The 57,671-nt window shown below is 44.2% G+C and carries 44 protein-coding genes and 2 tRNA genes; 31 read left to right on the top strand and 15 right to left on the bottom strand.

The genetic code is table 11. From position 1 onward, the window contains the following. Positions 1 to 16: 16 nt before the first annotated feature. From ACO1R6_RS17905 to ACO1R6_RS17855, 11 genes are all read left to right on the top strand, one after another. Positions 17 to 718: a DUF3823 domain-containing protein gene (locus ACO1R6_RS17905; RefSeq protein WP_486266401.1), complete on the top strand. Its 702-nt coding sequence runs from the start codon at positions 17 to 19 to the stop codon at positions 716 to 718. 139 nt (positions 719 to 857) lie between these two features. After that, positions 858 to 4,478 (top strand): PVC-type heme-binding CxxCH protein, encoded by a 3,621-nt coding sequence (locus ACO1R6_RS17900; protein ID WP_486266400.1) that lies wholly within the window; start codon positions 858 to 860, stop codon positions 4,476 to 4,478. A 138-nt stretch (positions 4,479 to 4,616) separates the two neighbouring features. Then, positions 4,617 to 5,387 (top strand): ThuA domain-containing protein, encoded by a 771-nt coding sequence (locus ACO1R6_RS17895; RefSeq protein ID WP_486266399.1) that lies wholly within the window; start codon positions 4,617 to 4,619, stop codon positions 5,385 to 5,387. Between the two features lie 104 nt (positions 5,388 to 5,491). Beyond that, on the top strand, positions 5,492 to 6,652 hold the full coding sequence (locus ACO1R6_RS17890; RefSeq protein WP_486266398.1) for a Gfo/Idh/MocA family protein: 1,161 nt from the start codon (positions 5,492 to 5,494) through the stop codon (positions 6,650 to 6,652). Positions 6,653 to 6,811: 159 nt separating this feature from the next. Beyond that, complete coding sequence (locus tag ACO1R6_RS17885) at positions 6,812 to 7,711, top strand: sugar phosphate isomerase/epimerase family protein (protein WP_486266397.1); 900 nt, start codon at positions 6,812 to 6,814, stop codon at positions 7,709 to 7,711. 62 nt (positions 7,712 to 7,773) lie between these two features. After that, positions 7,774 to 9,852, top strand: coding sequence for a CehA/McbA family metallohydrolase domain-containing protein (locus tag ACO1R6_RS17880; RefSeq protein ID WP_486266396.1), 2,079 nt, complete (start codon positions 7,774 to 7,776; stop codon positions 9,850 to 9,852). A 253-nt stretch (positions 9,853 to 10,105) separates the two neighbouring features. Beyond that, complete coding sequence (locus ACO1R6_RS17875; RefSeq protein ID WP_486266395.1) at positions 10,106 to 11,128, top strand: glycoside hydrolase family 43 protein; 1,023 nt, start codon at positions 10,106 to 10,108, stop codon at positions 11,126 to 11,128. A 15-nt stretch (positions 11,129 to 11,143) separates the two neighbouring features. After that, complete coding sequence (locus ACO1R6_RS17870; RefSeq protein WP_486266394.1) at positions 11,144 to 12,844, top strand: arylsulfatase; 1,701 nt, start codon at positions 11,144 to 11,146, stop codon at positions 12,842 to 12,844. Positions 12,845 to 12,867: 23 nt separating this feature from the next. Next, entirely contained in the window at positions 12,868 to 15,336 is a 2,469-nt protein-coding gene (locus tag ACO1R6_RS17865; protein WP_486266393.1) for a glutaminase family protein, read from the top strand. 225 nt (positions 15,337 to 15,561) lie between these two features. Next, on the top strand, positions 15,562 to 16,746 hold the full coding sequence (locus tag ACO1R6_RS17860) for a cellulase family glycosylhydrolase (protein WP_486266392.1): 1,185 nt from the start codon (positions 15,562 to 15,564) through the stop codon (positions 16,744 to 16,746). A 177-nt stretch (positions 16,747 to 16,923) separates the two neighbouring features. After that, the gene (locus ACO1R6_RS17855) at positions 16,924 to 17,631 is read left to right on the top strand and encodes a hypothetical protein (RefSeq protein WP_486266391.1); all 708 of its coding nucleotides are present in this window, start codon (positions 16,924 to 16,926) and stop codon (positions 17,629 to 17,631) included. Between the two features lie 117 nt (positions 17,632 to 17,748). On the opposite strand, the gene ACO1R6_RS17850 is transcribed toward ACO1R6_RS17855, so the two are convergent. Continuing rightward, entirely contained in the window at positions 17,749 to 18,105 is a 357-nt protein-coding gene (locus tag ACO1R6_RS17850; protein WP_486266390.1) for a winged helix-turn-helix transcriptional regulator, read from the bottom strand. Between the two features lie 101 nt (positions 18,106 to 18,206). On the opposite strand from ACO1R6_RS17850, the gene ACO1R6_RS17845 reads away from it, so the two are divergent. The 6 genes from ACO1R6_RS17845 (at position 18,207) to ACO1R6_RS17820 (ending at position 23,751) form a co-directional block, all read left to right on the top strand. Then, positions 18,207 to 18,962 (top strand): SDR family NAD(P)-dependent oxidoreductase, encoded by a 756-nt coding sequence (locus ACO1R6_RS17845; RefSeq protein WP_486266389.1) that lies wholly within the window; start codon positions 18,207 to 18,209, stop codon positions 18,960 to 18,962. A gap of 39 nt (positions 18,963 to 19,001) precedes the next feature. Continuing rightward, positions 19,002 to 19,772 (top strand): SDR family oxidoreductase, encoded by a 771-nt coding sequence (locus ACO1R6_RS17840; protein ID WP_486266388.1) that lies wholly within the window; start codon positions 19,002 to 19,004, stop codon positions 19,770 to 19,772. A gap of 99 nt (positions 19,773 to 19,871) precedes the next feature. Beyond that, positions 19,872 to 20,318: an SDR family NAD(P)-dependent oxidoreductase gene (locus ACO1R6_RS17835; RefSeq protein ID WP_486266387.1), complete on the top strand. Its 447-nt coding sequence runs from the start codon at positions 19,872 to 19,874 to the stop codon at positions 20,316 to 20,318. Positions 20,319 to 20,477: 159 nt separating this feature from the next. Next, the gene (locus ACO1R6_RS17830; protein ID WP_486266386.1) at positions 20,478 to 20,867 is read left to right on the top strand and encodes an SDR family NAD(P)-dependent oxidoreductase; all 390 of its coding nucleotides are present in this window, start codon (positions 20,478 to 20,480) and stop codon (positions 20,865 to 20,867) included. Between the two features lie 432 nt (positions 20,868 to 21,299). Further along, positions 21,300 to 23,036, top strand: a complete 1,737-nt coding sequence (locus ACO1R6_RS17825) for a S41 family peptidase (RefSeq protein WP_486266385.1) — start codon at positions 21,300 to 21,302, stop codon at positions 23,034 to 23,036. A 157-nt stretch (positions 23,037 to 23,193) separates the two neighbouring features. Further along, positions 23,194 to 23,751: a DUF1697 domain-containing protein gene (locus ACO1R6_RS17820; RefSeq protein ID WP_486266384.1), complete on the top strand. Its 558-nt coding sequence runs from the start codon at positions 23,194 to 23,196 to the stop codon at positions 23,749 to 23,751. Positions 23,752 to 24,038: 287 nt separating this feature from the next. Here ACO1R6_RS17820 and ACO1R6_RS17815 read toward each other — a convergent pair whose 3' ends face one another. From ACO1R6_RS17815 to ACO1R6_RS17805, 3 genes are all read right to left on the bottom strand, one after another. Continuing rightward, complete coding sequence (locus ACO1R6_RS17815) at positions 24,039 to 25,127, bottom strand: family 43 glycosylhydrolase (RefSeq protein ID WP_486266383.1); 1,089 nt, start codon at positions 25,125 to 25,127, stop codon at positions 24,039 to 24,041. 135 nt (positions 25,128 to 25,262) lie between these two features. Then, the gene (locus ACO1R6_RS17810) at positions 25,263 to 27,248 is read right to left on the bottom strand and encodes an alpha-L-arabinofuranosidase C-terminal domain-containing protein (RefSeq protein WP_486266381.1); all 1,986 of its coding nucleotides are present in this window, start codon (positions 27,246 to 27,248) and stop codon (positions 25,263 to 25,265) included. Positions 27,249 to 27,333: 85 nt separating this feature from the next. Beyond that, positions 27,334 to 27,903 (bottom strand): hypothetical protein, encoded by a 570-nt coding sequence (locus ACO1R6_RS17805; protein WP_486266380.1) that lies wholly within the window; start codon positions 27,901 to 27,903, stop codon positions 27,334 to 27,336. A gap of 598 nt (positions 27,904 to 28,501) precedes the next feature. Here ACO1R6_RS17805 and ACO1R6_RS17800 point away from each other — a divergent pair. From ACO1R6_RS17800 to ACO1R6_RS17765, 8 genes are all read left to right on the top strand, one after another. Then, positions 28,502 to 29,203, top strand: coding sequence for an NUDIX hydrolase (locus ACO1R6_RS17800; RefSeq protein ID WP_486266379.1), 702 nt, complete (start codon positions 28,502 to 28,504; stop codon positions 29,201 to 29,203). Between the two features lie 82 nt (positions 29,204 to 29,285). Beyond that, entirely contained in the window at positions 29,286 to 29,510 is a 225-nt protein-coding gene (locus tag ACO1R6_RS17795; protein WP_486266377.1) for a hypothetical protein, read from the top strand. 150 nt (positions 29,511 to 29,660) lie between these two features. Further along, positions 29,661 to 31,454, top strand: a complete 1,794-nt coding sequence (locus ACO1R6_RS17790; RefSeq protein WP_486266376.1) for a ribulokinase — start codon at positions 29,661 to 29,663, stop codon at positions 31,452 to 31,454. A 5-nt stretch (positions 31,455 to 31,459) separates the two neighbouring features. Beyond that, positions 31,460 to 32,158 (top strand): L-ribulose-5-phosphate 4-epimerase, encoded by a 699-nt coding sequence (locus ACO1R6_RS17785; protein ID WP_486266374.1) that lies wholly within the window; start codon positions 31,460 to 31,462, stop codon positions 32,156 to 32,158. A gap of 113 nt (positions 32,159 to 32,271) precedes the next feature. Then, on the top strand, positions 32,272 to 33,777 hold the full coding sequence (araA, locus tag ACO1R6_RS17780; RefSeq protein WP_486266372.1) for an L-arabinose isomerase: 1,506 nt from the start codon (positions 32,272 to 32,274) through the stop codon (positions 33,775 to 33,777). A 121-nt stretch (positions 33,778 to 33,898) separates the two neighbouring features. Next, positions 33,899 to 35,596: a sodium:solute symporter family transporter gene (locus ACO1R6_RS17775; RefSeq protein WP_486266371.1), complete on the top strand. Its 1,698-nt coding sequence runs from the start codon at positions 33,899 to 33,901 to the stop codon at positions 35,594 to 35,596. Positions 35,597 to 35,801: 205 nt separating this feature from the next. After that, positions 35,802 to 36,503 carry a 3'-5' exonuclease gene (locus ACO1R6_RS17770; protein ID WP_486266370.1) on the top strand — a complete coding sequence of 234 codons (702 nt, stop codon included), beginning with the start codon at positions 35,802 to 35,804 and terminating at the stop codon, positions 36,501 to 36,503. Next, positions 36,500 to 38,404 carry a DUF294 nucleotidyltransferase-like domain-containing protein gene (locus tag ACO1R6_RS17765; protein ID WP_486266369.1) on the top strand — a complete coding sequence of 635 codons (1,905 nt, stop codon included), beginning with the start codon at positions 36,500 to 36,502 and terminating at the stop codon, positions 38,402 to 38,404. The genes ACO1R6_RS17770 and ACO1R6_RS17765 overlap by 4 nt, the downstream gene beginning before the upstream one ends. 248 nt (positions 38,405 to 38,652) lie before the next feature. On the opposite strand, the gene ACO1R6_RS17760 is transcribed toward ACO1R6_RS17765, so the two are convergent. From ACO1R6_RS17760 to ACO1R6_RS17745, 4 genes are all read right to left on the bottom strand, one after another. Next, positions 38,653 to 39,327 (bottom strand): HAD family hydrolase, encoded by a 675-nt coding sequence (locus tag ACO1R6_RS17760; RefSeq protein WP_486266367.1) that lies wholly within the window; start codon positions 39,325 to 39,327, stop codon positions 38,653 to 38,655. Between the two features lie 314 nt (positions 39,328 to 39,641). Continuing rightward, positions 39,642 to 40,601, bottom strand: coding sequence for a transketolase family protein (locus tag ACO1R6_RS17755; RefSeq protein ID WP_486266366.1), 960 nt, complete (start codon positions 40,599 to 40,601; stop codon positions 39,642 to 39,644). A 157-nt stretch (positions 40,602 to 40,758) separates the two neighbouring features. Further along, a complete protein-coding gene (locus tag ACO1R6_RS17750; RefSeq protein WP_486266365.1) occupies positions 40,759 to 41,601 on the bottom strand; it encodes a transketolase in 843 nt (280 codons plus the stop codon). 543 nt (positions 41,602 to 42,144) lie between these two features. Beyond that, complete coding sequence (locus ACO1R6_RS17745; protein WP_486266364.1) at positions 42,145 to 43,848, bottom strand: sensor histidine kinase; 1,704 nt, start codon at positions 43,846 to 43,848, stop codon at positions 42,145 to 42,147. Positions 43,849 to 44,280: 432 nt separating this feature from the next. On the opposite strand from ACO1R6_RS17745, the gene ACO1R6_RS17740 reads away from it, so the two are divergent. Both ACO1R6_RS17740 and ACO1R6_RS17735 read left to right on the top strand, forming a co-directional pair. Next, positions 44,281 to 45,147 carry an alpha/beta hydrolase gene (locus ACO1R6_RS17740; RefSeq protein WP_486266363.1) on the top strand — a complete coding sequence of 289 codons (867 nt, stop codon included), beginning with the start codon at positions 44,281 to 44,283 and terminating at the stop codon, positions 45,145 to 45,147. 41 nt (positions 45,148 to 45,188) lie between these two features. Next, positions 45,189 to 45,572, top strand: a complete 384-nt coding sequence (locus tag ACO1R6_RS17735) for a VOC family protein (RefSeq protein ID WP_486266362.1) — start codon at positions 45,189 to 45,191, stop codon at positions 45,570 to 45,572. A gap of 110 nt (positions 45,573 to 45,682) precedes the next feature. Here ACO1R6_RS17735 and ACO1R6_RS17730 read toward each other — a convergent pair whose 3' ends face one another. Further along, positions 45,683 to 46,216 carry an RNA methyltransferase gene (locus ACO1R6_RS17730; protein WP_486266361.1) on the bottom strand — a complete coding sequence of 178 codons (534 nt, stop codon included), beginning with the start codon at positions 46,214 to 46,216 and terminating at the stop codon, positions 45,683 to 45,685. 251 nt (positions 46,217 to 46,467) lie between these two features. Between ACO1R6_RS17730 and mutS the strand changes: the two genes are divergently transcribed. From mutS to ACO1R6_RS17715, 3 genes are all read left to right on the top strand, one after another. Then, positions 46,468 to 49,056: a DNA mismatch repair protein MutS gene (mutS, locus tag ACO1R6_RS17725; protein WP_486266435.1), complete on the top strand. Its 2,589-nt coding sequence runs from the start codon at positions 46,468 to 46,470 to the stop codon at positions 49,054 to 49,056. Positions 49,057 to 49,389: 333 nt separating this feature from the next. Further along, positions 49,390 to 49,465 (top strand) — tRNA-Gly (locus ACO1R6_RS17720). A gap of 70 nt (positions 49,466 to 49,535) precedes the next feature. Next, positions 49,536 to 49,619: transfer RNA gene (locus tag ACO1R6_RS17715), tRNA-Leu, on the top strand. 133 nt (positions 49,620 to 49,752) lie between these two features. On the opposite strand, the gene ACO1R6_RS17710 is transcribed toward ACO1R6_RS17715, so the two are convergent. Together ACO1R6_RS17710 and ACO1R6_RS17705 are read right to left on the bottom strand one after the other, a co-directional pair. After that, entirely contained in the window at positions 49,753 to 50,856 is a 1,104-nt protein-coding gene (locus ACO1R6_RS17710; protein WP_486266360.1) for a hypothetical protein, read from the bottom strand. Between the two features lie 120 nt (positions 50,857 to 50,976). Further along, positions 50,977 to 51,324 carry a hypothetical protein gene (locus ACO1R6_RS17705; RefSeq protein ID WP_486266359.1) on the bottom strand — a complete coding sequence of 116 codons (348 nt, stop codon included), beginning with the start codon at positions 51,322 to 51,324 and terminating at the stop codon, positions 50,977 to 50,979. Between the two features lie 155 nt (positions 51,325 to 51,479). Between ACO1R6_RS17705 and ACO1R6_RS17700 the strand changes: the two genes are divergently transcribed. Next, a complete protein-coding gene (locus ACO1R6_RS17700; protein ID WP_486266358.1) occupies positions 51,480 to 52,028 on the top strand; it encodes an REP-associated tyrosine transposase in 549 nt (182 codons plus the stop codon). A 220-nt stretch (positions 52,029 to 52,248) separates the two neighbouring features. Here ACO1R6_RS17700 and ACO1R6_RS17695 read toward each other — a convergent pair whose 3' ends face one another. The 4 genes from ACO1R6_RS17695 to ACO1R6_RS17680 form a co-directional block, all read right to left on the bottom strand. Then, complete coding sequence (locus ACO1R6_RS17695) at positions 52,249 to 53,352, bottom strand: phosphoglyceromutase (RefSeq protein ID WP_486266357.1); 1,104 nt, start codon at positions 53,350 to 53,352, stop codon at positions 52,249 to 52,251. A 447-nt stretch (positions 53,353 to 53,799) separates the two neighbouring features. After that, complete coding sequence (locus ACO1R6_RS17690) at positions 53,800 to 55,449, bottom strand: alkaline phosphatase D family protein (RefSeq protein ID WP_486266356.1); 1,650 nt, start codon at positions 55,447 to 55,449, stop codon at positions 53,800 to 53,802. 564 nt (positions 55,450 to 56,013) lie between these two features. After that, entirely contained in the window at positions 56,014 to 57,204 is a 1,191-nt protein-coding gene (locus tag ACO1R6_RS17685; protein ID WP_486266355.1) for an acyltransferase family protein, read from the bottom strand. Positions 57,205 to 57,469: 265 nt separating this feature from the next. Further along, positions 57,470 to 57,671 (bottom strand): hypothetical protein (locus ACO1R6_RS17680; RefSeq protein WP_486266354.1); only part of this gene is annotated, 202 nt, incomplete at its 5' end.

Below are 57,671 nucleotides of genomic sequence, written 5' to 3'. Positions count from 1 at the left end.
AAAAGGAAATCACAAAATGAAAAATAAGATTATTGCCCTGCTTTGTTTTGCTTTAGGTCTTGGTTTAGCCTCTTGCGAAACCGATAACTATGAGGCACCCCAGTCTAAACTAGAAGGTAGAATTGTTTATAAAGGCGAACCCATAAATGTTGGCTACAACGAAGTAAATATGCAGCTTTGGGAACCGGGTTGGCAACTTAAAAGTGCTATAAACGTGGCCGTAGATCAGGATGGTTCTTATTCGCAACTGCTTTTTAATGCCCAGTACAAATTAATTATTCAACCGGCGCAAGGACCATTTCGATCCATTAAAAACGATGTTACCCAGTCTGATACCATTTTGGTTGATTTAAAAGGAAACCAGGTTTTAGACATTGAGGTGATGCCTTACTACATGATCCGGACTCCCCAACTAGCCAGTTCGGGCCAGAATGTAACGGCCAACTTTAAGTTAGAAAAAATTATTACCGATGCCAATGCCCGGAACGTGGAACGGGTATCTTTATACATAAATAAAACGATGTTTGTAGACAGAGGTAGTAATATTGCTTTTCGGGATTTAAGCGGCGGCAGTTTAACCGACCTGAATAATATAAGCTTAAGTGCTACCGTGCCAGCTATTGTGCCCGCCCAGAATTATGTTTTTGCCCGGGTAGGCGTTAAAATAGTGGGCGTAGAAGACATGTTATATTCACCCGTACAAAAAGTTCAGCTTTAAATTTAAAACAAGATAGTATCGGCCACGAGCCACCCGGTGTTTTACTTTTCTCCGGGTGGCTCTGGCTAACTTTTGCAATATTTTTAAATATTGCGCTGGCACTTGATTTTACCCTATGCCCACCACAAATATTTTTAACATGAATAAATTGTATTATTTCTGGCTAGTACTTATTTCGCTTGGTTTTAACAGTTGTACAAACAAGACCAGCACCAGCGGAAGCGGTACCGCCACCAATAGTAGTAAACAAAACAGTCCTCGCCGGGCCGAACTCCTTTTTTTAGGCCATAACAGCAAACACCACGATTCGGGTAAATACGCGCCCTGGCTAGCTACCGCCTTGTTTAAAGACGGTATAAATATTACCTATACCGTAGACCTGAACGACCTGAACCAGGAAAACCTAAGCAAATACGATGGCTTAATAATTTATGCCAATCACGATAATATTTTGCCGGCCCAGGAAGCCGCTTTAAAAGAATTTGTGGAGGGTGGTAAAGGTTTAATTCCCTTGCATTCGGCGGCGGGATGCTTTAAAAATTCGCCCTGGTATATTCAAACAGTAGGTGGGGCTTTTAAATCGCACGGTACCGGTACGTTTACCCCCACTATTGTAAAGAAAAATCACCCGGTAATGCAGGGTTTAACCGAGTTCTCTACCTGGGACGAAACCTACGTGCACCAGAACCTAAACAAAGATATGACGGTGCTCATGACCCGCACCGAAGGCAGTACCCAGGAACCGTACACGTGGGTACGCAACCAAGGCAAAGGCCGCGTATTTTATACTGCTTACGGCCACAACGACAGCACCTGGACCAATCCGGGCTTTTTAAAACTGGTTAAAAACGGTGTGTTTTGGGCCGTTGGCGACAAGGTGCAGGAGCTGGTAAAGAAATTAAATATTCCGAATGTAGATATTTATGCTCCGGCCAATATTCAGATTTCGGATTTTACCAAACGCTACGAGGTACCTAAAATGCAGGAAGCCTTGCCGACAACCGAGGCACAAAAATTAATTCAGGTACCCGTAGATTTTGAAATAAAGTTGTTTGCCGCCGAGCCCGATATTACTAACCCAATCCACATGGCCTGGGACGAGCGGGGCCGCTTGTGGGTAGTTGAATCGGTAGATTACCCCAATACTTTTGTAGAAACCGATGGCCTGGCCAACGACCGCATTAAAATTTGCGAAGACACCAACGGCGATGGCAAAGCCGATAAGTTTACCGTGTTTGCCGATAAGCTGAATATTCCCACCAGTATGGTTTTTGCCAATGGCGGCGTAATTGTTTCTATGGCGCCGCATTTTGTTTTCCTGAAAGATACCAACGGCGACGACAAAGCCGATGTGCGGGAAAATATTATTACTGGTTGGGGCAAAAACGATACCCATGCAGGGCCATCAAACTTACAATATGGTTTCGATAATAAAATCTGGGGCGTATTGGGGTATTCGGGCTTTAATGGTACTGTAGGCGGCAAAACCATGAGCTTTGGGCAAGGACTTTACCGGTTTACGCCCGATGGCAAAGACCTGGAATATTTAGCCTCATCGAGTAATAATACCTGGGGCTTAGGGTTCTCGGAAGATAATAACGTGTTTATTTCTACGGCTAATAACACCCACAGCGCTTTTTACTCTATGCCGGCCCGGTACATGCAAAGAAATTTGCCTCCGGCGGTTGCGCAAAATACAAATCAGAATACGGGGCAGCCAGTCCTAGCGCAACCTATTCAGAAAATAGACGGCCACTACGATGCGCACGCCATGACCCCTAATTTACGGCAGGTAGATGTGGTAGGTGGTTTTACGGCTGCGGCCGGGCACCATTTGTATACGGCCCGTAATTTCCCGAAAGAGTACTGGAACCGCATTGCTTTTGTAACCGAACCCACGGTACGCCTGGTGCACAACGCCATTATAGAACCCAAAGGCGCGGGTTTTACCGAAAAAGATGGCTGGAACCTGATGGCCAGTTCCGACGAATGGTTTGGCCCGGTGCACGCCGAAGTAGGTCCGGATGGAGCACTTTGGGTAGCCGACTGGTATAATTTTATTATTCAGCACAATGTGTTTGTACCGGCTCAGGCCCCTTCGCGCATGGTACTGCCCTTTACGGAGCAGCCGCACGGCCAAGGCAATGCTTTCCAAAGCCCGCTGCGCGATATAAATTTTGGGCGGGTTTACCGGGTAGTTTATAAAAAAGCAAAGCCCTCCGAAAATCTGAAACTATCTAAAAACGATTTACCTGGTTTGCTGGCGGCTTTAGAAAACGACAATATGTTCTGGCGGTTAACGGCCCAGCGCTTACTCGTAGAATCTAAAAACCAGGCGGCCTTACCCGGCTTATATAAAATAATAAATAACCCGCGGGTAGATGAAATTGGCCTGAACGCGCCGGCCGTGCATGCCTTGTGGACCCTGCAGGGTTTAGGTGCCTTAAATGGTAGCAATTCCGAGGCCGAGCAGGTAGTTACCAAGGCTTTAGCGCACCCGGCCGCCGGCGTAAGAAAAGCCGCCATTGAGGTTTTGCCGGCAAACCAAAGTGCGGCTGCTTTGCAGAAAAATAACCTCCTGCACGATCCTAATTTAAACGTCCGGATGAATGCTTTATTGGCTATGGCGGCTTTACCGGCCTCCGACGAGCTGGGCCGCCAGGTGTATGAAGCCAGCTTAAAACCCGAGAACGAAGCCGATGAATGGTTGCCTAAAGCATTATTAGCGGCCGCTATTACCCACGAAAAAGGTTTTATGGCGGCAGCCGGTAAAAGCCCAGTCGGCAGCGAATCGGCCCAGCCCTTAAAACTCACCGACCGGATCATGAAAGCATTGAACCAGGAAGTATATGCTTTGCCCCGCAGAGGTAACCTGACTTTTCCGCCGGATGTAAGCAACAAAGAAATATTAATTAAAGGTACCATTAGCAAAGGCAACCGCGATTTACAAGGCGTAATTATGGCGCAGGGCGGCAAAGATGCCGGTTATGGTATGTACATCCAGGGTAATAAATTAAACTTGGTGGTAAACCAGGGCGGTAAAACCTATAAAGCAACTACGCCCGCTGTACCCGAAAAATTTGATTTTGTGGGCCGGGTGGCCGCTAACGGGGCGCTAAGCATTGAACTGGATGGCAAGCTGGTTGCGCAAGCCAAGGCCCCGGGGTTATTTACCCAACCTTTAACCCAAAGCTTACGCACTGGTCAGGATTTTGAAAACGAAAACAAAATAGGTACCTACGAAGGTGCATTTGCCTTAGCCGGAAATATTCAGAATGCCGCTTTGGAATTAAAAAGGCCAACGGCCGCCACTGCATCGGCTAATGGAAAGAAAACAAATGGTACTGCTAAAGTCGGGCAAAAAACAGTTCAGGCTACCCCGCCCATTACCATCAACATGAAAGTGGTAGAACATCTGATGCAGTTTGACAAAAAGCAAATAACCATTAAAGCCGGCCAAAAAGTAACCATTAACCTGGAAAACCCCGATGGCATGCAGCACAACCTAGTTATTATCAAACCCGGTACCCTCCAGAAAGTAGGCGCAGCGGCCGATGCTTTGGCCCGGGACCCGAACGGCGCAGAAAAAAATTATGTGCCGCAAGTACCCGAAGTGTTGTGGGCCACCAAGCTCCTGAATACCGGCGAAAGCTACACTTTAGAATTTACGGCGCCCGCCACACCCGGCGACTACGTGTTTGTTTGTACTTTCCCGGGGCACTGGCGCGGCATGAACGGCATTATGCGGGTAACCAAATAAACCAAAGGTTACCACAATAATGAGTCTTTTAACAGGTATTTCTTCGCTTAAGAAGTAGCCTGTAAGTGGCTGGTATTCAAAAATTAACCTTAATTTATCAACCCTATTGGTTTTAAATAAAAAAAGCAACTATCCACCATGAAGCATATTTCTGTATTTTCTCTCTGCCCGCCAATTAAAACCTATTTTTGGCTGGTATTACTGGTATTAAGCGGCGCTATCTTTTCGAGTTGTAAAGTTAACTCGGCGGGTGGCGGTAAAAACGCTAAAGGTATTCGAATTTTAATGGTAGGCGGGGGCTCTTCCCATGATTTTGACCAGTGGTATAAACAGGTAGATGCCGCCACCTTGCGGCAAAATGGTTTCGCCACGGTAAGATATACGAATATTACCGATTCTATTGATGTTTACCTGCGCGATGCCGACGTGCTTTATTTGGTTAATAATCACCCCATCAATCGGCCGGAGGTACGTAAGGCTATTTTTGATTTTGTAAATGCCGGCAAAGGCCTGGTTTTAGGCCATGCGGGTATGTGGTACAACTGGCGCGATTGGCCGGAATTTAATACCCAGATTGTAAGCGGCGGCTCGCGCGGCCACGACCGGTACGGCAGCTTTGAGGTAACGGTTAATAACACCAATCATCCGGTTACCCAGGGCGTAGAACCTAAATTTACTTTAAAAGACGAACGCTATTATTACGTACCCGACCCGCAGGGGCCAGGGGTAGAAGTGCTGGCCAGCTCCAGTGTGGCGGGTTCCGATAAAATATTCCCCTCAGTATTTGTGGTAAAGCACCCCCAAGCCCGCATTGTGGGCTTAGCCTTGGGCCACGACGCCGAGTCGCATAATTTGCCGGCTTACCAAACGCTGCTGCGCAATGCCGTAAAGTGGGTGGCCAAAAAGTAAGCACACAGTTCCTGAAGCAAGCCGGCCGGGGCACTTTAAAAGCCCGGTACCGGATGTCTATTCACCAAAATAATTCTCTATAACTTTTTAAATATTAAAATAGCATGGATCAGAAAAAAATCACCGTTGTAATTGTGGGTATGGGTTTTGGTAAAGAATTTATTCCTATTTACCAGAGCCATCCTAACATTAAAGCTGTAGGAATTTGCACCCGCAACCAGGATACGTTAGACGAGTTAGCCACTAAATATAACCTGGATAGAAATTTATGTTTCCAGAATTTTGAGGATGTACCGGGCCGGGAAGATGTAGATGCTATTCATATTGTAACACCGGTGCCCGAACATGCCCGCATGACCCTGGCCTCGCTTAACGCCAACAAACATACCGCTTGCACCATACCCATGGCCATGACTGTAGAAGATTGCCAGGCCATTGTAGATGCCAAGCGCAAATCGGGTAAAGTGTACATGATGATGGAAACCGCCCTGTATACCCGCGAATTTTTATACGGTTTGCAACTGGCCGAAAGCGGCCAGTTGGGGAAAATTCAGTTTGTAAGAGGGTCGCATATCCAGGATATGAGCATGGAAGGCTGGGCCGAATATTGGAAAGGTTTTCCGCCGATGCTAAATGGTACCCACGCTATTTCGCCGTTGTTGCGCATAAACAATACCAAAGCCGAAAGTGTGGTTTGCCACGGCTCCGGCCGGCTAAGCGAAGATTTAGCCAAACGCTATAATGCGCCTTATGCTGTAGAAACCGCCACTTTTACCTTAAAGAATTCGGATGTGGTAGCCGAAGCTACCCGTTCTTTGTTTGATGTAGTACGCCAGTACCGCGAAAGCTACGACGTGTACGGTACCAAAATGTCGTTTGAGTGGGAGCAACTCCAGGACGAGCACCATGTAATATTTGATGGCGGCGAAAACGCCCGGCGCATAGATGTACCCGATACCGATGAAATGCTGATTCCGGAAATTGCGAATTTTACCAAAAGAGAAAAAATAGACGATCCCAATCACGTATCTTTCTTACAAGGTGCCGGTCACGGCGGTTCGCATCCGCATCTGGTACAAGAGTTTATAGCTGCCATTGTAGAAGGCCGTAATTCGGCGGTAGATGCCGATGTAGCCGCTAATTATACCTGTGCTGGTATTTGCGCCCACGAATCGGCCATGAATAATGGTAAACGGATTTTTATTCCTGATTTTGAACTAACAGAGCAACCCGTAACCGAAAGAGCTTCTGAACTGGAAGTTTAAACCGGTACCGGCGAGAATGGGTTTTTCCCATTCTCGCTTTTTAATATTTAATTACATACAGGGCCGTTAAGGGTGAAAATCAAGTTAAAATCATGGCAAAATATTAATCGCCACGTGCTTTTAAGCTACCCTTTAAACCCGCATATTCTCTAATTCTATATGATTAAATTTGGCGCCAGTACTTTTATTTGGGTATCTCCTTTTACCACTAACGATATAAATTTAGCTTATAAATTAAAGGACATGGGCTACGATATTTTAGAAGTAGCCGTAGAACAAAAAGAGTTGATAGATTGGCCGCAGCTGAAAGCTGTAGCGGCCCAAACCGGTTTACAAATTACCATTAGCGGTGCGTTTGGTCCCGACCGCGATATTTCCAGCGACGACCCGGCGGTACGGGCACAAGGCTTAAATTATATTATCGACTGCGTTAAAATTGCTGCCGATATGGGTAGCCCCGTTTTTACCGGACCGGTATACTCAGCGGTAGGCAAAACCCGGCTGGTTACCCCCGACCAGAAACAGCAGGAAAGAACCTGGTGCATTGAAAATTTGCTTAAAGCCGCCGAAGTGGCGGCCCAGTACGGCGTAGTAATCGGGGTAGAGCCTTTAAACCGCTTTGAAACCGATATGATTAATACCGTAGACCAGGCCCTGGCTTTGGTGAAAGAAATTAATCACCCCCACATAAAAATTGCCTTAGATACCTTCCATAATAATATCGAAGAAAAAAATATTCCGGCGGCTATCCGCAAAATTGGCAAAGACCTTTTGTGCCACGTGCAGGGCAACGAAAGCGACCGGGGCACGCCCGGTACCGGCCACCTGGACTGGCTGGGAATAAAAGAAGCCTTATCTGATATTGGCTACGAAGGCGCTATTGTAATCGAAACGTTTGGGGCACCTTCTAAAGAACTGGCCAAAGCAGCCTGTATCTGGCGGCCCTTAGCCAATAGCGCCGATGAACTGGCGCAGGAAGGACTCGCGTTTTTTAAGCAATTATTTGCATCAGCCCCGCTAAATAAAAGTAAATCAGCGCAGCAATATGTAACCAAATAATACCCTGTTCAGCATTCCTCTTTTAAAGATTTGCAGAAGCACTAAACCAACTAACTTCCCAAATGAAAAAAATATTCTTCGTGCTGTTTCTCTTAATTATGAGCAACCTGGTTGGGGCCCAGGTGCCGGTAGATTTAGCTAAATTAAATAAAAAAGGTGGTACGCTGGCTTTAATTAAAAATAACCGCCTGGAAGTAAGCTGGCCAACCAGTTCCTCCGAGAAAGGCAAAATAACCCTTAATCTGGAGAAAGGTCGGCCGCTGTTTAGCAGTATTCAGTTAACCGAAGCCGGGGTTTACCAGGAAATTGCAACGGACCTGGAACCGGCCTTTGTACTTACCCAAGGCAAACGCGATTTAATATCGCAAAACGGTTGGAATATTTTTTTTGATAAAACCGCTTACCTGCCGCACCAATCGTTTGCCGTAAACCTGAATAAACAAAAAGTAAGCGTTGTGAGCGAAGGTGCCCGTACCCATCTGCTCATTCCGGAAGTAAAAGCCGGTGACTTTACGGGTTACCTGGATATTACTTTGTATAAAAACAGTCCTTTAATAAATATTGCAGCAGTGGTTTCTACACCTAAAGATTCGGTGGCTATTATTTACGATGCGGGTTTGTTAAACAAAGGTACCCTCTGGGAACAGGTAGTCTGGTCCGATACCGATAACTTTATCCGGTCGGACAAGGTAGAGCCGCAGACCGAAAGCCAAAGCCTGGCGGTTAAGTACCGGACCATTGTGGGCGAAAGTAAAACGGGCAGTTTGGCCGTGTTTCCGGCCCCGCACCAATATTTTTATCCTTTAGATAATGCCTATAATTTAAAGTTTACCTGGCACGGAAAAAACAACCGGGGCTTATTGCCAGAGTATGGTATTGGTATTCGGCAGGAACTACTAGGCGATAACCGGTATGTGCCCTGGTTTAATGCCCCTCCGCAAACCCAGCAACGTCTGAATTTCTTTTGCCTGCTTAGTACCCAAACTGATGGCAAAGTGCTAACCGATGTAAAGCGATTTACGAACAACGACGCTTACCGGGTTCTGCCGGGTTACTACACCATGGCCAGTCATTTCCATACCGAACATATTGATGATGTGCTCACGCGCAAACCGTTGCCGGAAATGCCGGGCCACGTAAAAGCTTTGCGCAACACGGGCGTAAATATTATGCACCTCGGCGAGTTTCATTTGGCCGGCAATCCGCGCGATTTGGGTCCTCGCCGGTTGCCCGAGTTTAAAAAAATGTTCGAAGAATGTGCCCGTTTATCGGGTGGTAATTTCCTGATGCTGCCCGGCGAAGAACCCAATAGTTATTTTGGTGGCCACTGGATGAATATTTTTCCCAAACCCGTTTACTGGATAATGTCGCGCGGGCCGGGATTGCCCCTGGTAGAAGAGGTGCCGGGTTATGGCAAAGTTTACCGCGTAGGCAGCAAAGAAGATTTGCAACAATTACTGGTCGCTGAGAAAGGTTTGGCCTGGACGGCCCATGCTCGCACCAAAGGCTCTACGGGTTTTCCAGATAAATACAAAAACGAATCCTTTTTTAAATCGAATCAATTTTTAGGCGCTGCCTGGAAAGCCATGCCGGCCGACTTATCGCAACCCCGCTTAGGCAAACGGGTGCTGGATTTAATGGACGATATGGCCAACTGGGGCGAAAAAAAATATGTGATTGGCGAAGCTGATGTTTTTAAAATTGAGCCCGATTACGAACTATATGCCCACATGAACATCAATTACCTGGAACTGGATAAACTACCCAAATTCTCGGATGGCTGGCAACCCATTTTAGATGCCCTGCAGCAAGGCAAGTTCTTTGTTTCGACCGGCGAAGTTTTATTGCCAACTTTTCGGGTAAACGGTCAGAAGTCGGGCGAAACGGTCACGCTAGATAAAAGTGGTAAAGCCGAAATACAACTGGAAGTAGACTGGACGTTTCCGTTAAATTTTGCCGAAATTATTTCGGGCGATGGCAAAGAGGTTTATCGCCAAACCATTGATTTAAATAATACCGAAGCCTTTGGCCGGCAAAAATTTACGTTTACGCCTAACTTAAAAAACCGGAAGTGGGTGCGGGTAGAGGTGTGGGATACGGCTGCCAACGGCGCTTTTACACAATTTGTTTGGCTAAATTAATCTTTAAAGAAACAAATTTTAAAGCGGCATAAACGGCTGCTTTGGTTGGGCTCTATCATTAAATTTGCGGCAATCGGTAAAAACTAGTGCTTTCCCAATATAATTTTTAGGAATAAATAAGGGATTAAACCTAAAAGAACGCTTATAACCCAAATTCATAATTTCTAATTTTTAATTTGGCGAAGCACTAGGCTGTACCTTTAATCCCGATAAGATTATCTAAAAAGAGCGTTTACAAGACGCCAACATTTACATGAGATTGAGCTTTCCTTTCCGGTTACTGATTAAGAGCCTTTTGCTTATCTTTTTTAACGCCAGCTACTTAACCCTGGTTTGGGCTCAGGAAAAAGAAGGGATAAGCCCCAAAAATATTCACTTGGCCGACCCCACTATTTTTTACCACAGCGGGGTGTATTATTTATACGGTACCGTAGAAGGCAATGCCGGCCAGGGTTTCCAGGTGTATACCTCTACTGACTTAAAAGTCTGGGAAGGCCCCAAAGGTGTAAGGGCAGGTTTTGCTTTAAGCAAAGCCGATGCTTTTGGCGATAAAGGTTTTTGGGCACCGCAGGTATTTTATTACCGGCAAAAGTTTTACATGGCTTATACCGCCAACGAACAAATTGCCATTGCCAGCAGCAATAGCCCCTTGGGTCCCTTTATCCAAATCGAGAAGAAAGCCTTGGCGGCTCCCGTAAAGCAAATTGATCCTTACGTTTTTATTGACGATGATGGTAAAATTTACCTGTACCACGTACGGCTAACCGAAGGTAACCGGCTTTTTGTTGCCGAAATGAATCCTGATTTTTCGGGTATAAAACCCGAAACGTTGCGCGAATGCATAACGGCCGTAGAACCCTGGGAAAATACCGCCCGCGCGCCCTGGCCGGTTGCGGAAGGACCTTCGGTATTAAAGCACCAAGACCAATATTATTTTATTTATTCGGCCAACGATTTCCGGAACCCCGATTATGCAGTTGGTTATGCGGTTAGCAATAACCCCTTTGGCCCCTGGCAAAAATTTGCCGGAAACCCTTTTATTAGTAAAGCCAATCTGGGTTTTAATGGCACCGGCCACGGCGACTTCTTTAAAAACAAAAAAGGGCAGTTATTTTATGTGTTGCATACCCATAACAGCCAAACCCAAGTAGGTCCGCGCAAAACCGCTCTGGTAAAAATGCGCTTCGCGCCCGATAAAACCACCGGGAAAGATAAATTAGTAATCGACGAAAAAAGCTATTACTACCTTCCGCTTAAATCAACCTCCCATAAATAACAACTGGCTTTAACCATGAGAATAGTAGTTGGCGGTATTTTGTTTTTTTCTTTGCTGGGCTTTGGTGGCTGGTTAGGGAACAATCGGTTTACCGCAAACCCAGTGTTGCCGCCGCCAGACAATCGTCCCAATATTATTTTAATTCTGGCCGATGACTTAGGTTTTTCGGATATTGGTTGCTACGGCAGCGAAATTAATACCCCTAATATTGATTATTTAGCGAGTAATGGCTTAAGGTTTTCCCGGTTTTACAATACCTCGCGGTGTTGCCCCACCCGGGCGGCCTTGTTAACGGGGCAGTACAACCACCAGGCCGGCATTGGCCAAATGACCGAAGACCGGCACGAACCGGGTTACCGGGGCCACCTGACTGAAAACACGGTTACCCTGGCCGAAGTTTTAAAAGCCGCCGGTTACCGTACAGGTATGGTGGGCAAGTGGCACGTATCCAATACGGTAGTACAAAGCACGCCGCAGGCCCAGTTAGATTGGCTAAACCATAAAACCGAATATCCTGCTTTTTCGCCGTTGGCACAGTACCCAACCCAACGGGGCTTCGAGAAATATTATGGCAATATTTGGGGCGTTGTTGATTTTTTCGATCCGTTTAGCCTGGTTAGTGGCACTACTCCGGTTAAAGAAGTGCCTAAAAATTATTACCATACCACTGCCATTACCGATACCACCGTTGCTTATATTAAAGCTTTTAGCCAAGAGAATAAGCCTTTTTTCCTGTACGTGGCCCACACGGCACCGCATTGGCCTTTACACGCCTTACCCGAAGATATTCAAAAATACAAAAATACGTACCATGTAGGCTGGGATGCCATTCGGGAAAAACGGTACCAGAAACTTGTAAAATTAGGTCTCATCGATCCGGTTAAAAGCCCTTTGTCGCCCCGGATAAACAATGAACTTAGCTGGGAGAACAATCCGGATAAGGAATGGGATGCCCATGCCATGGCAGTTCACGCGGCCATGATCGACCGCATGGATCAGGGTATCGGTAAAATGATTCAGGCTTTAAAAGCAACAGGTAAGTTAGAGAATACCCTTATTATGTTTTTAAGCGACAACGGGGCCAGCCCCGAAGATGCCGCCCGCTATGGTCCCGGCTTCGATAGGCCTAACCAAACCCGCGACGGCCAGAAAATAATTTACCCCGTTGATAAAAAAACACTGCCCGGCCCCCAGACTACGTTTGCCTCTATTGGGCAGCGCTGGGCCAATGTAGCCAATACGCCGTACCGCATGGCCAAAGCGCAATCTTACGAAGGAGGTATTCATACGCCAATGGTGGTTTTCTGGCCCAAAGGTATCAGGGTTAAAAAAGGCAGCATTACCCACCAGGAAGGCCACGTTATGGATTTTATGGCTACTTTTACGGAAATAGCACAGGCCCAATATCCGGATACTTACGCAGGCCGCCGCATTTCGCCGCTGCAAGGCAAGAGCTTGTTGCCGATATTTAAAGGTAAAACCCGGCCTGGCCACGAGGCCCTGTACAACGAGCATTTTGGCACCTGTTATGTTCGGGCCGATGGCTGGAAATTAGTAGCCGAAAACAACCAGAAATGGCATTTATACCAAATTCAGAACGATGGCACCGAGTTAAAAGACCTGGCCGCACAATACCCGGAAAAAGTAAAAGCGCTGGAAGCTAAATGGCAAAAGTGGGCCCAGGAAAATAAAGTATCTCCGGCATCAAAAAAATAAAATAATTACGCTTACCCAATTTTATGAAAAAGCTTGCCTTTGTTTTACTATTCTTTCAATGCTATTTTTTAACCGGCGCTGCCCAAAACTTGCGGGCTCCGGCTTACCCGTTAATTACCCACGATCCGTATTTTAGTATCTGGTCTTTTGGTGATAACCTGAACCAAACCCCCACTAAACACTGGACCGGGCAAAACCAGGATTTGGTTGGGCTGATAAAAGTAGACGGCAAGGTTTACCAGTTAATAGGTACGGCCCCCACCCAGGTAGAAGAAATATTGCCCACCGCCGAAAAAGGAGCTTACCCGGTGCAATACCGCTACGATAATCCCGGGCTAGGCTGGGAAAAGCCAACTTTCAGCGATAAAAACTGGTCTACGGGGACTGCTCCTTTTGGCGATGGCGCCGGAAGCAATACTTTACGGCCCCGCACACCTTACAACAAAGAGGTTTGGTACCGCCGGGAGTTTGACCTGAAAAAAACGTCTTTCGAAAACTTGCAATTGAATATTAGTTACGACGATAAAACCGAAGTTTTCCTGAACGGGGTGAAAGTTTTTGAAAACCCCGGTTATACGTTGCAATACGTAAAGCGGCCATTGCCAGCCGAAGCCATTAAAAGCCTGAAGCCCGGCCGCAATGTACTGGCCGTACATACCACCAATACTGCCGGCGGGGCCTATATTGATGCCGGTTTAGTAGATGAACACCCGCTGCTTAAAACCGAAAACGCCTTGCAAAAATCGGTAGTGGCTACGGCTACCCAAACGGCTTATACGTTTACCGCTGGACCCACCGAGGTAAAAGTAACGTTTACCTCGCCGTTGTTAATGAATAATTTAGAGGTATTGGCCCGGCCGGCTTCTTACGTAACCCTGGCGGTACAAGCCACCGATAAAAAAGCCCACCCGGTACAGGTTTTATTTGCCGTAGCCGGTACGCTTAGTTCCCACTTGCCCAACCAGGAAGTACGCACCAAAAGCCAAACGGCCAACGGTTTAACGATACAATCGGTGGGCACACAGGCGCAGCAGCTACTGGGGCGGGCCGGCGACGATGTCCGGATTGATTGGGGCTACGCGTACCTGGCGGCTCCCGCCCGGCAAAATGTGGTGCCTACGGTTAATTCTACAACGGCTTTTGTAAACTTTGGTAACCCAACCGCCCCGGTCGGCAAAACTATTACGACAGCGCAACCTGCCAATACTTGTTTTATTGGTTATAACCTCGATTTTGGAAAAGTACAAAATACTAAAACCGAGCACCTGGTACTGGCTTACGACGACGAATATTCGGTTAAATATTTTGGGGAGAACCTGCGGCCCTGGTGGCGCCGCCAGAATAATACTACTGCCGTGCAAATGTTAGCGGCCGCCGAAAAAGATTATGCCGGATTAATGCAGCAATGCTCCCAGTTCGATAAAGCCATGTACCAGGAGGCCCTGGCCGCTGGGGGCAAAGCTTACGCCGATTTATGCCAACTGGCCTACCGCCAAGCCATTGCTGCCCATAAAGTAGTAGCCAAACCCGATGGTACCCTTTTGTTTTTTTCAAAAGAAAACTTTTCGAACGGCTCTATTGGTACCGTAGATGTTACTTATCCGTCGGCACCTTTGTTTATCCGGTATAACCCGGAGTTGATGAAAGGAATGTTACGTTTTATTTTTGAATATTCGGAGAGCGGCCGTTGGCAAAAGCCCTTTGCTGCCCACGATGTAGGTACTTACCCCTTAGCCAATGGCCAAACCTACGGCGAAGATATGCCCGTGGAGGAAACCGGTAACATGCTTATTTTAATGGCCGCTATTGCCGAAAAAGAAAAAAATGCCGCTTTTGCGCAGGAACATTGGGCTACCCTTACTACTTGGGCCGAGTTCCTGAAAAAAGAAGGTTTCGACCCGGCTAACCAGCTCAGCACCGATGATTTTGCCGGCCATTTAGCCCGTAATGCCAATTTATCGGTAAAAGCTATTTTGGGTTTGGCTTCTTACGGCAAGCTGGCGGGTATGCTTAACAAACCAGCCGTAGCGAAAGAGTATACCAGCCTGGCCCGCGACATGGCGCAAAAATGGATGCAATTGGCCCAGGACGGCGACCATTACACGCTGGCTTTTGGATCGGCGGGTACCTGGAGCCAGAAGTACAACTTGGTTTGGGATAAAGTTTTAAACCTGAATATTTTTCCGGCCAGTGTTAGGCAGCAGGAAATAAAATTTTATAAAACAAAGCAGCTCCCGTACGGCCTGCCCCTCGATAGTCGCCGGACCTATACCAAATCTGACTGGATACTCTGGACCGCAACCTTAGCCGAAAACGAAGCCGATTTTAAAGCTTTGGTAGAACCGGTTTGGCGCTTTGTAAACGAAACCCCTGACCGGATTCCGCTCAGCGATTGGCACGAAACTACCAATGCCAAATCAGTAGGTTTCCGGGCCCGGTCGGTAGTAGGTGGTTATTTTATTAAAGTGCTCGAAAAAGATTTACGCAAATAAAAAGAGTAAATATTGGTTTAAAGAAATTAGCCAACTTAGGTTAGGCAAAAAGTATAGTGTCTTGCTGGCAAACGCCTTTATCTGGCGGTAAAATAGCTTATACCAATTTTGCTGCTTTTAAATTTTAGAAAATCCGGAGTTTAATTTATCTCTTAATTATTTTGCGCTTTTAACAGGCGCGTGGCCGCTTATTATAGAAATTAATTACCAGTATTCTGTTATAGTATGAAAAAACTTTATTTATCATTATTGCTTTGCCTCATTGGTTTTGTTTTTCAGGATTGCTCCTCTACCCAAACCAGTACGGATACCAGCACCAGCACCCCGGCTACCACTACCCGCCCAACCGGACGGGAAATCTGGACAAAAGAACAGGCCAACACCTGGTACAGTAAACAGCCCTGGTTGGTAGGGCCCAATTTTATGCCCAGCACTGCCATTAACCAACTAGAAATGTGGCAAGCCGAAACCTTTGATACGGTAACCATTAACCGGGAACTGGGTTGGGCCCAATCGTTGGGCATGAATACCGCGCGGGTTTTCCTGCACGATTTACTTTACCAGCAAGATTCAGTTGGTTTTTTTAACCGGATAGATATATTTCTGCGCATAGCGCAACGCCACCAAATAAAGCCGATGTTCGTGCTTTTCGATTCTTGCTGGGATCCTTTCCCAAAATTAGGTTTGCAGCGGGCACCCAAGCCGCACGTACATAATTCGGGTTGGGTACAAAGCCCCGGCCAGGTGGCGCTAAAAGACTCTACGCAGTACCCCCGGCTGGAAAAATATGTAAAAGGCACCGTTAAAAGATTTGCCCGCGATAATCGTATTTTGGTTTGGGATGTCTGGAATGAACCCGATAACATGACCGGAGCTTCTTACGAAAAAGTAGAACTACCCAATAAAGTAGCCTTGGTGTTGCCTTTGCTTAAAAAATCTTTTGCCTGGACCCGGGCGGCCAACCCTACGCAGCCCATTACCTCCGGCATCTGGGCCGGCGATTGGTCTACGTTCGAAAAGCTAAAACCCATCGAGAAAGTGCAAATAGAAGAATCGGATATTATTTCGTTTCATAACTACGACAATACCCAGGAACTGGAGAAACGAATTGTATGGCTGCAGCAGTACGGCCGGCCATTGTTATGCACCGAGTACATGGCCCGGCCCAACGGCAGCACTTTCCAGAGCTCTTTGCCGGTAGCCAAAAAATACAAAGTAGCCATGTATAACTGGGGCTTTGTTGATGGCAAAACCCAAACCATTTACCCTTGGGATAGCTGGACAAAGCAATACACCGCCGAACCGCCGCTGTGGTTCCACGATATTTTCCGCCGCAATGGTTCGCCGTATAAAATAGAAGAAGTAAATTTAATCCGTAGCCTAACCGGAGCCGACCAAAAAGCGAGATAAGCTGGCCACAGAATATTATTTATGATATAAAACAGAAGAACCGGGTAATACCGGTTTTTTTGTTTTTAAAATTGCGGGGCTATATTAACTTTTATATATTATTTATGGTGTTTAGCCGCTTAATTTGGTGGGGTAAATGCTAGTGGTGTGTTTATATAGAAGTTAGCGGTAATTAAAATGACAAAACCAATAGGCCATAACAAATTGCTTAAGAAGATTGCCAAAGAGAGGTTGAGGGTCCATGGTATATTTCAGCAAGGACAATCAAGGACTTTTTTACAAGACAATGGCTGGTTTACAATTGTAATTGAATTTCAACCCTCTTCCACCTCCAAAGGAACACACCTTAATATTGGTGTTGACCTTAATTTTTATCCAAGAGACTATTTTGCCTTTGGGTATGGTTATAGGGAATCAGGCTTTGAGGAATTTAAAGACGAAGTTCAATATTCTTTATTAATCAATAAGTTATGCGACTTATCTATTGAGCGAGTTAACGAATTAAACGAAAAATTTATTGATTTCTCAGCCGCTAAGAAAACCCTAAACAAAAACTTAGAAACTTGGAAAAAATTTGAAGTCGGGATTTTATGTGGTTTGACCAATGATTTTAAGGGCGCAAAAAAATTAATGACTGCGGTAAAGGAAGAAAAGTGCAAACAAGATTATGAATTTGAACGGCAGAAAGTAGCAATGGACATTTTAGTTTGGCTTGATAACGAAGCAACATTTTTTAAGAATATAGAGCAATTAATACATAAAACTAGGGAGTTAAAGAAATTGCCTATTATTGACCTTAAAGATTTGCTAGAAAGAAAAACATCCGCTAACAACACCTTGCCACAAGCGGGGCGCAATTGGTGGGAGCAACTTTTTAGCAATTAAAATCCTATCTTAAAGGTGAAATGGCAATCTTCTTAACCCGCCTCTGGCAAGCCAAGAACGTTAAAGGCAATAGCTCCTACCAACCAAACAACCCGACACGTTGAATGGAATAGAAGATTAATTCCCAGTAATTTTCTTTCGATGGGCTATTCCCCATTCGGTTAAGTTGTTGATGATGGTTTGTAGCGTTAAGCCATGTTCGGTAAGCTCATACTGCACGGTTATTGGTTGCGTGTCTAAAACCGTCCGTTTAATTAATTGATTTACTTCCAATTCCTTTAATTCCTTGCTCAGCATTTTATTCGAAATGCCTACTACATCATTTAAAATATCGGAGAATCGCCGTTTGTTATAATAGCAGATAGAGGAGATAATAGCTATTTTCCATTTCCCGTTCAGCACGTCCATCGAGTCCTGAACCGCCCGCATTTCTTTCTTATGTTGCTCTTTTTCAAGTGGGTTGCACGTATTCATATTGCTTTGTTACCTGAAGGTTACTGTTACTTTTTGTTACAAAGTTACCAAAATAAATATCCCTGCATAACTTTGTCGCTCAAATTTTAAATCAATAGAAAATGAGCAGATTAAAAAATAAAGTAGCCGTGGTTACAGGCGCATCAAAAGGCATAGGAGCTGCTATTGCCCAATATTTTGCGGCCGAAGGCGCTAAGGTGGTGGTAAACTATGCTACGAGCAAAGCAGGTGCCGAGCACGTGGTGCAAGCCATCACCGATAACGGCGGAACGGCCATCGCGGTGCAAGCCGATGTATCAGATAAAGCCGATGTAACCCGCCTGTTTGCAGAAACAAAAGAAGCTTTCGGTACCCTAGATATTTTGGTGAACAATGCGGGCATATATCTCTACGAACCCATTGAACAGGTATCAGCCGAAACGTTTCATCAGCAATTCAACATCAACGTGCTGGGTTCTATCCTCGCCATTCAGGAAGCGTTGAAACTGTTCGACAATACCGGCGGCACTATCATCAATATCAGTTCGGGTGCCAGTAATACGCCTTTGCCTACCGGCTCGGTATACTCCGCCACAAAAACTGCTTTAGATGCTCTTACCGTTGCTTTATCGAAAGAATTTGCCGGAAGAAATATCCGCATTAATTCTATTCTGCCGGGGGTGGTAGAAACCGAAGGTTCGCGTGCGGGGGGATTTGTCGGTAGTGAAACCGAAACGCGGTTAATCGCCCAGACACCACTCGGCCGAACCGGCCAGCCGGAAGATATTGCCAAAGTAGCCGTATTTCTTGCCTCGGATGATGCCGCCTGGATTACGGGCGAGAAAATTTCCGTTTCGGGCGGTATTTACGGGTTATAAGGTTTAGGGAAAGTACGCATAAATTTTAAGTCTAAAATAATGAGTAAGTTAAAAAATAAAGTAACGGTTATTACCGGCGGCAATAGCGGCATTGGCTTCGGAATTGCCGAAGTCTTTAAAAATGAAGGTGCCGTGGGTACCATTACCGGCCGAAACGAAACCACGTTAGAAAATGCCGTTAAAATTTTGGGCGATGCTTTTATCGGGATAAAAGGCGATGTTACGAATAATAACGATTTGGAAAATATATTCCGGAAAACCTTTGAGAAATTTGGGAAGATTGATGCGTTGGTGGTAAATGCCGGCGGTATTGTAGATGGTATCCCGATGGCAACGATAACCGATGTAACGGAAGAGGGTTATGACCGCTACATGGATTTGAATCTGAAAAGCTCCTATTTTACGGTGCAAAAAGCGCTTCCGTATTTAAACGACGGGGCTTCCATTATTCTTATTGGTTCCAGCGCCGCCCACCGGGCCGCACCCGGAATGACGATATACGGAGCGGCAAAATCGGCCATTATATTTTTAGCCAAAGGTTTATCGCTTGATTTGTTAGACCGAAACATCCGCGTAAACACCTTGTCGCCTGGTTCTATCGATACCCCGGTATTTGGGAAAATAGTGCCGCAGGAACAACTGGAGCACGTTAAACAAGTTTGGAAAGATATTATTCCCTTAAGCCGCATGGGCCTGCCCGCGGAAATGGGCACATTAGCGGCTTTCCTGGCCTCCGATGATTCTTCTTTTATTGTCGGAACCGAAATTCTGGCCGACGGCGGAATGACCAATATTAGCCTGATGAAATAATATACAGCTAAATATTCTCAAAATATAAAATTCTGAAGGTTAAACAAAAGAGCAGCGCTTTTACTTAAGCAACCGTTTCACTTAAATATCATTCATAAAATGGAACAAAATAATTATAACGGCACCTTACAGCAACCTATAAATTCGGGGTTTACGGCGGCTTCTACCTCTACAGAAGTAATTAAAGGCTTTGACCTTACCGGAAAAGTTGCCATTGTAACCGGCGGCAGCACCGGCATTGGCTTAGAAACCACCAAAACACTTGCCGCCGCCGGCGCCACCGTAATTGTACCCGCCAGAAATATTCAAAAAGCACAGCAAAACCTGGCAGGAATAACCAATGTAGAGTTGGCCGAAATGGATTTAATAGACCACACTGCCATCGATATATTTACCGATAATTTCTTGGCTTCGGGCAGACCGTTGCATCTGCTTATCAATAATGCGGGCATTATGTTTGTTCCGCTACGCCGCGATAGCCGGGGATTGGAATCGCAACTGGTCACCAATTATCTGGCGGAATTTCAGCTTACGGCCAGGTTATAGCCCGCCCTCCAAAAAGCCAATGGCGCAAGAGTCGTTAATATTTCTTCCCAAGGCCATCAGTTTGCCCCCGTCCATTTCGAAGACCCGAATTTCCAAAACCGGGCGTACGAGACCTTAGCCGCTTACGGGCAATCAAAAACGGCGGTAAATTTGTTTTCATTGGAGTTAGATAATCGGGCTAAACCATTTGGGGTTCGTACCTATTCCGTACACCCCGGCAATATTTGGGGAACGGAATTAGCCCGGGAAGCCCCCTTAGAAATATTGCAGCAATTTGGGTTTTATGATGAGAAAGGAAATCCGGTACCGGAAGTTATCGCATCGCTAAAAACTATTCCGCAAGGTGCGGCTACAACGGTTTGGGCGGCTACCAGCCCCTTACTAAACAATTTGGGTGGGGTGTATTGCGAAGATGCAAATATTGCTGAATTGGCTTTAGGGCAGGAAATATCTACCGGCGTTAAACCCTACTCGTTAGATGAAACCAATGCCAAACGTTTGTGGGCCTTAAGCGAAAAATTGACTGGCATTACATTCAATTTTGGTTGATATTCTGCTGGGAAATCATCAAAACTTTTCACGATTAAGAACACTGACTGTAAAAAGGTGTTATCAAAATGGCGGGCTGATAGAAGTACAACAAACGGATGTGCTTCTATCAGCTTTTATGCTATATTTGAGCTACGAGTTTTCAAATGCCCTTCAGCAATACCCAAAACATTAGTGGCAATTTAAAAGAATACCTATCAGCGGCAGACAGGATAATGATAAACATGCCTTTTATAAAAACGATTATGTGACTTTTGTTGGGCAAAGTAGGCTACAAGCATTAGGTAGGCTGGCAAAGGTATTTTCCCATTCTGGTCTTTGCGCATTCAAGGGGCTTTAAGCCTTTTAAATTATGAGTTAGATAAAGGTGTATTGGTAAAACTAATGCCGACTCAAGCTAAAAAATATCCGCTTCATTTAATGGTATAACTGATGAAATCAATCTTAGCCATCGTATTCGTCTTTATTAGTTTTAGCTGTCGTGCGCAAATAAATTCTGAAGAATCTGAGTTTAAATATTCCTTAGCCTCCGCTGATAAAGCATTTGACGCCGGCTCCAATATTGATATACCAGAGTTATCAGAAAGTTTGATTGTTGATTTAGAATTGCTGGGAAGGGTTTGGGGATTTTTAAAATATCATCATCCGGAAGTGGGTATGGCTAACTACAATTGGGATTATGAATTGTTCCGGGTACTTCCGTCTTATTTAAGAAACAAGGGCATTACTGAAAGAAACCAGATTTTAAATGAATGGATAGATAAATACGGGAAAATAGCCAATTGCAACAAATGTAAAGCTACTCCCCCCGATGCCATTTTAAAGCCCGACCACTCCTGGATAGAGAAAAGCAACTTGAGTGCCGATGTAAAAAGTAAGCTGCAAAACATTTACCAAAATAGGTTTCAAGGTAAGCATTATTATATTCAATCGGCTCGGGGTGTTGGTAATCCGCTCTTCATAAATGAAAACCCGTATGCAGATATGGCTTATCCGGATACAGGTTTTAGACTATTGGCGCTGTATAGGTATTGGAACATGATCCAATACTTTTTCCCGAATAAGCATTTAACCGATAAAAACTGGAATTTAACCTTAAAAGAATATATTCCCATCTTTATAAATGCCCGCAATGAGCTGGAATACGAAATGGCAGCCGTTAAAATTATAGCCGACATACAAGACACGCACGCCAATTTGTGGGATGGGCATAATAAAATAAATGAATGGAAAGGCACCTTATATCCACCGGTTCAGGTAAAGTTTATTCAAAACAAATTAGTTGTAACCGATTATTTTAATCCTGAACTTAAAAAGGAAGTGGGCCTGGCAATAGGCGATGTAATTACGCATATAAATGGGAAAAAGGTAGAAGACATGGTGCAGGAGTTAAAGCCATACTTTCCGGCCTCTAACGTAGCGGCGCAGTTAAGAGATATGGCAGTGGATATACTCAGATCCAATAACAATGTGCTGCCAATACAATATATTGCCGGTGCTCAAAAGCGTACGCAGGACTTAAAATTATATGAAAAGAATAAGCTAAATTATTACCGCTGGTATAGAAATGATGCAGGGGAATCTTATAAGCTTTTGGCCCACAACATAGGGTATATAACCCTTAAAAATATTAAAAAAGAAGATATACCTGCTATTAAAGAAAAATTTAAGAACACAAAAGGCATTATAATAGACCAACGTAATTATCCGGCTACTTTTGTTCCTTTTTTATTAGGTTCTTACTTTGTAAATGCAGCTACTGCACCGTTTGTAAGATTTACCATCGGGAATTTTAACAATCCGGGGGAGTTTACCATGACCAAGTCCCTGGCCATTCCCAAAGCGCCGGATACGTATAAAGGCAAATTGGTGGTTATTGTAAATGAAATTACGCAAAGTCAGGCCGAATATACCGCCATGGCTTTCCGGGCCGGTAACAACACCACTATCATTGGAAGTACAACCGCCGGCGCAGACGGCAATGTTTCTACTATTTTTTTGCCAGGCGGTTTAAAGACCATGATATCCGGTATTGGTATTTATTATCCGGATGGTAAACCAACCCAGCGCGTTGGTATTGTACCGGATATAGAAGTTAAACCAACCATAAAAGGTATTAAAAACGGTAAAGATGAGTTGTTAGAAAAAGCTATTGAATTAGTTAAATAAAGCTGTTTAAAGCCAATCTCCAGCAGCATATCAAATTATTTTTAGTTACAAAGTAATAACTAGCAGAGCCGCAGGATAGCTGTAATACAATCTAATGCTTTTCTTTGCAAATGTTTAGTCAATGGCAGTGGCGCATGTAACTCATCAGACAAAAAAAATGAATAAAAATAGTACCTATGTGGCTTTTCTGCGGGGCATTAATGTGGGCGGTAACCATAAAGTGCCCATGGCAGACCTGCGTAAGGAAATGACAACGCTTGGTTTTGAAAAGGTAAGCACTCTGCTAAATTCCGGGAATATTATTTTTAGCGCATCTTCTGCTCCGGAAGATATATTAGAAGAAGAGATAGCTAACCATTTAGAAAAAGTTTTTAAGTTTCCGGTGCCTGTGTTAGTCAGAAAGTCTTCGGAATTGCTGGCTTTGATTAAAAGCAATCCGTTTGGGCAAGTAGAAGTTACCCCGGCTACCCGGCTGTATATTTCTTTTTTAAAGGAAGAACCCGTAAATAATTTAACCTTACCCTGGATTTCGGCGGATGGTTCGTACCAGATTTTAAAGGTAAGCGATAGGACTATTTGCAGTGTATTAGACTTGGCCGTTACGCAAACGCCCAAAGGAATGGATGCTTTAGAACAACTTTTTGGCAAGCATATTACTACCAGAAACTGGAATACAATAAACCGTATTGCCGAAAAATTTAGCGGGGAAGATTAATATCTGATAAATGAATAAATCAGCCCAGTAATAACAACCACCCAGCTTTGTAAGCTTTTAATTAGCAGCTACTAAGACCAAATAGTAAAAAGCTCCTTGCGTAGTTAATAATAAAATTCATTCTACCCATACAGGTCATTCAGGAAGAATCCTCTGGTTTACTTAAGCAGAAGATTCTTCCTGAATGACCCATTTAGATAGGGTAAGGAGATTAATTTGCTACTATGGAAAATAATATTTATTAGTCTGACCGGGCTTTGTCGTATTTTTTACCTGAATGGCTGGCTTTACAAACGGGCGGCCGTTTTGGGCACTACTACCGGCCAACCATCTTTGTCCCAGGTCAGGTTTTCGATGCGGAGTTTAGACCGGCCATTGTCGGCGGCTTCGTACCCGTGAAAAACCAGGTAATCTTTTTTATCGAAGGTATACACCGAATTATGCCCGACGCCGTACCAGTCTTTGTTGCCTTCCAGTACCAGGGTGCCGCCACCTTTGGCCATAGACACCCCATCTTTATCTAAATAAGGCCCCTGCACTTCTTTGGCACGGCCCACAATCATTTTATAGGTGCTGTTTACGCCTTTGCAGCAGTAATCAATAGAAGCAAATAAGTAATAATATTTGTCTTTCTTAAAAATAAAAGGTGCTTCAATGGCATTACCGCCCGCATCTACGGGGTTGTTGTCTACGGCCGGCAGGTTACCCGCTGCTGTGGGGTCTTTTTTACGGCTGGCAATGGTCGGTAAATTATCGGGGCTTTCGGCCAGGCTTAAGCGGTCTTTGTTTAGTTTTGCCAATTTTAAGCCATCCCAGAACGAGCCAAAAGACATCCAGGTGGTGCCGGCTTTATCGGTAATGATATTGGGGTCGATGGCGTTCCAGTTAGTTTTGCCGGGGTACGACTGAATAACTTTGCCGTGATCTACCCATTTAAAATTTTTGTCGGTAGGGTGGAGGGTAGTGTTGGTAGCCACGCCAATTGCCGAGGTATTTTTACCAAAGGCCGATATGGAGTAATACAAGTAATATTTGCCTTTGTGGTAACTAATATCGGGTGCCCAAATGTGGTTCCGGAAAGTAGGTACGGCTTGCACCGCCCAATCAGGTGCGGTAGCAAAAACCGGTTCTTCGGGCTTCCACGTTTCCATATCTTTCGACGACCACACCGCAATACCCCGGCCGGTACAAAACAAATAATACGTATCGCCTTGCTTAATCATGACAGGGTCGTGCACCGAAATATTTTTGCGGGGCTCACGGCTTGGTACCTGCGTATTGGGGTTATTGTTATTTGCCGGGGGCGTAGTTTGCGCCTGTATAGCGGGCTGCATGAGCCAGCAAAGCAGTAAGATAAGTAAATATCTCCGTTGCATAAAATAAGGGTTTAAAGATGGATTTTAGCAGGCCGGGTACCCGCCTATTTAAAATTTGCGGTGGAAATATTTACCCGGCGATGTTTTAGAAAGTATCTCCGGGTAAATAATGGCGGTTGGTAAAAACGTTAATATTTAAGAGAACTTAACTTTAATTACGTTTACCGAGTAGGGCTTCAGGGGCAGGTTCAGCCGTTTGTTTTTAACCGGAACAGTTCTTTGGCTGGGGCTAACGGCAGTCGGGTTTTCAAAAGTATTTACCGCTTCCAGGTTGTCGCTGCGCAATTCTGTAACGGTAGCTTTGGCTTGCACATTTTTAACGCCATCAAACACAAAGTCGCTGTTTTGTACCTGGTTGGTGGTATTTACAACCTTTATTATCAGTTCGCTGGTGGTGCGGTCTATTACTGCCGAGGCAAAGTTGCCGTCCTGGCCGGTTACGGCTTCGTTGTTCAGGAGCACCGGCACCAGGTGGGTACCTTTATTTGTCGAGAATAATTTTTGCACGTGGTAATTAGGGGTGCCGTACGAACGCAAATTATCGACCCAGATTAAATCGGGAGTCCATTGCCAACCGTCTGCGTGGGCAAACAGCGGTGCGTATGAGGCCATTACCACTACTGCGGCGTTGCGCTCCAGCCCGGTCATAAAGGCTGCCTCCGATAAAGCACAGTTCCAGTTGTTTTTATTGTTGGGGCTGGCAATGGCTACGCTCTGGGCGGCATATTCGCCGGCAAATATTTTGGGGCCCTGGCGGTCATAGTTGTCGTAGCGTTTGGCATTTTGCCGGAACCACTCTGGTGCCCGGTAATAGTGTTCGTCAATTATTTCAGCTTTCAGGCCCCGTAAGGTTTTATCCAGGTACTCAAATTCCGGTCCGTCCGGAAAAGGACCCGTGGTCGTAATAAGCTGAATATCCGGATATTTGGCTTTAATGGCTTTTACAAAAACGTTGTACCGCTCTATGTACTGTTCGCCCCATTGTTCGTTACCAACCCCTAAAAATTTCATGTTAAACGGCGCCGGATGTCCCATTTGCGCGCGTACTTTGCCAAACGGCGAATCGGCCGGCCCGTTCGCAAATTCAATCAAGTCTAAAGCATCCTGCACAAAGGGTTGCAACTGATCCAGGGGAACTACTTCGCCGGTATTAAACTGGCAAGCCATGCCGCAGTTTAAAATAGGTAAGGCTGCCGCTCCAATATCTTCGGCCAACTGAAAATATTCATAGAAACCTAAACCAAACGTCTGGAAATAATCGGGCGTGAGCCGGTGGCGGAATTCAGTGTTCCAGCGGTTTACAATTAATTCGCGGTTCTCAATATTACCAATGGTTTTTTTCCACTGAAAACGCTCGTCCAACGTGCGGCCTTCTACAATACAACCGCCCGGAAAACGTAAAAAGCCGGGTTTCATATCGGCGAGCAGTTGCACCATATCGGCGCGTAAACCATTGGGGCGTTGTTTCCAGGTATCTTTCGGAAACAGCGAAATCATGTCGAGGTCGATGGCACCGGTACCTTGGGCCCACACGTTTAATTTGGTTTTGGGTTCGGTGGCAGTGGCGGTAAAGCTAACCTCGTATTTTTTCCAATCCTGACCGGTGGGCGCTAAAGCAGCGGTGCCAATTTTCGTGCCTTGGGCATCTACCAACTCCAGGTTAAGTTTTACGTTGCTGTTGGCTTCTTGCCGGGCCCAAACCGAGAAATTATACTGGCTGCCTTTTTTAATACCTATACCCCGGAAACCTTCGTTCTGCAGGCCATAATCGCCTTTCTCCGATTTTAGGTTTAACCGGATAAAACGTGGATTTGCCGGGTTAACGCCACCGCGGTTAATAATTAAGTAAGTAGCTTCGGGGTTATCTTTTTTCTGTTCTTTCCAGCCCATCATGGGCGTATTGAACTCGAAAGAGCGGTTTTTAACCAGCTCAGCGTAAAGGCCGCCGTCGGCTCCCAGGTTTATGTCTTCAAAAAAAAGTCCCCACATAGTAGGTTGGATGGGGGCTTGCACTTGGTTGGCTTTTACCGTAAAAGTTTTGGTACCCTGGGCAAACATGGGGTTAAAAGCAGTAGCTGCCAACAGGGCAGTAGCGTACATGCGCAAAAGCTTTTTTTTCATTATTTTATAGGTGTAATTAAATGGCTGGTGTTTAACTATTCTGGTGGTAATTATTTTTCTGGTATTCTATTGGGCTCAAAAGTTTTTAAGGTTTTTGGGTAAGGGTGGGTGTAGTTATTTCTTTATCAATTTTGCTTTTCAGTTCTTTTGCTTCTTCTAACAAGTGTTGTTCAAACTTTTCCTTTTGCATCTCTCTTGGCTGTTCATTATAGTAAAAAAGCGTTCCGTTATCGGCAAAGTCTTGAAGTTCTCTGTACCAGGTAAACATCCTTTCGAGTCCTAGTTCTGCTCCCACATACTTCTTCTCTGATAACTTCAGCTCTGTCATCCAATCAACCTGCTTGTATATTTCATTATCAATTATATACATTACATCAAAGGCTTTTTCCGGAGAAGAAATCATTAAACCTAAATAGTAGCGCAATAAAATATTGGCTGCTCCTAACTTATCGGGGAGGATTATGTTCAGTTCTCTCAGGCTTTTCTCGAAGTACTTTAAGTAATCAAGAGAATTATCATTTTTTGACATCCCTGCCAGAACCCACAGAGATTCCGTATCGTATCCTTGTGTTAGTGCAGTAATAGCTATCTCAGAAAAATGTCTGCTCGTAAGATTCCCCAAAACATAGTCAGCCAGTTTCTCCTGAAAATTCATTTTTATGTAAGCATAACTCTCCACAATATATAGCAGGTGGTTTATAAATGTCAAAAAAACGTTTATAATTTATTTACAGAATTACATATAATTTATTATAATTCAAAATATACCAGCTATAAGAAATTAGCAGGCATAAATATTTTTGCTAACGAAGCCGGCGAGTCTATAAACCGGCTAAACAGGTGGTGCGTTTGAGCGCCTAACTGATGAAATTTTATTAAGGCATTCAGAAATGCTCGGCTTATAGCAGCAGCAGCCGGCAAATATTTATTTATGTACTATTAGTAGTCTTAAAAATCTACTAATAGTATTTTTTGGTTAATGGGCCTGGGTGTTATAATGTTAAATTTACCGGAAACACGAGTGGTAAAAAGTTTTGCTGATCTTTTAGAGAGGCTAATTTATAATGGTAAGTAGAAATTTACTTAAGCTAAATAGGGCGAATTGGTTGTAAAAAGCCCTTTTTAAGCAATTAGTACAAAAGTTTAAAATAAATATTAAAATAAATCAGGATTTAAAAAGACAAATTTCATGAATATTAATACATTCATACCTTCGAATAACTCTTTCGTGCAGGTACACGCTTAGCTTAATAATGAAATACTCAGGACAAACTAGAATTTTAGTCGCCGTAGATTGTATTATTTTTGGTTTTGATGGCGAAGATTTTAAATTGCTATTGATTCAGCGCGGGTTTGCGCCCCAGCGTAAAAAATGGAGCTTAATGGGCGGCTTTATACAACCCGAAGAAGGCTTAGGCGAAGCCGCTAACCGGATTTTAAACCAACTTACCGGTTTGGAGGGTGTTTACCTGGAGCAATTACAAGCCTTCGGCGACCCCAAGCGCGATCCGGTGGAAAGAACCATGGCTATTGCGTATTACGCTTTAATCGATATTCAGAAATACGAAAAACAGTTGAGCAACGAGTACCATGCCGAGTGGTTTAAACTAAACGAAATGCCGCAGCTTATTTTCGACCACGAAGAAATGGTAGAAGTAGCCAAAAACCGTTTGCGCTACAAAGCTGCGTTGCACCCTATTTTATTTGAATTATTACCCGATAAATTTACCATACCCCAATTAAAAAATTTGTACGAAGGCTTGTACGGTACCTCTTTTGATAAGCGTAATTTTAGTCGCAAGGTATTATCTACGGGGTTACTCATTAAGCAAAAAGACAAAGACAAAGGAAACTCGCGCAAAGGCGCTTTTTACTACAAACTCGATAAAAGAAAATATGCCGATAACTTTTCAGCTTTTTTAAAGTTTATTCCTAACCCGAATAAGTTTCTGTAAGAGCCAGTATAATAGAAACAGCAGGAAAATATTTCCGTACCTATAACATACTCTTATACCTTGCACATAAGCAAAAGAAACGATGAAAAAGCTGTTTTATATTCTTTTACTCCAGGGAGGGCTTTGGTTAAGCGCTTGCTCTAACCAAAATTCCGGTCTCAATAAAGAGCCGGGCAGCGCGGGCGCCGATGCCGCCAACGACTCCAGCACTACCAATCCTATCAATTCTGAGTACGGCACGCCCAATGCATCGGAAAACCCCGTCGATTCTGCCCAACACGCTAATCAGGAAAAGCGCGCGCAATAAGAGATTTAAGTAAGTAACCGGCGCAAAATTTATTTATCTATTAAATATTTACCGGGCTTGGCCGCACTGTTTATATTTATTTAAATAAATGAATAGCTAAATATTTTTTTCTTTCTTTAATAAGCGTTAATTTGACATTTTAATGTAGTTATGGAAAAGGACTTATATGTAATTGGCGTCGATTACGGCAGCGACTCGGTGCGATCGGTGCTGGTAAATGCCCAAAACGGGGAAGAAGTGGCCTCGGCCGTTTTTAATTATCCGCGCTGGCAGAAAGGGGCTTTTTGTAATGCGGTTGAAAACCAGTTTCGGCAGCATCCCCGGGATTATATTGAGGGCCTGGAGTTTACCATTACCGAGTGTCTGAAGCAAGCCGGGGGCGAAGCTATTGCCAAAAACGTAAGAGGTATTTCGGTGGATACTACGGGTTCTACGCCGGTGGCGGTAGATAAAACCGGTACCCCGCTGGCTTTGTTGCCGGGCTTTGAAGAAAACCCGCACGCCATGTTTGTGCTCTGGAAAGACCATACAGCCGTAAACGAAGCAGCCGAAATAAACGAGCACGCCAAAAAATTTGAACCCAATTATTTAAAGTACGTGGGCGGCATTTATTCGTCGGAATGGTTTTGGGCCAAGCTGTTACGGATTTTACGCGCCGATGAACCCGTACGGCAGGCTATTTACTCCTGGGTAGAACATTGCGACTGGATTCCGTTTTTACTAACCGGCGGTACCGATGTGCACCAAATGAAACGAGGTGTTTGCTCGGCCGGTCATAAATCTTTGTGGGCTGCCGAGTTTGGCGGTTTACCCCCCGAAGAATTTTTCGCTACCCTCGATCCGTTACTCTCCGGTTTTACATCCCGGTTATTTAAAGAAACTTATACCTCCGACCAGCCCGCCGGAAATTTAAGCCCGGAGTGGGCTAAACGCTTAGGTTTATCTACTGATGTAGTGGTAGGTGTAGGGGCTTTTGATGCGCACATGGGCGCCGTGGGCGGACAAGTAGAGCCTTACCACCTGAGTAAAGTAATGGGTACCTCTACCTGCGATATGCTGGTAGCACCCATGGAGGAAGTAGAAGACAAACTGGTACACGGTATCTGCGGCCAGGTGCCGGGCTCGGTTATTCCGGGTATGATGGGCCTGGAAGCCGGGCAATCGGCGTTTGGCGATACGTACGCCTGGTTTAAGCAGGTGCTTCTGTGGCCTTTACAGCAATTTTTAGCACAGTCGGATATTATTGATGCTGCCACCGGCAAAGCTTTATTAAATGAAGTGGCCGATAAAATTATTCCGGAACTTAGCCTGCAAGCCGAGCTGCTGCCTTTAACCGAAAATAATGAATTTGCCCTGGATTGGTTTAATGGCCGCCGCACCCCCGATGCCAACCAACTATTAAAAGGTGCTATCTCGGGCTTAAGTTTAGGTTCCGATGCGCCCCGTATATTCCGGGCGCTGGTAGAAGCCACCTGTTTTGGGGCTAAAAAAATTGTCGATCGGTTTAACGAACAGGGCGTGCCCGTAAAAGGCCTGATTGGTTTAGGCGGCGTGGCCAAAAAATCGCCGTTTATTATGCAAATGATGGCCGATGTGATGAATATGCCCATCCGGATTCATAAATCAGAACAAACCTGTGCATTGGGAGCGGCTATGTTTGCAGCAACAGCCGCCGGAATTTATAATAAAGTAGAAGATGCCATGGCGGCTATGGGGCAGGGGTTCGATGCCGAATACACGCCTAATCCGGAACGGGCAAAAATTTACGCCAAACGTTACCAAAAATATACCGAACTGGGCGCATTTATTCAGGAACATACTACCGGTAAAATAACCTTTACCAGCGATTTACCCGAAACCGGTACGCGCGCCCAAATGCCCCACCTCACCGACGAAGAAGTACAGGCCGATGCCAACGTAGTGGCGGCCCAGGAAAATATTTAATGTACATGAGTAATTACGCGCACATTCAGCAAGAGGCCTACGAAGCCAACATGCAATTGCCCCAACTGGGCCTGGTTTTATTTACCTTCGGCAATGTAAGTGCCGCCGACCGCGATTTAGGGGTTTTTGCCATTAAACCCAGTGGCGTACCTTACGAAGACCTCTCACCGGAGAAAATGGTAATTGTAGATTTTGAGGGTAAAACGGTGGCTGGCAGCTTGCGGCCGTCATCCGATACGCTTACCCACGCGGTGCTGTACAAGCACTGGGAAAATATTGGCGGCATTGTGCATACCCACTCTACTTACGCCACCGCCTGGGCGCAGGCCCAACGCGACATACCCATTTACGGAACTACCCACGCCGACCATAACACCGTAGATATTCCTTGCGCCCCACCCATGAGCGACGAAATGATCCAGGGTGATTACGAATACCAGACCGGTTTTCAGATAATGGATTACCTGGCGGCCAAAGGCATGGATTACCAGGAAGTAGAAATGGTGCTGGTAGGTAACCACGCGCCGTTTACCTGGGGCAAAACCGCAGCCAAAGCCGTTTACAACAGTGCTGTAGTAGAAGAAATTGCCCGTATGGCTTACCTGACTGAGCAAATCCGGCCGCAGGTTCCGCGTTTGCAGGATTCCCTTATTAAAAAACATTTTGAGCGGAAACACGGTCCCAATTCTTACTACGGCCAGTAAGCAGCGGCTTTTAATAGTTTTCTTAATCTCTTTAAATCAATTATTCCGGTTAAACTTACCTCATTTAAATATTGTGTTTAACTGCATTTTTATCGACATACCAAAACAAATATATGCTTGATCTTAAACAATTTGAAGTCTGGTTTATAACCGGCAGCCAGGACTTATACGGCGAAGAAACCCTGAACCAGGTAGCGGCGCATTCGCAGCAGATAGCCCAGGCTTTAGACAAAGCCTCTCAGATTCCAGTTCGGGTGGTTTTTAAGCCCACCGTTAAGTCCCCGGAAGAAATATTCCGGGTTTGCCAGGAGGCCAACGTGGCCCCGGATTGTATTGGCCTGATAACCTGGATGCACACCTTTTCGCCGGCTAAAATGTGGATTGGCGGGTTAAAAGTATTACAGAAGCCGCTCCTGCACCTGCACACCCAATTTAACCGCGATATTCCCTGGGGTTCGATGGATATGGACTTTATGAACCTGAACCAAAGTGCCCACGGCGACCGGGAATTTGGCTTTATGGTTTCGCGCATGCGCATTAACCGCAAAGTGGTGGTGGGGCATTGGCAAGATACCGAAGTGCTGGACCAGATTAACACCTGGAGCCGGGCCGCAGCCGGTTGGCACGATTGGCAAGGTGCACGGTTTGTACGTTTCGGCGATAACATGCGCTACGTAGCCGTAACCGAAGGCGACAAAGTAGAGGCCGAAATGCAACTGGGCTTCTCGGTAAATACCTACGGCATCGGCGATTTGGTAAAAGTCATCAACCAGATTAGTGACAGGGAAGTAGACCAGCTTTCCCAGGAATACGAAGAACGCTACGCCGTGGTAGAAGCTTTGCGGAAGGGCGGTGCGCAATATGCCTCGTTAAGAGAGGCTGCCAAAATAGAACTGGGTTTACACGCCTTTTTAAAAGACGGCCATTTTAAAGGCTTTTCCGATACGTTTGAAGATTTGCACGGTATGTTGCAGTTGCCCGGTATAGCAGCCCAACGTCTGATGGGCAAAGGCTATGGTTTTGCCGGCGAAGGCGACTGGAAAACCGCGGCTTTGGTACGGGCCATGAAAGTAATGGGCAGCGGCTTGCCGGGCGGCAATGCTTTTATGGAAGATTACACGTACCACTTCGAGCCCAATAATGCCTTGGTGTTGGGTTCGCACATGCTGGAAGTCGATGAATCTATTGCCAATGGTAAGCCATCTTGCGAAATACACCCGCTGGGTATTGGTGGCAAAGCCGATCCGGTACGGCTGGTATTTAACGTGGCCGGTGGCCCGGCTTTAAATGCCTCGGTAGTAGATATGGGTAACCGTTTCCGGCTGTTGGTTAACGAAGTAGAAGCTGTAGAACCGCAGCACGATTTACCTAAACTGCCGGTAGCCCGCGTGCTCTGGAAACCATTACCCGATATGAAAACCGGGGCGGCGGCCTGGATATTAGCCGGCGGTGCCCACCACACCTGTTACAGCCAGAACTTAACGTCCGAGCATTTACAGGATTTTGCCGAAATGGCCAACATTGAATGTGTGCTGATAAATAAAGAAACCCGGTTAAACCAATTCCGCAACGAACTGCGCTGGAGCGAAGTTTATTATCAGGTAAATAAGAAATTCTAGTTATAAAATATATGAAATAAATCTAATAGGCTTCTAATATTTTTTGGAGGCCTATAAATTTTTAAGTTAAATTACACCACTAAAAAATTAAAACTATCCACCTAATTACTCTTATTCTGGAATGAGCAAGTTCGCTACCATTGATTACGTAATTTTCGTCGTTTACTTTATTGTCGTAGCCGGTTACGGTATATGGGTATACCGCCGCGACCGCAACGTAAATGCCGACAGTAAAGATTATTTTCTGGCCGAAGGCTCCCTTACCTGGTGGGCGATTGGCGCTTCGCTCATTGCTTCCAATATTTCGGCCGAGCAGTTTATTGGCATGAGTGGTAATGGCTTTGTGGTAGGTATTGCGGTAGCAGCTTACGAGTGGCTGGCCGCCGTAGCACTGATTATTGTAGCGGTTTGGTTTATTCCGGTTTACCTCAAAAACAAAATATTTACCATGCCGCAGTTTCTGCAAAACCGGTACAACGGCACGGTAGCTTTAATTATGGCCGTTTTCTGGCTTTTTCTGTATGTTTTTGTAAACCTAACCTCTATCCTTTACCTGGGCGCACTGGCTATTAGTAATTTGGCCGGGGGTACTAACTTCCACCTGATTATTATTTTACTCGCCATTTTTGCTATTATTATTACCCTGGGTGGTATGAGCGTAATTGGTTATACCGATGTTATTCAGGTAACGGTACTGATTCTGGGGGGCTTAGCAACTACCTATACCGCGTTAACCCTGGTAAGTGAAAAATTTGGTTTGGGCAACGATGTAATTGCCGGCTTTAACATGTTGCTAAAAGATGCGCCCGATCACTTCCACATGATAATTGATAAACCAACGGCCGAATCGTCGCAGGCTGATATTAACAAATACCTGATGTTGCCCGGTATTGCCATGTACTTTGCCGGTATGTGGATTGTAAACCTGAACTACTGGGGCTGTAACCAATATATTACCCAAAGAGCCTTGGGCGCTAACCTGCACACCGCCCGCACGGGTATTTTATTTGCCGGTTTAATTAAATTAATGATGCCCATTATTGTAATGCTGCCCGGTATTGCGGCTTACGTATTGTACAAAAACGGCGAATTACAACAAGAGATGGCCCCCGGCGGGAACTTTAACGCCGATAATGCCTACTCGGCTATTTTGGGCTTTTTACCAATGGGTATGAAAGGTTTATCCCTGGCCGCCCTTACCGCCGCCATTGTGGCCTCGCTGGCCGGTAAAGCCAACAGTATTTCTACCATCTTTACATTAGATATTTACCACAAGTATATTAACCAAAATGCCGATGAAAAGAAGCTGATCTGGATTGGTAAATTAACCATTCTGGCGTCTATGCTATTTTCTATTTTCCTGACCTGGGACGATTTACTGGGTATTGGCGGCGAAGGTGGTTTTACGTTTATTCAGAAATATACCGGGTTTATTAGCCCAGGCGTATTTGCCATGTTCTTGTTGGGTATGTTCTGGAAACGGACCACCGGCACAGCGGCCATTGCGGGCTTGCTAACCGGCTTTATTTTATCGGTGGTATTCAATAATTTTGCCCCTGCCTGGTTTGGCAACGAGACTTTCCTGTATACGGCTTACCCCAACGGCAAAGGTGGCTACGAAATTCCGTTCCTGATTTGCATGGGCTTGGCCTTTATGTTTACCATGATTGTCATGATTGCGCTCAGCTTAGCAGGGCCTAGAATAAATCCAAAAGCTTTTGAATTAGATAAATCTATGTTTAAAGTATCTAATTCTACTTTGGTTTTAATTGTAATTACCTTGTTAATTATTACTTTGCTTTACGTAAGGTTCTGGTAATAAATTAAATAACAATGAATAAAAAAGCGGACTAAAATCCGCTTTTTTATTGCCTTAATTTGCTGGTACTAAGCAGTAACTTCTGTAACATCTTATTTTCTAATATCTATTTTTCCTGGTTTTTAACCCAGATCTTACTACTTATTAACTACTACTTTATACGTATAACGTAATACTTAAAACGTAAAACCTACCACTTCTCTGCGTGCGCGATTACCTGCTGTTTATCGATACGGAAACGTCTGGGTTACCCAAAAAATGGGATGTGCCTTATGCCCGGCAAGATAATTGGCCCCACTCCGTACAAATAGCCTGGGTTATTTACACCAAAGCGGGGCAGGAAATAAAAAAGGAAAACCATTATATCTGCGATAACGATTTTGAAATTTCGCCGGCCGCTTACCGTATTCATGGCATTAACCGCGCGTTTCTGGAACAGCACGGCGAAAGCCGGCAGCAAATATTAAAGCAATTGGCCACCGATCTGGCCCAATACCAGCCTTTGGTAGTGGCGCACTTTATGCAGTTAGATTTTCACATGCTGGGTGCCGATTTTTACCGCATCGGGCTAAATAATCCTTTAGAACAGCTACCGCAGTTTTGTACCATGCTGGCTACTTCTAAATACGTGTCTAACCCTAAATCAAAATACCTGCGCCTCGACCGGTTGTATTATATTCTTTTCCAGAAAGACCTGCAAAAACAGCACGAAGCGCTTACCGATGCTACCGCCACAGCGGCCTGTTTCTTCGAAATGGTGAGGTTAGGCGATATCAATGACGAAAAAATCCGGTTACAACAGCAAAATGCCCAAGCCAATCCGGGTGCTGATAAGCAGGGCTTGGGCTGTAGCCTGGGCCTGCTGGTCATATCTTTTTTAGTTTCATTGTTAACTTATTGGTCATGATTGATCGTGTTCAGTTTCTAAAGAATGTAGCGCCTTTCCATTTATTACCCGATGATGTCTTAATGGGCTTATCGGACTTGCTACAAGAGGTAAATTACCCTAGAGAAACGATTATTTACCACCAGGAAATAACCAAGATGAAGGGCGTGGATATTATTGTAAAAGGCGAATACGAAACCTTTTTTTACGATAGTGCCCAAAACAAACGCGTGCTGGAGTACCATTACCAGAATTATTGCTACGGCGGCGTTTCGGTGTTGCTTAACCGCAAAAGATCGTTGCGTACCGTTATTGCCAAAAAAGGTACGGTGGTTTATTTTTTACCGCGGCGCGATTTTCGGTCGCTTTGCCAGGCATACGAAGAGTTTTTCCAGTACTTTGCGCACGAGTACGCCAAGCGGATGCTGAACGACGAGTTTGCGCATTTTGCCCGAAGGCCTACCTCTTTCGAACAAAATTATATTGCTACCGACCAGTTTTACTCCCGCAAAATAGAAAGCCTGGCGTTTCCCGATATTGTTTCCTGCCCGGCTCAAACGCCCATTTACCAGGCAGCGCAAATTATGGCTACGCAAAAAGTAAGCTGTTTATTTGTAAAAGATGAGCCGGAAAAAATTATTGGTTATGTTACCGATATTACCCTCCGCGACAATGTAGTGGCTCGTTGCCACGATGTACAGCAGCCCGTTGCAACGGTTATGGATAACCCAATTGTTACCATTGATACGCAGGCGTTTGTGTATGAAGCTATCTTACACATGTTTAGCACCAAAACCCGCTACCTGCTGGTCGTGCACCAGGGGCAATATTGTGGTGTTATCAGCCGGAATAAATTGCTTAGCGAGCAGGCGCAGTCGCCGTTTATGTTTATTCAATCGGTAAAACTGGCCGTAACTGACGAGGAACTGAAAAGCAAATGGCGGAAAGTGCCCGAAATTGTAACGCAGCTCTTAAACCGCGGCGTAAAAGCCGAAATTGTAAACCAGGTAATTACCACCGTAGCCGATAGTATTGCGCTTAAAATTATACAACAGGTTATTGCCGAAATTGGTACGCCGCCCGCCAAATTTGTATTTATGGTGTTGGGCAGCGAAGGCCGCAAAGAACAAACCCTTAAAACCGACCAGGACAACGCTATTATTTACGAAGACAAAGCCAATGAGCAGCGCGAACTGGTGCGGGAATATTTCCTCCAGTTTTCGAGCCGGGTATCGGAGCGGCTGCATAATATTGGCTTTAGTTACTGCTCGGGCGGTTACATGGCCAAAAACCCCAAATGGACCCATTCTTTATCGCACTGGAAACGCAACTACTTAAGTTGGATAGAAGAAGCCGTACCCGAAACGGTGATAAAATTTTCTACTTTTTTTGATTGCCGGTATCTCTACGGCGATGTTGCCATTATGGACCAATTACAAACATTCCTGAACCAGGAGTTACAAAAGCCGCAGGAAAAGTTGTTCTTTCACATGGCCAACAATGCTTTACAATACGAGCCGCCACTAACCTTCTTTAAAAATATTAAAACCTTTACTGTTAATGCCCAGGAGGTGTTTGATATTAAAAAAGCCATGACGCCCATTGTGGATCTGGTAAGGGTGTATGCCCTGAAAAACCGGATTTTCGCGACTAACACCGGCGAAAGGCTGGATGCCCTGAAAGCCCTGGGCGTTTTTACCGAAACCGAACACCTTGAATTAATGCAGTCGTATTATTACCTGATGAGTATCCGGTTAAAAAAACAAGCCAGCCTGATTACAGTGGATAACCGGGAACCCGAAAATTTCATGAACATTACCAGCCTTACCAAAATTGAGCAGGTAACCATTATCGAAATATTCAAAACTATCCGAAATTTCCAGACAAAAATCAAACTCAACTTTACCAACAATCTCTTTTGATAGAAATAAGCTAGTTATGGAATTTGGTATTAATTCCGAATCGTGGCAATTCATTTTTTTACCAGAAGAACGTTCTTGTGTCATCCTGGGCGGCACTATTGTTTAGAAAGAAAGTAGGCAAAGAAAAAGGTTGCTAAACTTACCTGTAATACTTTTAACCAATAGGTCTTTGCCAGATGACTACACTAAGTGCACACAAGTAGGTTTCAAGGTTATTTCTGTTAGATATAACCGAGTGGTATAACTTACTAAAAAAGTTGCGATATACACGGATCGGTGTAGTCTTGTATAAAGCAGATAATATTTTTGTACTGGTTAAAATCGGCGGCGGGGTGAGTAGTAGTTAAAACCACGCAGGGCATACCGGCATTTTCGGCAGCTTCTACTCCTTTAGGTGCATCTTCAAATACAACGCAGGCGGCAGGGGCAACGCCCAATAATTCGGCGGCTCGCAAAAACGTTTCCGGGTCGGGTTTGCTGTCTTTTACATCGTCGGCGCTTACAATAGCCTTAAAATAATGCCGCAGGTTTAAGTTATCCAGTACAAAATCGATGTTAAACGGAATGGCGGCCGAGCCAATTGCCATTTTAATCTGATGCGCCTGGGCTTGGGCCAGGAAGGCTGGTAAACCAGCTATTAAGGCCAAATGCGGAAAATATTCCTGCTGGTACCGGCGCTCTTTTTCCAAAGATAAATTTATAACCTCTTCGGCACTAAACCGGCCGGGGCCAAAAACACGATCCAATAATTCACTGTTTTTGCCGTACATCTGTACTTTTACTTCGTCCCAAGTTAAATTAGCGTTTAAATCCTGGTTTAATATTTGGTACCAAGCCTGGGCATGGTAGTGCATATCGTCGATTAAGGTGCCGTTTAAGTCAAAAATAAAGGCGCTGGCAGTATTGGGTTTAATATTTTGCATAGTGTAGTAATATTTGAGAGCCAGCATTTGGGAGAGATTACGCCGGTAGAACCGCTTTCTTGGCCGGGCGGTTTAATCAATTAAAATAAAAATAAGGCCCCTTCTCCGTTGGGAAAAGGGGCTTACAATTAAACTCGTTTAGTGTTTTGCTAAATGGACTAACCGCTGCCATGGGTGGTGTTATCACCGCCAATTATTTAGCTTTTGCCCAACTACTTGCCGGTGAAAACACGCGGCAAGGGCAAACGTTCATACCATTTCCAAAACCCTAAACAGCTTTAATGTTAGCTCTAGTAATGAAGCTAACATTAAATTTATTTCTTCTTGCGAGCCATTACCCGTTGTACCGCCTGCACAATGTGGTCGGCATCTAAACCGTATTTTTTCATGAGGTCGGCGGGTTTGCCGCTTTCGCCAAAGCTATCGTCTACGGCTACGTACTCCATGGGTACTGGGGTATTTTTAATGAGTAATTGTGCAATGCTGTCGCCAAGGCCACCTAAACGGTTGTGTTCTTCGGCACTTACTACGCAGCCTGTTTTGGCTACCGAGGCCAGCACGGCAGCTTCGTCGAGCGGCTTAATGGTATGGATATTAATAATTTCGGCGTCGATGCCCATTTCGGCTAGCTTTTCGCCGGCCTGAATAGCTTCCCAAACCAAATGGCCGGTAGCAAAAATACTTACATCGGAGCCCTCGTTTACGGTCCAGGCTTTACCAATCTCAAATTTCTGATCCGGGTCGGTGAAAATAGGCATTACCGGTCGGCCAAAGCGCAGGTAAACCGGGCCTTCGTACTCGGCAATGGCAATGGTAGCGGCTTTGGTTTGGTTATAATCGCAGGGGTTAATAACGGTCATGCCGGGCAGCATTTTCATGAGCCCAATATCTTCCAGAATCTGGTGGGTAGCCCCGTCTTCGCCCAGGGTAAGACCGGCGTGCGAAGCGCATATTTTTACGTTTTTGTTTGAGTACGCAATCGACTGGCGAATTTGGTCGTAAACGCGGCCGGTAGAAAAGTTGGCGAACGTACCGGTAAACGGAATTTTTCCGCCAATGGTCATGCCGGCGGCAATGCCCATCATGTTGGCTTCGGCAATACCAACCTGCACAAAACGCTCCGGAAACTCTTTTATAAAGGCTTCCATTTTAAGCGAACCAATTAAATCGGCACAAAGAGCCACTACATTTTCGTTACGTTTACCAGCTTCTAATAAGCCGGCACCAAACCCCGACCGGGTATCTTTTTTTTCGGTGAAAGTATATTTTTTCATTTAATAATTTCGAGTTGAGTTTCCTGCCCCAGCAGGATTTGTAAAAGTTTATTTGTACCGGCTAAAAGGAAGATAAAGTTGAATTTAGCTTTTAAACCCATGGCGTTAATAATTCCTGGCCTAATTCGCACATTATCAAATCATCAAATTAGCCCATTTATACATAATCTTCGAGGTAGCCGGTTAACTGACCCAAAGCGGCCGCTAATTGCTCATCGTTGGGGGCTACGCCGTGCCATTTATGCGAACCCATCATAAAGTCTACACCGTGGCCCATGTTGGTTTGCATTAAAATCATGATGGGTTTGCCTTTAAATGCTTTCGATTTGGCCAGTTCCAGTACCCGGATTACATCGGTTAGGTCGTTGCCGTTCATTTCGAGTACATCCCAGCCAAAAGCTTCCCATTTGGCTTTCAGGTTACCCAACGAAAGTACTTTATCAGTAGGGCCGTCAATTTGCTGGCCATTATAATCGATCGTCGCGATCAGGTTATCTACTTTATTATGCGGGGCAAACATGGCAGCTTCCCAAATTTGGCCTTCTTGTAATTCGCCGTCGCCGTGTAAGGTAAATACCAGGCTGTTGTCTTGGTTTAATTTTTTAGTAAGTGCTGCGCCAATACCCACCGATAAGCCCTGGCCCAAAGAGCCGGAAGCAATCCGGATACCGGGTAAATGCTCGTGGGTAGTTGGGTGGCCTTGTAAGCGGGAATTTATTTGCCGGAAAGTTTTCAGTTCGCTGGTTTCAAAGTAACCGGCCCGGGCCAAAGTGCTGTACCAAACCGGCGAAATATGACCGTTAGACAGGAAAAATAAATCTTCGCCTACGCCATCCATGTTAAACTCCGGGTTGTGCTTCATTACTTTAAAATAAAGCGCCACAAAAAAATCTGTACAACCCAAAGAGCCCCCCGGGTGCCCCGATTGGCATTGGTGTACCATCCGGACAATGTCGCGGCGAACCTGTTTTGCAATCTTTTCTAATTCCTGAATTTCCATTTTTATTTAGTTGTTTTTGTTTCTGGTTGAGGTAAATCTGTAAGTCGTGGCGGTGGGTAAACCTCCCTGATTTTACATAATGGCTAACCGGCTTGTTCTTAATAATATTAGGTATAAAAAAATCTGACCGCTAATATAGGAGGCATTGTACAAAATACCAGCCCTTTGCCGGCTTTGGGTTAAAAGAAACTTACCTGTTACGTTAACCTGGTCTTTAATTAATATTTAAATTACCTGTTTGGGTCCTGTTTTATCCTTACCATTGGGAAGGATCTAAACTACAGATTTTAAGGATATAATTTAGTTGTATTTTTTACACTTGTAAGTTTTTGCGAAAGTTAAAGCTTACTGGTTATAAGGCAAAGAAAGAGGCGATTTTTTAAGCAGTTCTTTTAATTAAATTTTCTTCCGGAGAAATCTGACGGTTAAACAGGTTGCCGGATTTTCCGGAAGAAATATTTTGAGCAGGATATTTTACCGGTTACTCAAGTTTATTTTTAAGCAGATTTTACTCATGGTTCAGCATACGGGCGGCTAATTAGCTTATTGGGATTTTTGGGGTAAAAAAATAATAAAGCGTGTGCCTTGGCCTTCGGTACTTTCTACCTGAATGGTGCCGCCGTAGTTTTGGATGGTTTGTTTTACAATGTATAAACCAATGCCAGTACCTTCTACGTGCTTATGAAAGCGTTTAAACAGCGCAAATAAATGGTTTACCTGGTACCCCGACATGCCCAAACCATTGTCGGAGAATTGCACTGTAATGCCACCGGCCACGGGCTGGGTGGTAATTTTAATAAGGGGTGGCCTATTGGGGTGCCGGTACTTAAGCGCATTAGAATACAAGTTTAGTAAAACGCTGTGCAGGTGCAGCCGCGAAAACTCAATAATATCTACAGCCAGGTGCAGGTGCAGTTGGGCTTGCGTTTGGGCAATCTCCTGGGAGAGTTCCTGCTGAATTTCCTGGAGTAATTTCGAAAACGAAACTTTTACTTCCAGCCCGATAATTATTTGCTGCGACCGGATTATTTGCGTTAGCCCGGATATGGTGCTTTTTAAACTGAGAATTGAACTTTCTACCATGGTGAGTAGACGGTCGCATTCGGGAGATATGTTGGTTGGTAAAGTTTGTTTCAGTTCCTGCACCAGTAGTTCTAAGTTAAAAACCGGCGACTTGAGGTCGTGGCTGGCCATTTGTACAATATAGTCCAGGCTTTGGTTCAGGCGCGAAAGCTCCGTGTTTTTGTGTTCGAGGGCCTGACTGCTCAGTAAAGCTTCTTTTGTCATTACGGCCAACTCACGGTTGCTGGCTTTTACTTCGTCCAGGGCCTCGCTTAAATCTTCGTTCCGGACCGACAAATCGGTGTTGGCTACTTGTAAGTGGTTGTGGGCTCTTTTTAACTGGGCATCTAGTTTATTTAGGTGTTGCAGGAAAAAGAACGTTACCGGTAACGTTATCGAACAGGTTAAAAGAAAAAGAAACAGAATGCCTAAGCCAGGAGAAAATTGCCAGTTGCTCAGGCTATGCAGGTAAAACCCGATAAGTACCGGCGACACGAGTAAAAAATAAATAAAGGCAGAGCGCGCTAGTGTGCCGCCTACATATTTACTCGATAATAGTTTCATCCAGCCTTGGGCCGGGCAAAACAAAAGCAAGGCTAAACTAAGAAGTAAAAAAGAAAATGCCGGGTAACTCGAAATAATAAGGTACTGTTCCCGATCCGGAAATCCTCTTATCCGGAAAAAATTGCTGATGAGGGCCACGTAAGCGGTCATGAAAATAACCGCCGCTAATAGTTGCCCCAAAGTAAAGTGCTTTAACGAAAACAGCAGCATGGCCAGCGCCAGAAAGAAAAAGATTAGCGCCCGTAGCACCAATAGCCTACCCGGCGAATTATTGATGGTGGCCGCGCTGGGGTCGGGTAATAACCATTGGTCTACGCCCAGTTGCAATTGCCAGAGGTAGTCGGCTAAGGTAATAAAAGCCGCAGCTACAATTAAAAGAATGCCTAACCAGGCTATTGTTTTTAACTCCAGGTGTAAACACCACAACGAACCGGCACTTAAAATTAAGGCCACCGCTGTATTTACTTTCATGAATGGCGTAGTAAAAAAGCCGGGCCAGACGTTTAAATAAGCTAGTAGCCAACTTCCCATACTCAATAATCCCAGCCCCAAAACTACCAGTGTAAGCGTGCGGGAGGTGCGTCGCCAACGGTTTGATAAGGGATTGTCTGGTTTAACCATATAGCAGCCAGTTTACCTGGTATTTTGTCTGAATAGACCCTACAAAGCTTTTAATTTACTAGCCGGTTAGATATTTAAGCGGCACACGTTTAGGTAGCCGGTAGTTATTAAAATGGGTTATAGGCGGTAGAAAATTTCTGAATAAATTACAGGCCCATTTATAGCGGTAAACATTATCTAAATGCCTGCACCAGCTTAGGGATATTCACTTTTAACAAGTAAATACGTAAACTTTTATACTAATATACATAGATATTGTTTGAATATTCAGAGATAAAAATGTATTTAATTTGCCTAATGCTCTATGCAACGGCCTAAATAGCTGGGTAGGGGCAGAGAAGGCAGAAAAGTTGAAATCATATTTTTTGTAACTCTTCGGATAATCTCTTAACATTACTGCCGGTGACATACACGTTAAGCATTTATTTAAAAATGAAAAAAATATTTGGCGTAATAATATTATGGCTGATGTTGGCGAGCGGCCCGGTTTTAGCCGCCAAAGTAGATACCCTGGAAATTAAAAGTGCCGCCATGGGTAAAACTTTACGGGCTGGGGTAGTAATGCCGCAAACGTATAAAAAAAGCAAAACTGCTTACCCGGTACTTTACTTGCTGCACGGGTATAGCGGCAATTTCCGCGACTGGCTTACCCGCATAACTGATAAACAACTTTTGCATAACCTGGCCGATAAATACGAAATAATAATTGTTACCCCCGATGGTGGCTATAGCAGTTGGTACCTCGATAGTCCGCTGGACCGCGAAAGTCAGTACGAAACTTTTATTACCCCCGAACTGGTAGAAAAAGTAGAGGGCCATTACCGCACCCAGAAAGACCGGAACGGTCGGTTTATATCGGGTTTAAGCATGGGTGGCCACGGGGCTTTGTATTTGTCGGGGCGCCACCCAGAACTGTACAGTGCGGCCGGTAGTATGAGCGGCGCTTTGGATATCTCGGGTATGGATAACAAAAACCTGAACCAGAGCTTAGAAAAGTTGCTGGGCGCCAAAGCGCAAAACCTGGATAAATTCCAAAGCAACTCGGTGGTGTATATGGCCGAAAAACTAAAAAATAACGATGTTAAAATAATTTTCGATTGCGGAGTGGATGATTTTCTGATCGAGAGCAACCGCGAACTCCACCGCCGGCTGGTGTACAACAAAACGCCTCACGAATACCTGGAGCGGCCCGGTGCCCATACCTGGACTTACTGGACCTATGCGCTGGAGTACCACTTACTATTTTTTCAGAAAGTAAGCCGCAGCAGCAGCCCATTGCCAGTAGCCGCCCCCAAATAAATTACTTGTAAAAGCTGTTGGCTAACTAAAGAATAAACAAAATGCAGTTTCAGGGATTAAGAACCGTAATTTACCACGTACCCGATTTGGCCCAGGCCAAAGCCTGGTACAGTGTAGCCTTAGGCGTATTGCCGTATTTTGATGAGCCTTTTTACGTTGGTTTTAACGTGGGTGGCTATGAGTTGGGCCTAGACCCCGACATGACCAACTTAGCCGCCGGCAGTAATGTAGAAACCTATTGGGGCGTAAATAATATCAATCAAACTTATAAAAGCTTAATCGAGAAAGGTGCCCGGGAGCACGCGCCGGTGCGGGAAGTAGGCGGCGGCATTTACGTAGCTACTCTTCTGGATCCGTTCGGCAATATTTTTGGCATTATTGAAAACCCCCACTTTAAAGGCGAAGAAAAACAAAAAGAGTTTTAGCCTATCCTGCTAGTTTGCCCCAGCACTTTGGCGCCGCCCAAAGTAATAAGTACCTGCCGCCAGTTTAGCCTTGCTAAACTGGCGGCTTTTTATTTTACCCGTAATGCAGCTTACTTCAGCTCGGTTTTTAATAAATAATCCCAGAGAACTACGCCTACCGTTACCGAAATATTTAAAGAATGTTTCGTGCCAAACTGCGGAATCTCTACTACGGTATCTACCAGGGGCATTACGGTATCGGCTACGCCAAAAACTTCGTTGCCAAAAATAAAAGCGTATTTCGCTTCGGGGTCCGGTGTAAAGTTTTGTAAAAGGGTGCTGCCTTCGGCTTGTTCCAGGGCAATTAATTGGTAGCCCTCATTTTTTAAGGTTTGCGCCAAAGCGGCGGTATCGGGTACGTGCTCCCAGGTAACCGAATCGATAGCGCCCAAAGCAGTTTTATTTATTTCTTTATTGGGTGGTGTGCCGGTAATGCCGCACAAAAATATTTTCTCTACCCGAAAGGCATCGCCGGTTCGGAACGCCGAACCCACGTTGTGCAGGCTGCGCACGTTATCCAGCACTACTACTACGGGCACCTTGGGTAAAGTTTTAAATTCCTCTACCGATACCCGGTTCAGTTCTTCCATTTTAAGCTTGCGCATCTGTTTATATTTTGTAAAATTTAAATAGTAAACCAACTCACCGGGGCTAAGGCCACCCGGCAGCTACCAAAAAAATATAGTTTCGGGGGGCAAAATTATACAGATTGGCTGTATCTTGCCTTTATTATTTCGGAAAAAAGGGACGATTTGTGGAATTAACGAAAGAAGAACAAGATATTCTGGATTTGCCAACCGGCAAAAAAAGCGGGAAAAAAGAAAGTGCAACCGCCGAGGCTACCGTTACACCGCTCATGAAGCAGTACAACGCCATTAAGGCCAAACACCCCGGTGCTTTGCTGCTGTTCCGGGTCGGCGATTTTTACGAAACCTTTGGCGAAGATGCGGTTAAAGCGGCTAAAATATTAGACATTGTATTAACCAAACGGGGCAACGGTACGGCTTCGGAAGTAGCGCTGGCGGGTTTTCCGCACCACTCCCTCGATACGTATTTGCCTAAATTGGTAAGGGCCGGGTTGCGGGTAGCCATTTGCGACCAGCTCGAAGATCCCAAAATGGTAAAAGGCATTGTAAAGCGGGGCGTAACCGAACTGGTAACGCCCGGCGTATCTTTTAACGACCAGGTACTGGAGAAAAAAAGCAATAATTACCTGGCAGCACTGCACCTGGGCAAAGAACAAACCGGCATTTCTTTTTTAGATATATCTACCGGCGAATTTATTACGGCCCAGGGCGATAAAGAATACATCCGGAAACTGCTGCAAAACTTTAACCCCGCCGAAGTATTATTTTGCAAACGCGCCAAAGAAGATTTTTTACTTTCGTTCGGGCCCGATTATATTCATTACGCTTTAGATGAGTGGGTTTTTGGTTACGATTTTGCCTACGATTTGCTTACCCGGCAGTTTGGTACTACCTCCCTTAAAGGTTTTGGTATAGAAGGTTTAAAAGAAGGTATTATTGCGGCCGGCTGTATTTTGCACTACCTCGCCGAAACCCAGCACCACGAAATCGGGCATATCCGGGCTATTGGCCGCCTGGAAGAAGACCGCTACGTGTGGCTCGATAAATTTACGGTGCGCAACCTGGAATTGGTGTACCCGCAACACCAGGAAGGCGTGCCCTTAATTGATATTCTGGACCAGACTGTAACGCCCATGGGCGCGCGGTTGCTCAAAAAATGGGTGCTGTTGCCCTTAAAAGAAGTTAGCCAGATTCAGCGCCGACTCAATACCGTAGAAGCTTTAATCCAGAATCCGGATTTGCTGCACGACATTGTGCATTACCTGAAGCAGATAAACGACCTGGAACGCCTGATCTCGAAAGTAGCCGTAAAACGCATAAACCCGCGCGAGTTGTTGCAACTGAGCCGGGCGCTGGAAGCCATGCTGCCCATAAAAGAGCTCCTGGCGTACAGCAAAGTGCCCGCCTTGCAAAAACTTTCGGAGCAGCTTATTTCCTGCGAGAGCATCCGGGAAGAAATTAAAGTTAAAATAAAATCCGATGCGCCGGTGCTCACCAATTTGGGCAATATTATCAACAACGGCATTCACGAAGAGCTCGATGAGCTGCGTAAAATTGCTTTTTCGGGTAAAGATTATTTGTTGCAGTTGCAGCAGCGCGAAGTGAAAAATACCGGCATTACCTCGCTTAAAATTGCCTATAACAAAGTTTTTGGGTATTATTTAGAAGTTACCCACGCCCACAAAGACAAAGTGCCCGCCACCTGGATCCGGAAGCAAACTTTGGTAAACGCCGAGCGCTACATTACCGAAGAATTAAAGGTATACGAAGAAAAAATATTAAACGCCGAGGACCGTATTTACACCATCGAGCAGCAAATATTTAACGAACTGGTGCTCTCAGTTGGCGATTTTGTCAGCCAGATCCAACAGAATGCCAAAGTACTGGGCACCATTGACTGCCTGACTTCTTTTGCGCTGGCGGCGATCCAGTTTAAGTACGTTAAGCCCGAAGTAAACGAAAGCAAAACCCTGCACATTAAAAAAGGGCGTCATCCGGTAATTGAGCGGCAATTACCGCCCGGCGAAAGCTATATTCCCAACGATATTTTCCTGGATACCGAAGAGCAGCAATTAATGGTAATTACGGGCCCCAACATGGCCGGTAAAAGTGCTTTGCTGCGACAAACCGCTTTAATTGTGCTCATGGCCCAGATTGGTTCTTTTGTGCCCGCCCAGGCCGCCGAAGTAGGCATTATCGATAAAATATTTACGCGGGTAGGGGCTTCGGATAATCTGGCCCGCGGCGAAAGTACCTTTATGGTGGAAATGACCGAAACGGCCAGCATCCTGAACAACCTCTCGGACCGCAGCCTGGTACTGATGGACGAGATTGGCCGGGGCACCAGCACCTACGATGGTATTTCGATTGCCTGGGCCATTGTGGAGCACCTGCACAACCACCCCAAAGTCCGCGCTAAAACGCTTTTTGCCACCCACTATCACGAGCTAAACCAACTGGCCGAAGAACTGCCGCGCGTGCGCAACTTTAACGTATCGGTAAAAGAAGCTGGGAATAAAATATTGTTTATGCGCAAACTCATGCCGGGCGGCAGCGAACACAGCTTTGGGATACACGTGGCGCAACTGGCTGGTATGCCCAACAACGTGGTGATACGGGCGAACGAAATTATGCACCACCTGGAGCAGGACAAAATCCGGCAGGGCGATAAAAAAGCGTTCCAACAGGTACCCAAGCAAAAATTCCAGCTAAACATGTTTGAGCTAAACGACCCGCTGATGCTTAAAATCCGCGATCTGTTCGATAAGTTGGATATTAATACCATTACGCCCGTAGAAGCCCTATTAAAGCTAAACGAGTTGAAAATGCTGGCCAATGAGGCCAAGAAAGACAAGTAGCTGTTAAGAATTACCAGCAAATATTTACCTAAAAAGCACCACTAGTTTGGTGATAACCAAACTGGTGGTGCTGTAAAATTTGTAAGCAGCTAGCTAAAGCGGCACCTAAACAGGTTGCAAAAAAATGGGGGAGTGGCTATTACACACCCGTACGGGGAGAAAAAAGGATAATAGGTATTAATCCATTCGGGGAGGGATAAAAAATTTTCTTCCTGAAAATCAGGTTAAAAGGAAAAAGCTGAATTTTTTTTACAGAAAGTACTTGACAATAATCAGAAGTTGCGTACATTTGCATCATCAAAACACAGTAACACGGTGTAGCGATAACAAAACGCGAAAGTAGCTCAGTTGGTAGAGCGCGACCTTGCCAAGGTCGAGGTCGCGGGTTCGAACCCCGTCTTTCGCTCCAGAAGAGAAAAGACGTTGCGCCCGCAACGTCTTTTCTTTATCTCTAAGTCTGTGGAGGTGCAAACCTTCCTGCCGGGGTGGTGAAACTGGTAGACACGCAAGACTTAAAATCTTGTGAACATTAGTTCGTGCGGGTTCAAGTCCCGCCCCTGGTACATAAAAAGCCGCTTTTTAGCGGCTTTTTTGTTTTATCCCCATTTTTTCTGAACAGCAGTAGGAAGTCGGAGACTTCCAAATTCATTTAGAGTTTGTAGTCTTCCGTAGGAAGACTACAAACAGCTGGGTTCATTAATGTTTAAGCTCCATTTTATTTTCTATATAATCTTCAAAAGTACCTTCAATAAAATTTACGGTTTTGCTCAGGCTTAAATAATTACTCTTTACTTGGTCAGTAAGGAATGGGTCTACTACTTCAATGGTAACTGCTTTAGAAATGTTCTTCCTAAATAGGGCTTTAATATGAACATCAGCTTCTGGAAATGAGTAGCCGACAAAAACAATCTTATTAGCCTTCCTTATTTCAATTGCAGCTTCATCTATTAGTTTATTAATAGCTGGATGAGTTAAGTTTTTTATGTAAGACGGTGGAACAATAAAAGTATCAAAGGGATTCTCATCATTTGGACAAATTAAATCGTATTCAATCTTTTCCAGATTCTCATCGCTTGGCCAAATTACACCTTTAAATCCTTGTGCGTCTAAGTCAATTTCAGTATCCCAGGGAGTTAGTAAGACTTGATTGCAACAATTGCAATACTTCCAATTTAAGGAACCGTGTATTTTTATAATTTTAATAGGCTTTGGAGCCCCTCCTTTCCAAACCGTTAATGGTTCTCTAGGATTATCCCACCAATGAAAGGCATCGATTTTATTGTAATGGTCATAATTCATGAAGTTTATACAATAATCTATTGCTGCTATATCAGGATATAAGAAATCAAATGGTTCTTCCAATAATGTGTCGTAGTTCATAGTTAAAACTGAAACATTCCTATTGGAAACAGCTACTTTTTGCCAGAATCGTTTATATACCCCCTTACTATTATTACATATGCTAATTGTATGATGAACTAAACGAATTAAGGCTTCTTTTACTGTGACAATTTTCTGAGTTGTATAGCTTTTCCCTAAACTCTCCAGTTTAGATATAAAATAATCTAAGTATCCAAAAATAGATTCTAAGGAAGGATAATGTCCATTGATTATATGAAAGTTATCTTCTATAAATACTTCAAGTAATTTTGAGGCTTGAGAAGGTGTTCCATTTAAAATATTAGGAAGTAAATCTTTTTGTAAAGGCGCCCCATCTGCAATAGAGGCACCAGCACCAAACACAAACAATACATCCCTTTGAGGTTCATAAGGAATATACTTTTTTTGATAAGTTCTCATTCTAAATTGGTATAAGCATAATTATAAAATCCCATCTTACGGAACAAGAAAAAAGGTGCAGAAATATGAAGACCTTTTAAGCCTCCATATTCTACACCTTAGTAATCGTAATTATAAGTTTTAAGCTTTTTCATGAAGGGAGTACTTCCCCTCGTAATTAATATGTTCAAGGCAGATAAAAGCCATTTTAGTTTTATCCGACATCCGCCCTTTGATTTTTATTGTCCTAATCTCCTTAAGACCTTCGGTTACCATAGAGCCAAAAACCAAAAAGGAAAGCATTTCGGAAAGTTTACCTGCTGCAAAAACATTCTTCCCAACTATTCTGTAAGTTCCTAAATAATCACCTTCCATATAAACTGCTAAAGGCTTTAATTTAGGAAATCTTATTGAATCTTGGACAATAGTAAATAAAAGGTTTGAAGAGTTGTAAACTAGGTGGCTTTTATAAACAAAAATGGAATCCATTATTTTAAAGCTCCTTTTCTCTTTATATCTTCTTCACTTGGTTGATAGTCCGAAAGGGTATCACCCCCGCTGTTTGTAGTCTTCCGCAGGAGACTGCAAACTTTTAATGAAACCGGAGGAACGCTGTTCCGGTACATACCAGCAAAGGCAACTACATGCAAGGCGGCTACCAAATCAGAGACCAGAACGGTATTTATTTAATCACCTTTGCGGTGGTGGAGTGGGTAGATGTGTTTACCCGGAAAGATTATGCCAACGTGGTAGTAGAAAGTTTGCAGTACTGCCAGAAAGAAAAAGGATTAATTATCTACGCCTGGTGCATACTATCCAACCATTTGCACCTGATTGTATCGGCGGCCGAAGGATTTGCCTTATCGGCTATTCTGCGGGATTTCATAAAGTTTACTTCTACTTCTATTCTTAAAGCCATTGAGCACAACCCGCAGGAAAGCCGGCGCAATTGGATGCTTTGGCTATTTAGAGCCGCTGGCGAAAAGAATAGTAAAAACACGAAATACCAGTTCTGGCAGCAGGATAACCACCCGATAAGCTTGGAGTCTAATCAATTTAAAGATGAAAAACTATATTACTTGCACCAGAATCCGGTAGCCGCTGGTTTGGTAGCTGAGCCGGAGCATTATATTTATTCCAGTGCCATAGATTATGCCGGTGGTAAAGGTTTGATTAATATTACTTTTTTGTAAAATGTGGTAAGTCGGAGACTTCCCGTTTCATGAAAAGTTTGCAGTCTCCTGCGGAAGACTACAAACAGCTGGGGGTATCAGAGACTATAAACAGCTGATACGTAGGTTATAAAATTGGCTTATTTAATTTAAGTATTTTAAATAACTATTGTATCAATATTTGTAAGTAGCAGTAATACTAAACTTTAAAACACCGGATAAATTCTCCTCCAAATTATTTCTATTTCAAAGCTTCCTTTACGGAACTACCAACCGCCTTCTCGTTAGTATAATCAAGCCCTAAAAAAGCAGCAATAGTTTTCGCTAACTGATTTTGCCAATATTGTCCGTTCTTTTTCATTTCGCCAGTAGCCGGTGTATCTGGTCCCATAACCGCAAACCAGATAGCATCAGAACCAATATAATCCTTTCCGTGTGATTTCCAGCCTTTTTTGGACTGACTGCCTCTCCCATGATCCGTTGTAATAAGAAAAGTCGTTTTCCCAGCATAAAAGGAATCGGACTGCGTATACTCCCATAATGATTTAATCAGGGCGTCTGTCTGGTGCGCTGATTTTAAATAGTGGTCATAACGCCCGTCATGGGCAAAGTCGTCGGTTTCTCCATAAGAAATAAAAACAACCTTCGGGTGTTTACGCTTAATATACTCCAGCGCATAATGGTGGGTAAAAGCATCTAACCGAACGGAGCTCCAGGGGCTGGGTACCTGCGCTTGTAGTTCATTTAAAAAAATCTCCCGGTTACTTAAGCTCTTGCCCGCCACCGTACGAAATCCGGCATTTACCGGAATACCACTGCGTTGTTCATTGATGATAAAAGGGAAAACATCCCAGGAGCCAAAAGCGGCGACCTGGCCTTTATAGGCTGGTTGATTTTGAATCCATTCCAGAACGGTTACATTCGGGTTATCTATCTTGTTATTGGAATTAATGCGCGGGTCGGCAAATCCAGTCAGGATTTCGTTATAACCAGGATAAGAGAACCAATAAGAATTGGAAACATTTACTTTGTTGTTTAGCCACCGATTACCGTATAATTGCCCGTTTTTACCAATTGTATTCCAGAACCAGGGCATCAATTTTTCGCGCCTTTCCCGGGCAGAAGATGCCCCAAATAATTTACCCAAAGCAACCGTATCTTTTACATACACGGGGTCTTTTATCAGGCTGTCAACTGCTCCGCCAAACAACTCTTCCCAGCGGAAGCCATCTAAAGTTATCACAAATATGTTTTGTGTTTTACTTTTGTTCTGCGCAAATGCGGCCTGAGAAAATAAAATAAAGCCACTCAGCAGCAACAGTAACTTTTTATTTATCTGAATCATGCTATAAACTTATTAGATATTTTGCTAGGTTGTGGTAAAACTTAAGTCAGATATTGACTTAAAGATATAAGAAGCAAAAGAATAACTCATCTGGCAGTAAGAGGTAGAATTTTACAGGACTTGATTTTTCCAGTATTGGAACCTGTTTAGCGGTTATTAAATATTGAAGCTGTTTGGTATATCGTTAAAAAGCGAAGAATCCGCCGCTATGGGTGGTGTTATCGCTTTAGCCTTGCGGCTAAGCATATTAGAGCAGATTTAGATGGGTAAAAAATTAAGCTACTTTTAAAGTATTAATCTCCGTTATGCTGATAGAATCTAACGGGCAAGTAAACGATTAGATTTTTTCAGAATGACTCTTTTTGCCTCCTGTATCTTGTTATAGTTCCTCTTTTAAATACCTAAATTTCCCCTAGCCTGTATGCCTATGGTTTTACCGGCTTCAACTTATACGGCAACGGCCCCTGGCTTTCCGTGCTCAACCACATAAGTAGCCCGGGTCGTAACAGGGGCCCCGGGTTTATCAATGTAAGGAACTACTTTAAAGTAGGTGTGCCATTTAGCGGGAGTTACTTTACACAGCACATAACCTCTTTGGGAATTTACAAATTTTATATGCGCATTTTCTGCCATGGCCACTTTTCCCCCCTTAGATAAATCTAACCCGTTTCCGCCCGAGGAAACGCTGGTACACCCAAATTCGGTTGCTAATGTAGCAGAACCCGGATTATCAAAGTCCTCTTTCAGGTCGTTCACCCAGTTTTGGTGCGAATCGCCGGTAAGCACTACTACATTTAATAGTTTTTTCTTCCGGATAACCTCAAATAAGCGGTTGCGGCTGGCCACAAACCCATCCCATCTATCCGAACCAAAACCTACTGCCGGGCCTTCTTTATCGTCGCGCTGCACCATTAATACCTGTTGCGCCAGTACATTCCATCGGGCAGAAGAGGATTCTAAATTCTTGAATAACCACGCTTCCTGCTCCGCTCCCATTATAGTGCGCGATAGATCTACCCGGTCGGGGCAAGGAGAATGGTCGGGAATTGTACAATTAGGTGCCGAACGATATTGGCGGGTATCCAAAATATTTACATCCATCAGGTTCCCGTAGGCAAACCGGCGGTAAACCAGCATATTAATGCTATTGGGTAGCGAGGACTTGCGTAAAGGGGTATGTTCATAAAAGGCTTGAAACGCTGCTGCCCGACGGGCCATAAAAGCAATATTAGTTGGGTCTTCTCCGCCCCAGTTATTGATTACCTCGTGATCATCGAGGGTTATAATCCAGGGGAATGCGGCATGAGCCGCTTTAAGGGCCGGGTCGCTTTTATATTGTCCGTATCGAATCCGGTAATCGTCTAAGGTAACAATGATTTTAGGCGGCACATGCACCCGGCCGGTTTCCGACACATCTCCTTTGCCTTCGTAAATATAATCGCCCAGGAAAAAAACAACATCTAGGTCTTCTTTTGCCAGATGTTCGTACGCGGTAAAGTAGCCATTGGGGAAATTCTGACAGGATAGAAAGGCAAATTTTACTTCTTTTACATCGGCGTCTGCTTCCGGTGCCGTTTTGGTTCGGCCCACCGGGCTAATGGCTGCTCCGGTTTTAAACCGGTAATAATAACGCGTATTGGGTTTTAGGCCGTTAACTTCTACATGCACCGAGTGCCCCATTGCCGGCTCTGCTTTCTCCGTTCCTTTTTTAACAATATTCCGGAAGGCTTCATCTTTTGCCACTTCCCAACTTACTTTTACTGCTTCCGCAGGCATGCCGCCTCCTACTGTTAAGGGCTGGGGCGCTAATTTTGTCCAAAGTACTACGCCATCCGGCAATGGGTCGCCGGAAGCTACTCCTAGTTTAAAAGGATAATTATCGGGTTGAGAGGAATCTTTATTAGAAGCGGGAGAAGCATCTGGTTTGCTGCTACCCAAAACAGACATAGGCCCCAACAGCCCAATGCCGGCCAATAAGCCTGCACCGCGTTCAGTGGCCCGCAAAAATCCGCGCCGGGTCAGTTTATTTTTTATTTCATCGCTAATTTTAGATTCCTTAGGGCTTAGCTCGTCGAATTTACTATCTTTTTCTTCCATTACGATTTGTAGAAGTTATATCTCAATTTATAAAAAAATATATGTGAGTGTATAGTGCAGCCGCAAAAAATTAATAAGAACCACGCATAAAGGCAGGAACGTTAGGCTAAATATTTCTAAATAGGTATTGCATCACCGGGCCACAGGCAACCAGTTGTTTGTAGCCTTCCAAATTTACTTCTGCTACTATTCTTAAAGCCATTGAGCAGCACCCGCAGGAAAGTCGACGCAATTGGATGCTTTGGCTATTTAGGGCCGCCGGCGAAAAGAATAGCCAAAACACGAAGTACCAGTTTGGGCAACAAGATAACCACCCAATAGCTTTAGAATCGAATAGCTTTAAAGAAGAAAAACTATATTATCTGCACCAAAACTTGGTAGCTACCGGCGCATTATATTTATTACAGTGTAGATTATGCGGGTGGTAAAGGTTTGATTGCTGTTGCTTCTTGTAATAAGGTTGCTTCTTGTAATAAGTAAGAGGCTCCCTTTTTACCCGGCTGTTTGTAGTCAGCCTTTGGAAGACTACAAACAGCCGGGGAAACAGTAAAAATTTTTTCTACATTAGAGTTTTCTACGCTTTTCTTTGGTAAATTCTATTTCCTTGTTGTTAAGCTGAAGTTCCTTCTCTTTTTCTTTTGTATTTCCGCTTTTGATTAGCATGAACTGGTTTTTTTTCTTTAGAAACCATGACTCAAAATAGCGGTAAGAAATATAAGAAACTAAGATTGTTGCTCCTAATTCACTTATAAACATTATGCTGTGTCCTACAGTGGATGGCATATGTGGTAAGAATTTTCTTAAAACAAGAGAGAGTAGGAATAATACAATAAAGTGATAAGCATATATACCATAAGATATTTTACCTAAAAAATTGAATACTCTATTTTCTAATGTTATTAGTGTTTTGGGGTTAGTGCCAACGTTTAATATTATTACAGCATAGACCCCTGCATGGAGATCTTTATCAAACACAGGCAAATACGGAATATGAATGGGGTAGTAGAAAATTGAAATCAATAGGAATGTCCAAGCACATATTTGAATAACAGGATTGTAAATTACTCTCAACAAACTGTTTTTGGAATAGAACAGGTAAGCGCCAATTGCGCCAATAGCCATGCAGTCAAATGGTAAAAAGAACAATAAAGTGTTTACATCTATAGGTATAAAAGCAAACACTCCTATCAATGCCAAACATTTTAATAAAAGATATGCTGTAAGGAATAATAATAAAGATTTAATCACACTTTTTGATTTGTTGATGAGGAATGGCCAGAAAGCGTAAAATTGTTCTTCTACCCCTACGGACCAAAGTATACCAATTAAATCAGGACTATAGCCAAAGAAAAAAGCTAAATTAGGGAGTAGTATGGTATAAAGGGAGGTTGTTATTAGTAGGTTTTGCTTGGGGCCTAGATCAATTAAATTAGGGAATAAAAATAATAAGGTAAGACCAATAAACAGAACAGTATAATAAACAGGCCAGATTCTTAATATTCGTCTGAGATAAAATTTATTATAAGTAATCTGTCCATGTTTCTCCTTTTCTTTTAAAAGAAGGTAAGTTATCAGAAAACCTGACAGAACAAAGAAAAGAACGACTGCATATGTTTGCATTCTGGTATTCCAGAATCCATAGGGTTCTAATCCAAAATATTTACTCCATTGGTCAGTATGGAAAATCAATACAATAATGGCAGCTATAGCTCTAATACCATTAAGTCCGGGGAAAAAAACTCTATCCTCTTTCATAAAGAGGGCAAAATAACAATATCAATAACTGTTATACAAGAATTGTAAAGCTTATTAATAAGTAGAAAACATAATAGTTAATATTTTTCAAACAACAAATTACTTAAGTTCAATAAAGCTTAGTTAAACCCATCTGTTTTAAGCCTTCCAAAGGGAGACTTAAAACTTTTGATGAAACTGGAGGAACTCTGTTCCGGTAAATACCAGCCAGGGTTACTACAGGCAAGGAACCTTAGTGTAGCCTCTTAAAAATTCAATTCGGTTTTTAATTAAACTTAACGGTTACACTTTTACCGGCAAAATCACCTTCTGGTAAATCTACTAAAAGGGCGGTGCTGCCTTGTTCGGCATTTGGGAGAATGGTAAAAGAATCGCCTTTGGCTTTATGCGTGCCAGACAAGGTTACCGAAACGCTTTTTAGTTTTCGGGAAGGATCAGAAACGGTTAATTCCTGTACTTTGCCGTTT

The organism is Adhaeribacter sp., from assembly GCF_057359045.1.
Note: the sequence above shows the minus strand (reverse complement) of the source record. Positions and strands in the feature narration are given on the sequence as shown.

Coding starts and splice junctions, on each gene's coding strand:
- ACO1R6_RS17905 (WP_486266401.1), top strand. CDS start 17: ATGAAAAATAAGATTATTGCCCTGCTTTGTTTTGCTTTAGGTCTTGGT.
- ACO1R6_RS17900 (WP_486266400.1), top strand. CDS start 858: ATGAATAAATTGTATTATTTCTGGCTAGTACTTATTTCGCTTGGTTTT.
- ACO1R6_RS17895 (WP_486266399.1), top strand. CDS start 4,617: ATGAAGCATATTTCTGTATTTTCTCTCTGCCCGCCAATTAAAACCTAT.
- ACO1R6_RS17890 (WP_486266398.1), top strand. CDS start 5,492: ATGGATCAGAAAAAAATCACCGTTGTAATTGTGGGTATGGGTTTTGGT.
- ACO1R6_RS17885 (WP_486266397.1), top strand. CDS start 6,812: ATGATTAAATTTGGCGCCAGTACTTTTATTTGGGTATCTCCTTTTACC.
- ACO1R6_RS17880 (WP_486266396.1), top strand. CDS start 7,774: ATGAAAAAAATATTCTTCGTGCTGTTTCTCTTAATTATGAGCAACCTG.
- ACO1R6_RS17875 (WP_486266395.1), top strand. CDS start 10,106: ATGAGATTGAGCTTTCCTTTCCGGTTACTGATTAAGAGCCTTTTGCTT.
- ACO1R6_RS17870 (WP_486266394.1), top strand. CDS start 11,144: ATGAGAATAGTAGTTGGCGGTATTTTGTTTTTTTCTTTGCTGGGCTTT.
- ACO1R6_RS17865 (WP_486266393.1), top strand. CDS start 12,868: ATGAAAAAGCTTGCCTTTGTTTTACTATTCTTTCAATGCTATTTTTTA.
- ACO1R6_RS17860 (WP_486266392.1), top strand. CDS start 15,562: ATGAAAAAACTTTATTTATCATTATTGCTTTGCCTCATTGGTTTTGTT.
- ACO1R6_RS17855 (WP_486266391.1), top strand. CDS start 16,924: ATGACAAAACCAATAGGCCATAACAAATTGCTTAAGAAGATTGCCAAA.
- ACO1R6_RS17850 (WP_486266390.1), bottom strand. CDS start 18,105: ATGAATACGTGCAACCCACTTGAAAAAGAGCAACATAAGAAAGAAATG.
- ACO1R6_RS17845 (WP_486266389.1), top strand. CDS start 18,207: ATGAGCAGATTAAAAAATAAAGTAGCCGTGGTTACAGGCGCATCAAAA.
- ACO1R6_RS17840 (WP_486266388.1), top strand. CDS start 19,002: ATGAGTAAGTTAAAAAATAAAGTAACGGTTATTACCGGCGGCAATAGC.
- ACO1R6_RS17835 (WP_486266387.1), top strand. CDS start 19,872: ATGGAACAAAATAATTATAACGGCACCTTACAGCAACCTATAAATTCG.
- ACO1R6_RS17825 (WP_486266385.1), top strand. CDS start 21,300: ATGAAATCAATCTTAGCCATCGTATTCGTCTTTATTAGTTTTAGCTGT.
- ACO1R6_RS17820 (WP_486266384.1), top strand. CDS start 23,194: ATGAATAAAAATAGTACCTATGTGGCTTTTCTGCGGGGCATTAATGTG.
- ACO1R6_RS17815 (WP_486266383.1), bottom strand. CDS start 25,127: ATGCAACGGAGATATTTACTTATCTTACTGCTTTGCTGGCTCATGCAG.
- ACO1R6_RS17810 (WP_486266381.1), bottom strand. CDS start 27,248: ATGAAAAAAAAGCTTTTGCGCATGTACGCTACTGCCCTGTTGGCAGCT.
- ACO1R6_RS17805 (WP_486266380.1), bottom strand. CDS start 27,903: ATGAATTTTCAGGAGAAACTGGCTGACTATGTTTTGGGGAATCTTACG.
- ACO1R6_RS17800 (WP_486266379.1), top strand. CDS start 28,502: ATGAAATACTCAGGACAAACTAGAATTTTAGTCGCCGTAGATTGTATT.
- ACO1R6_RS17795 (WP_486266377.1), top strand. CDS start 29,286: ATGAAAAAGCTGTTTTATATTCTTTTACTCCAGGGAGGGCTTTGGTTA.
- ACO1R6_RS17790 (WP_486266376.1), top strand. CDS start 29,661: ATGGAAAAGGACTTATATGTAATTGGCGTCGATTACGGCAGCGACTCG.
- ACO1R6_RS17785 (WP_486266374.1), top strand. CDS start 31,460: ATGAGTAATTACGCGCACATTCAGCAAGAGGCCTACGAAGCCAACATG.
- araA (WP_486266372.1), top strand. CDS start 32,272: ATGCTTGATCTTAAACAATTTGAAGTCTGGTTTATAACCGGCAGCCAG.
- ACO1R6_RS17775 (WP_486266371.1), top strand. CDS start 33,899: ATGAGCAAGTTCGCTACCATTGATTACGTAATTTTCGTCGTTTACTTT.
- ACO1R6_RS17765 (WP_486266369.1), top strand. CDS start 36,500: ATGATTGATCGTGTTCAGTTTCTAAAGAATGTAGCGCCTTTCCATTTA.
- ACO1R6_RS17760 (WP_486266367.1), bottom strand. CDS start 39,327: ATGCAAAATATTAAACCCAATACTGCCAGCGCCTTTATTTTTGACTTA.
- ACO1R6_RS17755 (WP_486266366.1), bottom strand. CDS start 40,601: ATGAAAAAATATACTTTCACCGAAAAAAAAGATACCCGGTCGGGGTTT.
- ACO1R6_RS17750 (WP_486266365.1), bottom strand. CDS start 41,601: ATGGAAATTCAGGAATTAGAAAAGATTGCAAAACAGGTTCGCCGCGAC.
- ACO1R6_RS17745 (WP_486266364.1), bottom strand. CDS start 43,848: ATGGTTAAACCAGACAATCCCTTATCAAACCGTTGGCGACGCACCTCC.
- ACO1R6_RS17740 (WP_486266363.1), top strand. CDS start 44,281: ATGAAAAAAATATTTGGCGTAATAATATTATGGCTGATGTTGGCGAGC.
- ACO1R6_RS17735 (WP_486266362.1), top strand. CDS start 45,189: ATGCAGTTTCAGGGATTAAGAACCGTAATTTACCACGTACCCGATTTG.
- ACO1R6_RS17730 (WP_486266361.1), bottom strand. CDS start 46,216: ATGCGCAAGCTTAAAATGGAAGAACTGAACCGGGTATCGGTAGAGGAA.
- mutS (WP_486266435.1), top strand. CDS start 46,468: ATGAAGCAGTACAACGCCATTAAGGCCAAACACCCCGGTGCTTTGCTG.
- ACO1R6_RS17710 (WP_486266360.1), bottom strand. CDS start 50,856: ATGAGAACTTATCAAAAAAAGTATATTCCTTATGAACCTCAAAGGGAT.
- ACO1R6_RS17705 (WP_486266359.1), bottom strand. CDS start 51,324: ATGGATTCCATTTTTGTTTATAAAAGCCACCTAGTTTACAACTCTTCA.
- ACO1R6_RS17700 (WP_486266358.1), top strand. CDS start 51,480: ATGCAAGGCGGCTACCAAATCAGAGACCAGAACGGTATTTATTTAATC.
- ACO1R6_RS17695 (WP_486266357.1), bottom strand. CDS start 53,352: ATGATTCAGATAAATAAAAAGTTACTGTTGCTGCTGAGTGGCTTTATT.
- ACO1R6_RS17690 (WP_486266356.1), bottom strand. CDS start 55,449: ATGGAAGAAAAAGATAGTAAATTCGACGAGCTAAGCCCTAAGGAATCT.
- ACO1R6_RS17685 (WP_486266355.1), bottom strand. CDS start 57,204: ATGAAAGAGGATAGAGTTTTTTTCCCCGGACTTAATGGTATTAGAGCT.